General features: G+C 68.7%; 52 protein-coding genes and 1 tRNA gene (1 of these 53 only partly in view). 30 read left to right on the forward strand and 23 right to left on the reverse strand.

Annotated elements, in window-relative coordinates; translation table 11 throughout:
• Positions 1–345: 345 nt before the first annotated feature.
• The 4 genes from MKK67_RS13500 (at position 346) to MKK67_RS13515 (ending at position 4,326) form a co-directional block, all read left to right on the forward strand.
• Positions 346–1,329 (forward strand): IS110 family transposase, encoded by a 984-nt coding sequence (locus tag MKK67_RS13500; RefSeq protein ID WP_243965531.1) that lies wholly within the window; start codon positions 346–348, stop codon positions 1,327–1,329.
• A gap of 155 nt (positions 1,330–1,484) precedes the next feature.
• Complete coding sequence (locus MKK67_RS13505) at positions 1,485–2,426, forward strand: AEC family transporter (RefSeq protein WP_243965532.1); 942 nt, start codon at positions 1,485–1,487, stop codon at positions 2,424–2,426.
• A gap of 113 nt (positions 2,427–2,539) precedes the next feature.
• Entirely contained in the window at positions 2,540–3,508 is a 969-nt protein-coding gene (locus MKK67_RS13510) for an alginate O-acetyltransferase AlgX-related protein (RefSeq protein WP_243965533.1), read from the forward strand.
• 83 nt (positions 3,509–3,591) lie between these two features.
• Positions 3,592–4,326 (forward strand): dihydrofolate reductase family protein, encoded by a 735-nt coding sequence (locus MKK67_RS13515; protein ID WP_243965534.1) that lies wholly within the window; start codon positions 3,592–3,594, stop codon positions 4,324–4,326.
• On the opposite strand, the gene MKK67_RS13520 is transcribed toward MKK67_RS13515, so the two are convergent.
• The gene (locus tag MKK67_RS13520; RefSeq protein WP_243965536.1) at positions 4,295–5,329 is read right to left on the reverse strand and encodes an alpha/beta fold hydrolase; all 1,035 of its coding nucleotides are present in this window, start codon (positions 5,327–5,329) and stop codon (positions 4,295–4,297) included. The genes MKK67_RS13515 and MKK67_RS13520 overlap by 32 nt on opposite strands.
• A gap of 74 nt (positions 5,330–5,403) precedes the next feature.
• Positions 5,404–6,468 carry a WcbI family polysaccharide biosynthesis putative acetyltransferase gene (locus MKK67_RS13525; RefSeq protein ID WP_243965537.1) on the reverse strand — a complete coding sequence of 355 codons (1,065 nt, stop codon included), beginning with the start codon at positions 6,466–6,468 and terminating at the stop codon, positions 5,404–5,406.
• A 184-nt stretch (positions 6,469–6,652) separates the two neighbouring features.
• On the opposite strand from MKK67_RS13525, the gene MKK67_RS13530 reads away from it, so the two are divergent.
• Both MKK67_RS13530 and MKK67_RS13535 read left to right on the forward strand, forming a co-directional pair.
• Positions 6,653–7,984: an MFS transporter gene (locus MKK67_RS13530; RefSeq protein WP_243965538.1), complete on the forward strand. Its 1,332-nt coding sequence runs from the start codon at positions 6,653–6,655 to the stop codon at positions 7,982–7,984.
• A gap of 750 nt (positions 7,985–8,734) precedes the next feature.
• Positions 8,735–9,364 carry a hypothetical protein gene (locus tag MKK67_RS13535; protein ID WP_243965539.1) on the forward strand — a complete coding sequence of 210 codons (630 nt, stop codon included), beginning with the start codon at positions 8,735–8,737 and terminating at the stop codon, positions 9,362–9,364.
• Positions 9,365–9,536: 172 nt separating this feature from the next.
• On the opposite strand, the gene MKK67_RS13540 is transcribed toward MKK67_RS13535, so the two are convergent.
• Positions 9,537–10,391, reverse strand: coding sequence for a LysR family transcriptional regulator (locus MKK67_RS13540; RefSeq protein WP_243965540.1), 855 nt, complete (start codon positions 10,389–10,391; stop codon positions 9,537–9,539).
• A gap of 94 nt (positions 10,392–10,485) precedes the next feature.
• Here MKK67_RS13540 and MKK67_RS13545 point away from each other — a divergent pair, with 94 nt between their 5' ends.
• Positions 10,486–11,787 carry an aspartate aminotransferase family protein gene (locus tag MKK67_RS13545; RefSeq protein WP_243965541.1) on the forward strand — a complete coding sequence of 434 codons (1,302 nt, stop codon included), beginning with the start codon at positions 10,486–10,488 and terminating at the stop codon, positions 11,785–11,787.
• Between the two features lie 161 nt (positions 11,788–11,948).
• Here MKK67_RS13545 and MKK67_RS13550 read toward each other — a convergent pair whose 3' ends face one another.
• Positions 11,949–13,814, reverse strand: a complete 1,866-nt coding sequence (locus MKK67_RS13550) for an ABC-F family ATP-binding cassette domain-containing protein (protein ID WP_243965542.1) — start codon at positions 13,812–13,814, stop codon at positions 11,949–11,951.
• Positions 13,815–14,136: 322 nt separating this feature from the next.
• Here MKK67_RS13550 and MKK67_RS13555 point away from each other — a divergent pair, with 322 nt between their 5' ends.
• Complete coding sequence (locus MKK67_RS13555) at positions 14,137–15,204, forward strand: HD-GYP domain-containing protein (RefSeq protein ID WP_243965543.1); 1,068 nt, start codon at positions 14,137–14,139, stop codon at positions 15,202–15,204.
• Positions 15,205–15,214: 10 nt separating this feature from the next.
• On the opposite strand, the gene MKK67_RS13560 is transcribed toward MKK67_RS13555, so the two are convergent.
• Positions 15,215–16,126: a UDP-3-O-acyl-N-acetylglucosamine deacetylase gene (locus tag MKK67_RS13560; RefSeq protein ID WP_243965545.1), complete on the reverse strand. Its 912-nt coding sequence runs from the start codon at positions 16,124–16,126 to the stop codon at positions 15,215–15,217.
• Between the two features lie 259 nt (positions 16,127–16,385).
• Between MKK67_RS13560 and MKK67_RS13565 the strand changes: the two genes are divergently transcribed.
• The 5 genes from MKK67_RS13565 (at position 16,386) to MKK67_RS13585 (ending at position 20,174) form a co-directional block, all read left to right on the forward strand.
• A complete protein-coding gene (locus MKK67_RS13565) occupies positions 16,386–17,072 on the forward strand; it encodes a Crp/Fnr family transcriptional regulator (protein ID WP_243965547.1) in 687 nt (228 codons plus the stop codon).
• Positions 17,073–17,076: 4 nt separating this feature from the next.
• Positions 17,077–18,132, forward strand: coding sequence for an ABC transporter ATP-binding protein (locus MKK67_RS13570; RefSeq protein ID WP_243965548.1), 1,056 nt, complete (start codon positions 17,077–17,079; stop codon positions 18,130–18,132).
• Entirely contained in the window at positions 18,129–19,046 is a 918-nt protein-coding gene (locus tag MKK67_RS13575) for an ABC transporter permease (protein ID WP_243965549.1), read from the forward strand. Before MKK67_RS13570 ends, MKK67_RS13575 begins: the two co-directional genes overlap by 4 nt.
• A complete protein-coding gene (locus tag MKK67_RS13580) occupies positions 19,043–19,816 on the forward strand; it encodes an ABC transporter permease (RefSeq protein WP_243965550.1) in 774 nt (257 codons plus the stop codon). The genes MKK67_RS13575 and MKK67_RS13580 overlap by 4 nt, the downstream gene beginning before the upstream one ends.
• A 133-nt stretch (positions 19,817–19,949) precedes the next feature.
• A complete protein-coding gene (locus MKK67_RS13585) occupies positions 19,950–20,174 on the forward strand; it encodes a hypothetical protein (RefSeq protein ID WP_243965551.1) in 225 nt (74 codons plus the stop codon).
• 18 nt (positions 20,175–20,192) lie between these two features.
• Here the strand turns inward: MKK67_RS13585 and ureG are convergent, their stop codons facing one another.
• The 8 genes from ureG to MKK67_RS13625 form a co-directional block, all read right to left on the reverse strand.
• A complete protein-coding gene (gene ureG, locus MKK67_RS13590; RefSeq protein ID WP_147906882.1) occupies positions 20,193–20,810 on the reverse strand; it encodes an urease accessory protein UreG in 618 nt (205 codons plus the stop codon).
• Positions 20,811–20,819: 9 nt separating this feature from the next.
• Positions 20,820–21,530 (reverse strand): urease accessory protein UreF, encoded by a 711-nt coding sequence (locus tag MKK67_RS13595; protein ID WP_243965552.1) that lies wholly within the window; start codon positions 21,528–21,530, stop codon positions 20,820–20,822.
• Entirely contained in the window at positions 21,496–21,990 is a 495-nt protein-coding gene (locus MKK67_RS13600) for an urease accessory protein UreE (RefSeq protein WP_243965595.1), read from the reverse strand. Before MKK67_RS13600 ends, MKK67_RS13595 begins: the two co-directional genes overlap by 35 nt.
• 18 nt (positions 21,991–22,008) lie before the next feature.
• Positions 22,009–22,287 (reverse strand): DUF29 family protein, encoded by a 279-nt coding sequence (locus tag MKK67_RS13605; RefSeq protein ID WP_243965553.1) that lies wholly within the window; start codon positions 22,285–22,287, stop codon positions 22,009–22,011.
• A 33-nt stretch (positions 22,288–22,320) separates the two neighbouring features.
• Entirely contained in the window at positions 22,321–24,048 is a 1,728-nt protein-coding gene (ureC, locus tag MKK67_RS13610; protein WP_243965554.1) for an urease subunit alpha, read from the reverse strand.
• A 5-nt stretch (positions 24,049–24,053) separates the two neighbouring features.
• Positions 24,054–24,470: a PIN domain-containing protein gene (locus tag MKK67_RS13615; protein ID WP_243965555.1), complete on the reverse strand. Its 417-nt coding sequence runs from the start codon at positions 24,468–24,470 to the stop codon at positions 24,054–24,056.
• The gene (locus MKK67_RS13620; protein WP_243965556.1) at positions 24,467–24,763 is read right to left on the reverse strand and encodes an AbrB/MazE/SpoVT family DNA-binding domain-containing protein; all 297 of its coding nucleotides are present in this window, start codon (positions 24,761–24,763) and stop codon (positions 24,467–24,469) included. The genes MKK67_RS13615 and MKK67_RS13620 overlap by 4 nt, the downstream gene beginning before the upstream one ends.
• Positions 24,764–24,844: 81 nt before the next feature.
• The gene (locus tag MKK67_RS13625; protein ID WP_243965557.1) at positions 24,845–25,465 is read right to left on the reverse strand and encodes an urease subunit gamma; all 621 of its coding nucleotides are present in this window, start codon (positions 25,463–25,465) and stop codon (positions 24,845–24,847) included.
• 280 nt (positions 25,466–25,745) lie between these two features.
• Here MKK67_RS13625 and MKK67_RS13630 point away from each other — a divergent pair, with 280 nt between their 5' ends.
• A complete protein-coding gene (locus MKK67_RS13630; protein WP_243965558.1) occupies positions 25,746–25,958 on the forward strand; it encodes a hypothetical protein in 213 nt (70 codons plus the stop codon).
• A gap of 14 nt (positions 25,959–25,972) precedes the next feature.
• On the opposite strand, the gene MKK67_RS13635 is transcribed toward MKK67_RS13630, so the two are convergent.
• Positions 25,973–26,152: a hypothetical protein gene (locus MKK67_RS13635; protein WP_243965559.1), complete on the reverse strand. Its 180-nt coding sequence runs from the start codon at positions 26,150–26,152 to the stop codon at positions 25,973–25,975.
• A 286-nt stretch (positions 26,153–26,438) separates the two neighbouring features.
• Positions 26,439–26,660, reverse strand: a complete 222-nt coding sequence (locus MKK67_RS13640) for an HOOK family protein (RefSeq protein WP_092039228.1) — start codon at positions 26,658–26,660, stop codon at positions 26,439–26,441.
• Between the two features lie 381 nt (positions 26,661–27,041).
• On the opposite strand from MKK67_RS13640, the gene MKK67_RS13645 reads away from it, so the two are divergent.
• The 6 genes from MKK67_RS13645 to MKK67_RS13670 all read left to right on the forward strand — a co-directional run bounded on the left by MKK67_RS13645 (position 27,042) and on the right by MKK67_RS13670 (position 35,662).
• On the forward strand, positions 27,042–28,241 hold the full coding sequence (locus MKK67_RS13645; protein WP_243965560.1) for an efflux RND transporter periplasmic adaptor subunit: 1,200 nt from the start codon (positions 27,042–27,044) through the stop codon (positions 28,239–28,241).
• A gap of 61 nt (positions 28,242–28,302) precedes the next feature.
• On the forward strand, positions 28,303–31,461 hold the full coding sequence (locus MKK67_RS13650; RefSeq protein ID WP_243965561.1) for an efflux RND transporter permease subunit: 3,159 nt from the start codon (positions 28,303–28,305) through the stop codon (positions 31,459–31,461).
• A 114-nt stretch (positions 31,462–31,575) separates the two neighbouring features.
• Entirely contained in the window at positions 31,576–32,712 is a 1,137-nt protein-coding gene (locus MKK67_RS13655) for a CaiB/BaiF CoA transferase family protein (RefSeq protein ID WP_243965562.1), read from the forward strand.
• Between the two features lie 208 nt (positions 32,713–32,920).
• Positions 32,921–33,670, forward strand: coding sequence for a glucose 1-dehydrogenase (locus tag MKK67_RS13660; protein WP_243965564.1), 750 nt, complete (start codon positions 32,921–32,923; stop codon positions 33,668–33,670).
• An 8-nt stretch (positions 33,671–33,678) separates the two neighbouring features.
• Positions 33,679–34,827: an acyl-CoA dehydrogenase family protein gene (locus MKK67_RS13665; RefSeq protein ID WP_243965565.1), complete on the forward strand. Its 1,149-nt coding sequence runs from the start codon at positions 33,679–33,681 to the stop codon at positions 34,825–34,827.
• 1 nt (position 34,828) lies between these two features.
• A complete protein-coding gene (locus MKK67_RS13670) occupies positions 34,829–35,662 on the forward strand; it encodes a MaoC family dehydratase N-terminal domain-containing protein (protein WP_243965566.1) in 834 nt (277 codons plus the stop codon).
• Positions 35,663–35,972: 310 nt separating this feature from the next.
• Here the strand turns inward: MKK67_RS13670 and MKK67_RS13675 are convergent, their stop codons facing one another.
• The gene (locus tag MKK67_RS13675) at positions 35,973–36,398 is read right to left on the reverse strand and encodes an organic hydroperoxide resistance protein (protein WP_243965567.1); all 426 of its coding nucleotides are present in this window, start codon (positions 36,396–36,398) and stop codon (positions 35,973–35,975) included.
• 91 nt (positions 36,399–36,489) lie between these two features.
• On the reverse strand, positions 36,490–38,211 hold the full coding sequence (gene ade, locus MKK67_RS13680; protein ID WP_243965568.1) for an adenine deaminase: 1,722 nt from the start codon (positions 38,209–38,211) through the stop codon (positions 36,490–36,492).
• 148 nt (positions 38,212–38,359) lie between these two features.
• On the opposite strand from ade, the gene ilvD reads away from it, so the two are divergent.
• Positions 38,360–40,189 (forward strand): dihydroxy-acid dehydratase, encoded by a 1,830-nt coding sequence (gene ilvD, locus MKK67_RS13685; protein ID WP_243965569.1) that lies wholly within the window; start codon positions 38,360–38,362, stop codon positions 40,187–40,189.
• Positions 40,190–40,463: 274 nt separating this feature from the next.
• Here ilvD and MKK67_RS13690 read toward each other — a convergent pair whose 3' ends face one another.
• Genes MKK67_RS13690 through MKK67_RS13700 form a run of 3 tightly spaced genes read right to left on the reverse strand, consistent with a single transcriptional unit; the run spans position 40,464 to position 43,196 of the window.
• Positions 40,464–41,147 carry a GDSL-type esterase/lipase family protein gene (locus MKK67_RS13690; RefSeq protein WP_243965570.1) on the reverse strand — a complete coding sequence of 228 codons (684 nt, stop codon included), beginning with the start codon at positions 41,145–41,147 and terminating at the stop codon, positions 40,464–40,466.
• A 3-nt stretch (positions 41,148–41,150) separates the two neighbouring features.
• Positions 41,151–42,182: an SGNH/GDSL hydrolase family protein gene (locus MKK67_RS13695; protein ID WP_243965571.1), complete on the reverse strand. Its 1,032-nt coding sequence runs from the start codon at positions 42,180–42,182 to the stop codon at positions 41,151–41,153.
• Between the two features lie 42 nt (positions 42,183–42,224).
• Positions 42,225–43,196 (reverse strand): GDP-L-fucose synthase family protein, encoded by a 972-nt coding sequence (locus MKK67_RS13700; protein ID WP_243965596.1) that lies wholly within the window; start codon positions 43,194–43,196, stop codon positions 42,225–42,227.
• Between the two features lie 273 nt (positions 43,197–43,469).
• Between MKK67_RS13700 and MKK67_RS32630 the strand changes: the two genes are divergently transcribed.
• From MKK67_RS32630 to MKK67_RS32635, 4 genes are all read left to right on the forward strand, one after another.
• The gene (locus tag MKK67_RS32630; RefSeq protein WP_279601622.1) at positions 43,470–44,999 is read left to right on the forward strand and encodes a hypothetical protein; all 1,530 of its coding nucleotides are present in this window, start codon (positions 43,470–43,472) and stop codon (positions 44,997–44,999) included.
• A gap of 76 nt (positions 45,000–45,075) precedes the next feature.
• Complete coding sequence (locus MKK67_RS13715) at positions 45,076–46,599, forward strand: phytoene desaturase (protein ID WP_243965572.1); 1,524 nt, start codon at positions 45,076–45,078, stop codon at positions 46,597–46,599.
• Positions 46,580–47,650, forward strand: a complete 1,071-nt coding sequence (locus MKK67_RS13720) for a phytoene/squalene synthase family protein (protein ID WP_243965573.1) — start codon at positions 46,580–46,582, stop codon at positions 47,648–47,650. The genes MKK67_RS13715 and MKK67_RS13720 overlap by 20 nt, the downstream gene beginning before the upstream one ends.
• 9 nt (positions 47,651–47,659) lie before the next feature.
• Positions 47,660–47,794 (forward strand): hypothetical protein, encoded by a 135-nt coding sequence (locus MKK67_RS32635; protein ID WP_279601626.1) that lies wholly within the window; start codon positions 47,660–47,662, stop codon positions 47,792–47,794.
• Positions 47,795–47,986: 192 nt separating this feature from the next.
• On the opposite strand, the gene hemC is transcribed toward MKK67_RS32635, so the two are convergent.
• On the reverse strand, positions 47,987–48,910 hold the full coding sequence (gene hemC, locus MKK67_RS13725) for a hydroxymethylbilane synthase (protein WP_243965574.1): 924 nt from the start codon (positions 48,908–48,910) through the stop codon (positions 47,987–47,989).
• A gap of 184 nt (positions 48,911–49,094) precedes the next feature.
• Between hemC and MKK67_RS13730 the strand changes: the two genes are divergently transcribed.
• From MKK67_RS13730 to MKK67_RS13740, 3 genes are all read left to right on the forward strand, one after another.
• Positions 49,095–50,012, forward strand: a complete 918-nt coding sequence (locus MKK67_RS13730) for a metallophosphoesterase (protein WP_243965575.1) — start codon at positions 49,095–49,097, stop codon at positions 50,010–50,012.
• A gap of 101 nt (positions 50,013–50,113) precedes the next feature.
• Entirely contained in the window at positions 50,114–50,668 is a 555-nt protein-coding gene (locus tag MKK67_RS13735) for a TerB family tellurite resistance protein (protein ID WP_243965598.1), read from the forward strand.
• Positions 50,669–50,871: 203 nt separating this feature from the next.
• Positions 50,872–51,216 (forward strand): ABC transporter ATPase, encoded by a 345-nt coding sequence (locus MKK67_RS13740; RefSeq protein ID WP_243965577.1) that lies wholly within the window; start codon positions 50,872–50,874, stop codon positions 51,214–51,216.
• Between the two features lie 124 nt (positions 51,217–51,340).
• Here the strand turns inward: MKK67_RS13740 and MKK67_RS13745 are convergent, their stop codons facing one another.
• Both MKK67_RS13745 and MKK67_RS13750 read right to left on the reverse strand, forming a co-directional pair.
• Positions 51,341–52,873, reverse strand: coding sequence for an acyl-CoA carboxylase subunit beta (locus MKK67_RS13745; protein ID WP_243965579.1), 1,533 nt, complete (start codon positions 52,871–52,873; stop codon positions 51,341–51,343).
• 158 nt (positions 52,874–53,031) lie between these two features.
• Positions 53,032–53,106: transfer RNA gene (locus MKK67_RS13750), tRNA-Val, on the reverse strand.
• A gap of 161 nt (positions 53,107–53,267) precedes the next feature.
• Here MKK67_RS13750 and MKK67_RS13755 point away from each other — a divergent pair.
• Complete coding sequence (locus tag MKK67_RS13755; protein ID WP_243965581.1) at positions 53,268–53,609, forward strand: SelT/SelW/SelH family protein; 342 nt, start codon at positions 53,268–53,270, stop codon at positions 53,607–53,609.
• A gap of 82 nt (positions 53,610–53,691) precedes the next feature.
• On the forward strand, positions 53,692–55,413 hold the 5' portion of the coding sequence (locus MKK67_RS13760; RefSeq protein ID WP_409568398.1) for a sensor histidine kinase. The gene runs 468 nt beyond the window's last position; 1,722 of the gene's 2,190 nt are visible here — the first part of the coding sequence; the start codon lies at positions 53,692–53,694; the stop codon falls past the right edge of the window.

Raw genomic sequence — 55,413 nt, forward strand, 5'->3', positions numbered from 1 at the left:
GCACCTTGTATTAGCGAATCATGTCAGATTGCCCCTGTCCCGCGAGGGATGCCGGCTCTGGGGTGGCCACCCCAGAGCCGGCGGCGACTGTCGGATCGTTGGCACCTGAGCCTGTGGCCTGCGCCGCGGGCTGGTCCTGAGCAGGATCGCAGTCGCCCTCTTCATCGGACCCGGATGGTTGATTGAACGCCCGGTTCGCATCGCAAGGATGGGACGACGAAGATGGCTCACTCTAGCAAACCCCGACGCCAAGCCAAGACCGCCCCTACGAGCACACCCAAGCCCACATCCAAGGGAGCACCCAAGAGCACACCCGAGAGCAGGCCCGAAGCCGGTACGCGGCCCGTGGCCGGGATCGATGTCGGCAAGGCGTTCCTGGACATCGCCCTGCATCCGGCGCCGCCCCACGGCTCGCCCGCCAAGCCCGACAGCAAGCCCGGCAGCAAGCCGTGGCAGGTGGCCAACACCGTCGAGGGCTGGGACGCCCTGGCCGCCCAACTCACCGCCGCCGGTGTCACCTGCGTCGGTTTGGAAGCGTCAGGCGGCTACGAGCGCGGCGTCGCCGATGCCCTGCGCGCCCGCGGCTTCGAGGTCCGCCTGCACCAGCCCCTGCAGGTCAAGGCGTTCGCCGAGATGCATCTGCGCCGGGCCAAGAACGATCGGCTCGACGCCCGGCTGATCGCCGCCTTCACGGCGCTGCGGGCCGAGTACCAGGACGCCCGGGCCGCCCCCGACCCGCGCCTGCGGGCGTTTGCCGACCGCCTGGTGTTCATCGACCAGGCGATCGAGGATGCCAGCCGGGCCAAGCTGCGCCTGGAGCACCAGCTCGAACCGCGCCTGCGCCGCCAGCTGGAGGCCGATGCCCGCCGGGCCGGCGATCGCGCCGCGCGCGAACTCGCCCGCCTGGCCGCGGAGCTGCGCGCCCAGCCCGACCTGGCCGAGCGGCTCGACCTGCTGCTGTCGATCCCGGGGCTCGGCGAGAAGACCGCCCTGCGCCTGGTCGTGCAGATGCCCGAACTCGGGCGCCTGTCGCGCGAGCAGGCCGCCAGCCTGGCCGGCCTCGCCCCGTTCGACCACGACAGCGGACAGCACGCCGGCGAGCGCCACATCGCCGGCGATCGCGCCCGCGTGCGTACCGCCCTGTACACCGCCGCCCTGCCCGCGTCCTACCGCTGGAACCCCGCCCTCGTCGCCCTGCGCACCCGCCTCCAGGCCCGCGGCAAGACCCACAAGCAGGCCCTCATCGCCTGCGCCCGAAAGCTGCTGATCTACGCCAACACCGTCCTCGCCCGAGGCACGCCATGGCGTCCCGCGGCCGAGCCCGTATAACGGTTGCTCAGGATGAGGGAAAAGATAGGGATATCTGTTGTTGAGAATTGTCTTCCAGCCGAGATATCAAGATAAATCAGACTTTAAATCTTCGTATTATCTGTGAAACAGAAAATAAATCGCTCAAACGACTAATTTATTATGGATGACAATTGATGTACTCAGCCATGCACTTGGCCGGTGATCTCGTGTCGCGGATGCTGCCGGCCTACGGCGCCATCGCAGCCGGGTTCTGTGTCGGACGTCTGTCGGGTCGCGACTGGATCCGGCACCTCTCCAGCCTACTGATGTACGTCCTGATCCCGCTGGTCGTGTTCAAGAACGCCCTGGCGCTGGATTTTGGCGCGGCGATCGGCAACGTCGTCCTGTCGATGGCCTTCAGCACCATGATGGTGCTGTGCGCGGTGTTGATCGTCCCGCGCTGCAAGTCCGATGTTCCCCGCCGCCTGGCGTTCTGCGCCTTCAGCTACACCAATATCGGCTGGTTCGGCGTCCCGACCGGCTTGGCCCTGTTCGGTCCCGACAGTCTGCCCATCCTGGTGATGGCCTATGTCGGCGGGCTGATCTTCGGCAACACGGTCGGGTTCTACTGCGTGGCGCGCGATCGGTTCTCGGTCCGGACGAGCCTGTGGAAGGTCGCCACGACTCCGGCGCTGTATGCCTTCGGAGCGGGCCTCGCCGGTCAGGCGCTCGGGCTGCGCGACCTGCTGCCGCCCGGCTCGGAAGCACCGTTCCGGGTGGTGACGCTGCTCATGTCGGGCTGCGGCATGATGGTGGTCGGGCTCGGGGCCAGTCAGGTCCGCTTCACCGCCGCCGCGATCCGGGGGACGCTGAATCTGGTGATCTGGCGCCACGTCGCGTCGGTCGGCGCGATCGCGGCCGTCATCGGCCTGTTCGCCCTCATTGGAACGCCCATCGAGACGGGGAACCTGAATACGGTGCGCCTGCTCGGTCTGCTGCCGGTGGCGGGCAATGTCGTGGTCTTTGCCGCACAACTGCGCAGCGACGTGGCGGCAGCCTCCCTGATCGTCGCGCTCTCGACGGCGGTCTCGACGCTGAGCGTCCTGTGCTGGGGCGTGTTCCTCCACGGCGCGTAGGCACCTCGTCGGGCTGGAGCGGCGCCGATCGGCCATGTTTCCGGCTTGTATCCCGCGCCGACGGGCGGCATGTGTCGCCGCGGCCGGAAGGCGTTCAGGGAGATGGCGGGGCTTTGGCTCAGACAGGGGCGCGCGGTATCGCGGTCGGGCGGGACGGCTGGCTGTTCTGGGTCGGTCGCAAGAACGAACTGGTCGATCTGTACACCGAGTCCACGGCGACCCGCCGGCTGCTGCGCCGCTGGGTGCGGCTGGTCGAAGCCCGCGTCCGCCGGGCGAAAGCGCTGGGTGCGACCTACGTCCACGCGATCGTGCCGGAAAAGATCGCGATCCATGCCGACACGCTGGACCGGCCGTTTCCGAACCTGACCGACCCGCCCGGCACGCGGCTCGGACGGCTCCTGGCGGCGGAAACGCAAGCCGAATTGATCGACCTGTACGAGCCGCTGCGGGCGGCGCGGGCCGAGGGGCCGGTTTACCTGCAGACCGACACGCACTGGAACCATCGCGGCTACATCGCCGCCTACCACGCGCTGTGCGCCACGCTCGGGATCGCCCCGGCCGCGCATGTGGTCGAGGCGACCGGGCATATCGAGCGCTTCGTGTTCGACCTCGGCGGCAAGCTTAAACCGTCCGTGGACGAGGCCTATTTCGCCCACGATTTCCCGCGGCGCGCCCAACGCAGCGAGGTCAACGCGCTCGTGCAGCTGCGCGAGACCGGCCGCGTCGCCGGCCGTGGCGGTTTTTTCGTCGGATCGCGCGCCGTGATGCGCAATCCCGAAGCCGCCGATCCCCGACGCATCGTGCTGTTCGGCGATTCCTACGTGTTCGACCAGGGACCGCGGCTCACCGCCATGCTGGCCGAGAGTTTTCGCGAGGTCCACGCGATCTGGTCCGCCGAGATCGACTGGGCCTACGTCGCCGCGGTGAAGCCCGACCTCGTGGTCTACGAGATCGCCGAGCGGTTCCTGCGGCGCGTGCCGACCGACGGGTTTTCGGTCGACGCCTTCGCGGAAAGCCGGGTCCGGCGGGAGCTGAACCCCAACCTCATCGACCGGCTGCGCCGCCTGCTGCGCCTTCGTTGACGCGCCGGAATACCGAGCGGCGCGTTGTCGGGCGGCCTCTCGCCCCTATCGTTTCGATCAGAGTTTAAAGACCGGAACACGACATGGCCGACGCGCAACGCCCTTACGTCATCTGCCACATGACCACCTCGGTGGACGGTCGGATCAAGTCCCGCCGCTGGAAGAGTCTCGACGCCGACAGCCATTACGAACGCGTCCACGGCGAATTGAATGGCGATGCCTGGATGTGCGGGCGGGTGACCATGCAAGGCTACGCCGACAGCGCCGATCCTTTGCCGGAACCGATCCTCGACGACACGAGCCCGATCACGCGAGAGGATCACGTGGCGAAGAGCGGGGCGTCCAGCTACGCCGTGGCCCTCGACGCCCGGGGCCGCCTGGATTGGGGGGCCCGGAACGACATCGAGGGCGACCACATCGTGGTCGTGCTCACCGAATCCGTGCCGGACGAGCACCTGAGGGCGCTGAGGACTGGGGGCCAATCCTACCTGTTCGCCGGCGAGACAACGGTCAATTTCGCGCTGGCGGTGACCAAGCTGCGGGCGCTGTTCGGGATCGAGCGGCTCCTGGTCGAGGGCGGCGGCCACATCAACGGCTCGATGCTGAAAGCCGGCGTGATCGACGAACTCAGCCTGCTGCTCGCGCCGGCGGTCGACGGCGTGTCCGGCACGCCGGCCCTGTTCGATTTCGCCGGGGAGGAGGCCGATTCCATGGGCGGCCGCTGCAAGCTGGATCTGACGTCCTGCGAGCCGTTGTCGGGCGGCGTCGTCTGGCTGCGCTACCGCATCACGCCGGTAGTTGAGGCGGAGCCCAGGTGAGATCCGTCAGGAAGGCGTCGTAATCGGCCGTCACGTCGTCGAGCCGCTCGAAATGCGGGAAGGCGCCGGTCGGCAGGCTGACCACGCGCCAGTTCGGCCGGCCGGCGACCCGGGGCGCCAGCCGGTAATCCACGAAGTCGCCGCGGCGTCCGTGGACCATCCAGACCGGCAGACGCAGCTCTTCGTAGAGCCGCGTCGAATCGGTCGGGAACAGGTGGCCGGAGATGAAGCAATACGGGGCATGCTCGGCGCCCGGCTGATGCGCCGAGGCATAGTCGTACGCGAACAGACCCTCGTCGATATCACGCGAGCCAAACGTCTTCTGCAGGAAGAAGCGCATGCTCGGACGCGAGGCAAGCGCATCGAACAGGGGCCGGCCGAACGGTTTTCGATCCAGAAGATCCCGCACGGTATCCCGCCCACGGTGGCCGTCCGGCGGTCCGTCACCGGACAGCCGTGCGTCGAAACCCGTCGGGCTGATCAGGCCGAGGCTGCGGTAATCGTCGGGCCGTTCGAGGGCCGCGCGGGCGAGGTAGGAGCATGACAACGACAGCGCCATGGCGTCGATCGCCCCGCCCCGGTGCCGGCGGCGGATCTCGGCCACCACCGCGTTGATCGCCTCCACCATCAAGCGCGGGGTGTAGCGGCGGCGCGAGCGTTCGGAGAACCCGAAGCCCGGCAGGTCGAGCGCATAGACCGGACGGGACCTGCGGTAATGCTTGTAGAGGGGGCGAACCTCATAGGCATTCGCGGCCGCGTTGATCGAATGGATCAGCAGGAGCGGCACGCCCTCCACATCGTTCGACCCGTAGAGCGAGATCACACCGGCGCGCTCCGTCGCGAACCGGTCGTGCCGGCCGGGCAGGGCCGGCGGCAGGTCCATCTGCCGGTTCACGGCAAATCGGCTCCAGCCGACGAGGCTTCCTGCGGAACCGAGTAACGTCAGGGCCGCTGCGATCCCGTAGGATCTGGCGCGACCCTGCTTGTCCGGCTCACGACCCATCGGGCTCCCCAACCTCAGTAGGCCCCGGCCCGGACTGCGCGGTGCGCCGGTAGAGGGGAGACAGTGCCGTCGTTTCAGGATGTGTGGCCGGCCAGGCTGCCCGCGGCGACGGCCGGGGTGCGTCCGGCCGGCCGGATCGGACTGATGTCGCGGCCCGCGGCCTCGCGGAAGAAGTCCACGGTCGCCGGATCGTTGCGCCAGCCCTGAACGCGCTGCGAGACCAGGGCCTCACGCGGGCGCCGGTCGTAATTCGCGTAGGCCGCGGCCACAAATTCCGACCGTGTCATGGTGCGGGCGGGGCCCGAGCGGCGCGTCTCCGCCTTGAAGAACAGGGCGCTGCCGGGAACGCCGTAATGCGCGGCGATCTCCGGATAGACCGGCCAGCTACCCTGGCCGCCGAGATCGTCGGGCACGAACGCGTCGAGGTCGCATTCGGGAAAGGCCACGCCGGATTCGGTCAGGAGCCCGCGGGCGAGGTCGGCGACGACGTAGAGCTTGGTGTGGTTGATCGAGTGCATGAAGCAGCCCCGCCGCGCCCAGCGCGTGAGGTGCGTGTCGAGATCGTACTGCGCCTGGGCGCCGAGGCCGCGCAGGTAGGACACCGACTCGTTCCAGAGGTCGAAATAGCCCAGCCGCTCGAACACCGGCTCGGCGAACAGCCGCAAGGCCTGCGCCTGCGAGAAGCCCGCCAGATAGGCGTAGAGCGTGATCGCCGAGTGCGAATGCCCCATCGGCCCGGAGATCAGGCCGTTCAGCGAGACGGCATCCTGCACGCCGACATGGATCAGGTCGGGATGGTAGGCGCCGAACACGATGGTCGGGATCAGCCGGACCTTGGGGTGGGTCCGGAACCGGTCGATCGTGCCGCCGTCCTTGAACCGCGGCAGGTAGATGCTGGAATAGACGTGGTCGTAGCCGTCGGCATGCGCCATCAGGTCGACGAGCTTCGGGAAGCGCCGCGTCGCCGTGAAGGCCGAGACGAAATCCACCTGCGCGTCGGGCAACAGGAAGCGCAGCACCTTGGCCATGGAGCCAGCCTGGCAGACTCCGACCACCAGGATGCGGGGCGAGCCCGTCCGCTTCTTCCCGATCTGCGCGAGCCGGTGCCGCGCGCGCCAAAGGCTGTCCACCGTCAACATGCCGCTTCTCTCGCATGTCCGCGGGCGGCGGGCAAACCGGCCCAACGGCTATTGACGCGTATCGCGCGCGCGAAGCCGCGCGTGATGCAAGGCCATGACAGTCGAACGAAGTTGTCGTGCACCGGCACTGGCAGCCCGGCCGCCGCTGATCCAAGCCGGGGGCGGCAGAGCCCGGAGGATTACGATGGCCCCGACAAACGTGCCGGATGCAATCCCGGATATCGAGCGGGAGACCCTGCGCAAGGTCACCTGGCGGATCCTGCCGTTCCTGATGCTCGCCTACTTCATCGCCTTCGTCGACCGGGTGAATGCCGGCTTCGCCGCGCTGCAGATGAACCACGATATCGGCCTCTCCGCGGCGCAGTTCGGGCTGGGCGGCGGCCTGTTCTACGTGTCCTATGTGCTGTGCGAGGTGCCCAGCAACCTCGCCATGGAGCGGTTCGGCGCGCGGATCTGGATCGCCCGGATCATGATCACCTGGGGCCTCGTCTCGGCCGCCATGGCCTTCGTGGCCGGACCCACCTCCTTCTACGCCGTCCGCCTGCTGCTCGGGGCCGCCGAGGCCGGCTTCTTTCCCGGCGTGATCCTGTATCTGACCTACTGGTTCCCCCGCGCCTATCGGGGGCGGATCGTGGCCGTGTTCATGGTGGCGATCCCGATCTCGAGCTTCCTCGGCTCGCCGATCTCGGCCTCGATCCTCAACACCGACGGGATGTTGGGCTTCCGCGGCTGGCAATGGCTGTTCATCCTGGAGGCGCTCCCGGCCGTGCTGCTCGGCGTCATCGCCTTCGCGGTCCTGCCCGACGGGCCCGGCCAAGCGCGCTGGCTCACGCCGCAGCAGAGCGCCTGGCTCCAGGACCGGCTGTCCGCCGAGCGCGCCTCGGTGGTCGCGGGCGAGGGGGCGCCGGCCCGCCACCTTTCGGTTTGGCAGGTGATGCGCAACCGCTACGTGCTGGCTGCCTCGCTGATCTACGCGGGGGCCTCCGGCGCCAGCCAGTGCCTGTCGCTCTGGCAGCCGCAGATCATCAAATCGTTCGGGCTCACGAACCTGGAGACCGGGTTGCTGAACTCGATCCCGTTCGGCATCGCCTCGGTGCTGATGATCCTGTGGGGTCGCTCCTCGGACCGGAGGCAGGAACGGGTCTGGCACACGGCTTTGCCCCTCGGCCTGCTGGCGCTGAGCCTGGCGGCCTCGATCGCCACCGCGCAATTGCTGCCGACGATCCTGATCCTGTGCCTCGCCGTCACGGCCACCTACATGGTGAAAGGGCCGTTCTGGGCGCTGTCCACGGAATGGCTCTCGGCTGGTGCGGCGGCGGCCGGCATCGCGCAGATCAACGCCATCGGGAATATCGGCGGCTTTGTCGGGACATACCTGCTGGGCGTGATCAAGGACGCCACCGGCAGCTACCCGCTCGGCCTGCTGCCGCTGGTGGTGCTCTCGGCGGCCGGCTGCCTGCTGGTACTCGGGCTCGGGCGGGGCCGCCCTCAGGCTGCCGCAGCGGCACAGGCTTGAGCGCAATGCTGATTCGCACGCGGCTATCCTTTCGCGCCCGGCGCGACTCGGACGAAGGCGCCCTTCAAGCGCGATTCGTCCTGCCGGCCGGTCCTCCCACCGCTCAGACCCTCAAATTTCTGTGGTGGACCGGCACGTTACGACGAGCGCGATAGGAGCGGCGAACTTTACGATGTGATCAGTATCGCTGAAATTGCCCAATGCTGACGGATCGTGGGCGTTTTTTTCAGGTCTGCTCGAAAAATATCAGCGTCGGATTTCTGTAAGTCTCCCCACGCGCTGCGCAGCGGTCTGGCGTGTTGACATGTCAAGTCTGCGATGTGCTTATTCCTATGCTTGGAGTATGAAACTCCGGGCAGGATCTTCCTCGGCCATGATAGCCTTCGGAAGATCTGGAGCGCAGCAATGGCGCGCTTCAATTTAAAAACCCGGATTTTATATTCATATTGCAGTCGCCGTTGCGCTTGGCAATCGGTATTCGCCGTATGGCAACGTGTATTCATGCGAGTGAAGCTATTTTATGCTGCAACGGGACGCTGCCAGCTCGTACGGCTGGCAGCGTCGCAACCACGGCGTTGGAGTTGGATTGCCGACGCTTGAAATTGGGGAGGGGACGATTTTTTAATTGGTTGACTCATGAAGAAAAACAATACTGACTTGATATTTTATATGAGAATAGGTGCCGCAGTACTTCGTTGAGGTGCGATTTTATGTGGAATGTCGTCAGACCAAGCACTTGGAGCTCGTGAGATGTTTGCTATCAGTCCTGTCGCGTCTACGTCCGTCACCGCATTGAGGCCTCTCCAGGTCGATGCGCCGGAGCGGGTCGCGTCGGTGATAGCCAGCGTGCTTCCCGTGCCGGTGGCGCTGGATCCGAGGACGAATTACACCCTCTCGACCCAGGCGGCCGATGCCGTGCTGTCTCTTGTCCAGGTGAAGGCGCCCACACAGGATACGCTCGCGCTTCTCCCGCAACAGGTGGAGACTCCGCCGGTCTATGATGCCGAGAACGCGACACAGCCCAAGCTCGCCGGCGATACGCGCCCGGATGGGAGCGCGAACGGCGACGTAACTTCGGCACCCCCAATTTCTAACGGTCGAACCACGACCGCAGGTTTCGAATCATCGACGGTCGAACCGAAGACCGCCCAGCAGGCCAAGCACGCTGCTGAATGGGAGGCGTATCTTTATAAGATTACGCATGTCGACAGCAATGTCATGAATGCGATCAGTTTCTATCTGATGGCCAACGATGCCAATTATCGGGATTTCAAGAACGAACATCCTAGTGTCGATATTCATTGGATCAACGTCGATAATAAAAAGATCGTCTATCTCTGGCCGAGGATAACCGACAAGTGGTTTCCTGAGGTGGTCTGACGAACTTTTCGTGTTTGATCAACAGCGGGTTGAACGTGCTGCGACGATGCGAAGGTTTGGTCCTGTTCCGGACGTGATCGAACGGCGTTTGTCCGTCGGGGGCCACGGACCCAGGGCTATCGGCCTCCTGTAATCGCAGTTTCGGCGGCGATCAGACCGAGACCGATCGGGATCACAGAACCGGCAGCAGGCTCCGGATATGGGCCGCGAAGGCGCGGGTGAGCGGCGAGGCGTGCCGCTCCTCGAGCCGGACCACGAGGCCGATCTTCGGCAGGGTGGGTAAGCCGGCGGTGCGGGCGAGGATGCGCAGGTCCCTCGGTACCGCCGCCTGGGTGAGCACCGCGATCGCCTGCCCGGAGCGCACCACCGCGAGAAGACCCGAGAGGCTGCCGCTGGCATAGGCGATCCGGTAGTTGCGCCCGGCCTGAGACAGGGCCTCAAGCGCCGCGCGATGGTCGAGCGTATCCGGATCGCCCAGCGCGAGGCGGAGCGGGTCCGGCCAGTCGGTCCCACCGTCCTTGGCACCGACCCAGACGAGCGCCTCGCGGCGCAGGATCGCCCGCTCGGCATCGAGCGGGACCGACACCAGCGCCAGATCGAGGCCGCCGCGTTCGTACCGGCTCACGAGCCGGGGCGTCGCGGCGCAGACCACCTCGATCACCACGGCCGGATGGAGCTGGGCGAAGCTGCGCAGCAGCGCCGGCAGGAAGGCATCGGCGTAATCGTCCGGGCAGCCGAAGCGCAGCGTCCCGTCCAGGCGCCCGCCGGAGAGTTTCGCCAGGGCGTCGTCGTGTGAGGCCAGGATCCGGCGCGCATGGACCAACAGGCGCTCGCCATGGACCGTCAGGACCACGCCGCGCCCGGTCCGGGTCAGGAGAGGCTGACCGACGATGTCCTCCAGGCGCTTCATCTGCATGCTGAGCGCGGCCTGGCTGCGCCCGACCCGCTCCGCTGCCCGGCTCAGAGCACCGCTCTCGGCGACGTGGGCGAAGCTGCGCAGCAGGTCGATATCCAGGCTGACAGCCATCAGAAATCCTGAAGCCTCGGTTCAGATCTATAAGCTACCGTGACGGCGCGTCCGTCCCTAGCATGGCCTGACCTTCGACGGAGCCGAGGCAGCCATGACGCGGAACGCAGACCCCGATTTCTGGACCCGGGCGCGCCGGCATCTCGTGCGCTACGGCGGGACCTTCGCGCCGCTGATCATCGAGCGCGCGCAGGGCAGCTTCGTCTACGATGCCGACGGCCGCGCCATCCTCGATTTCACCTCCGGCCAGATGAGCGCCATCCTGGGCCACGGTCATCCTGAGATCGCCGCCGTGGTGGCCGATCACGCGGCGCAGCTCGACCACCTGTTCAGCGGCATGCTGACCCGCCCGGTGGTCGACCTCGCCACGGAGCTGGCCCGCCTGGCACCGGGCGATCTTGAGCGCGCGATGCTGCTCACCACCGGCGGCGAAGCCAACGAGGCGGCCCTGCGCATGGCCAAGCTCGCCACCGGAGGCTGGGAGGTGGTGAGCTTCGCCCAGTCCTGGCATGGCATGACCGCGGGGGCCGCTGCGGCGACCTACAGCGCCGGCCGCAAGGGCTACGGCCCGGCTGCAATCGGCTCCTTCGCGATCCCGGTCCCGAACGCCTATCGGCCGGCGTTCGTGACGGATGGCGCCGCGGATTGGCAGGCCGAGCTGAACTACGCCTTCGCGCTGATCGACCAGCAATCCACCGGCAACCTCGCGGCCTTCCTGGCCGAGCCGATCCTGAGCTCGGGCGGCATCATCGAACTGCCCCTCGGCTATCTCGCCGCCCTGAAGCGCAAATGCGTCGCGCGGGGCATGCTGCTGATCCTCGATGAGGCCCAGACCGGTATCGGCCGCACCGGCCTGATGTTCGCCTGCGAGCGCGACGGCGTCGTGCCGGACATCCTGACCCTGTCGAAGACCCTGGGCGCCGGCCTGCCGCTCGCCGCCCTCGTCACCACGGCCGAGATCGAGGAACGCTGCCACGCCCGCGGCTTCCTGTTCTACACGACCCACGTCTCCGACCCGCTCCCGGCGGCGGTGGGCCTGAAGGTGCTGGAGATCGTCCAGCGCGACGGGCTCGCCGCCCGGGCCGCGGAAGCGGGCGAGCGGCTATCGGCGCGGCTGCGGGCGCTGCAGCAGCGCTTCGCCTGCATCGGCGATCTGCGCGGTCGCGGGCTGCTGCAGGGCATGGAGATCGTGGCGGATCGCCGGACCAAGGTCCCGGCCCCGGAACTCGGGGACGCGATCACCCGGCGCTGCCTGGAACTCGGCCTCAGCATGAACATCGTGCAGCTGCCGGGCATGGGCGGCGTCTTCCGCATCGCCCCGCCGCTGACCGTCTCCGACGCCGAGATCGATCAGGGCGTAGACATCCTGGAGCGTGCTCTCGAAGCCTCGGTATAACGAGCCCAAGACCGGGATCCCAAAGGGCAAGCCCTTTGGCGGGGTTCGGGGCAAGATTTCAGGGCTTGGCCCCTGAGATGCCACGGCTCCGCCCTGGACCCGCAAAAGGTCGGAGACCTTTTGAAAGCAGGACTTTCGTGATCAGTCCTGGAAGCAACGCCTCAGGCCGCCTCGATCTCTTCGCTGACCATCAGCCATTCTTCCTCGGCGGCGGCCAGGGCGCTCGCGGCGTCCGCGCGCATCTTGGCGATCTCGCCAGCCTTGGCGGCGTTCTCCCGGAAGGCCGAGCCGTCCTCCAGCGCCGCGTCGATCTTCTGGATCGCTGCTGTGAGCTTGGCCATGCGCGCCTCGATCCCGTCGAGCTTCTTCCGCAACGGGGCGAGGGCGGCGCGGCGCTCGACGCCGGCCCGGCGGGCCTCGGCCTTCTGGCCGCCCGCGGGCTCCACGTCGCGCGTCTCCTCGCGCTCGGGGCCGGACAGGACGAAGCGGCGGTAATCGTCCATGTCGCCGTCGAAGGTTTTTACCGTGCCGTCGGCCACCAGCCACAGCCGGTCGGCGCAGGCCTCGACCAGGAACCGGTCGTGGCTCACCAGGATGACGGCGCCCTCGTAGTCGTTGATCGCCTCGACCAGGGCCTGGCGGCTCTCGATATCGAGGTGGTTGGTCGGCTCGTCGAGGATCAGCAGGTGCGGGCCGTGGAAGGCCGCGAGCCCCATCAGCAGCCGCGCCTTCTCGCCGCCGGAGAGTTTTTCCACCGGCGTGTCGGCCTTGTTGGCGCCGAAGCCGAGCCGGGCGGTGGCCGAGCGCACCTTCGCCTCCGGCACGTCCGGCATCAGCGTGCGGACATGCGCGTAGGCGCTCTCGGCGGGGCGCAGCTCGTCGAGCTGGTGCTGGGCGAAGTAGGCCACCTCCATCTTGGAGGAGCGCCGGACCTCGCCGCCGATCGGCCCCATCCGGCCGCCGATCAACTTGCAGAAGGTCGACTTGCCGTTGCCGTTGGCGCCGAGCAGCGCGACGCGGTCGTCGGGCGCCAGGCTGAGGTCGAGCCCGCTGAGCACGATGCGGTCGCCGTAGCCGGCCTTGACCCGCTCCATGGAGACGATCGGCGGCGACAGGGGCTTTTCCGGGCTCGGCAGGTGGATCACCGGCACGTCGTCCTCGATCAGGGCCGCGATCGGCTCCATCTTGGCGAGCCGCTTCACGCGCGACTGGGCCTGGCGCGCCTTGGTCGCCTTCGCCTTGAACCGGTCGATGAAGCTCTGGAGATGCGCCCGCTCGGCATCCTGCTTCACCTTGGCCTTGGCGAGCAGCATGCGCTTCTCGGAGAGCTGCTTGGCGAAGCTGGTGTAACCGCCGCGGTAGATCGTCAGCTTGCCGCGGTCGAGATGCAGGATGTGATCGACGCTGGTGTCGAGCAGGTCGCGGTCGTGGCTGATGATGATCGCGGTGCGCGGGTAGCGCTCCAGATAGTCGTAGAGCCAGAGCGTGCCCTCGATGTCGAGGTAGTTGGTCGGCTCGTCCAGCAGCAGCAGGTCGGGCTCGGAGAACAGCACGGCGGCGAGCGCCACGCGCATCCGCCAGCCACCGGAGAAGTCCGCGCAGGGCCGCGCCTGCGCGGCCGCATCGAAGCCGAGGCCGTGCAGGATCGCGGCGGCCCGCGCCGGCGCCGAGTGGGCGCCGATATCGACCAGCCGGGTCTCGATCTCGGCCCGGCGCAGGCCGTCGGCGTGCTCGGCCTCGGCCATCAGCCTGGCGCGCTCGGTGTCGGCGGCGAGCACCACCGCGTGCAGCGTCTCCGGTCCGGCCGGCGCCTCCTGGGCGACCGCGCCGATGCGCATGCCCTTGGGCAGCGAGACCGATTTCGCGTCCACGGGCAGGTCGCCGAGGATCGCCTTGAACAGCGTCGTCTTGCCGGCGCCGTTGCGCCCGACGAGACCCACGCGCGCGCCCTCGGGGATCGAGAAATTCGCGGCGTCGAGGATCAGGCGATCGCCGATGCGGTAGGTGAGGTCATGGACGCGCAGCATGGCGGCGTTCTGGCCGTCCGCGCCCGGGGAGGCAAGCGCCCTGTCGGCTTCCTCGCACGTTGCCCGGCCGGGCAAGAAGACGCGCCAGGGGAGCCTTCATGGCTGCGCTGAAACGCGTGATCGAAAGCAGTCGCTTTAACGGAATTGCATCATTCTCGGTCGAATATAGGACACTTCTTCGGTGCCGGCGCCGCGGATAGTGTTCAGCCCGCTCGATGGCCGATGCCGGAAAGCCGGAGTTTCGCGGTTGCGGAGCGGCGCCGTGAAGGCGGGTCCGCTACGTTGTGCGCCCATCAAGGGGGCGTGTGGTGGGAGAGGCGCTTTGGGTCGCACAGTGATCCTGACCGATGATCTCAGTCGTGGCGAGCGCCTGGTGCGCAACCTCGGTGGCGGTCCCGGCCTCGTCCTCTACGATCTCTACGGCGATGCGGAGCCGCCCCCGGGCGCTGCGCTGGTGATCAGCGACGTGAGCGCGCTGACCTCGGATGCCGTCTTCCGGCTGCGCCGGGCGCTCGCCGTCGCGCGCGACAGGACCACGCCGTTCCTCGCGCTGATCCACGGCAATCTCGGGCGCGGCGAGATCCAGGCGACCGCCCTCGGGGCCACGCGGATCCTTCCGGCCTCCGCCGCGAACGCAATGCTCGTCAACGCGGTCTCAGCGCTCAGCAAGCCGGGACCCGAGCGCGAAGACGGTGGCGACCTGCAACGCTGCGCCGAGGAGGCGCGGTCCGCCTTCGCGGCAATCTTCCACGGAGACACGGCGCCGGCCGCCGCGATCGTCGATGCCGGCACCACCATCGTGAACCGGGCGATCCGCGAATCGAAGGTCCGCGACTGGCTGAACGTGGTCGCCGGCTTCGACGACGTGACGCATCGCCATTGCCTGACGGTCGCCGGCCTGGCCGCGGCCTTCGCCCAGAGCCTGGGCCTCAACGAGGTCGACGCCCATCACCTGACCAAGGGCGCGCTGCTGCACGATATCGGCAAGTCGAAAATTCCGCTGGCGATCCTCAACAAGCCGGCGCCGCTGACCCCGGCGGAGCGGATCGAGATGGATCGGCATCCGGGGATCGGCCATGCCATGCTGATCGACGGCGATTACGACGCCGGGACGCTCGCCGTCGTCCGCTCGCACCATGAATATCTCGACGGGTCGGGCTATCCGGACGGCCTTCGAGCCGCGCAGATCCCCGACCTCGTCCGGCTGATCACGATCTGCGATATCTTCGCGGCGCTGATCGAGGCCCGACCCTACAAGGCACCGAAGTCGATCCGAGAAGCCTATGCGATCCTGACGGCGATGGGCCCGAAGCTCGATGCCGATCTCCTCCGCGCCTTCCGCCAGGTGGCGATGGCCTGCGAGCAGCCTGGCCAGCGGCTGTCGGCCTGAGCCGGCGCCGTCAGATCAGCTCCCAGGCCGCTCTCTCGCGCATCAACGCGCCGACCAGGGCGTGATTCAACTCGTGCCCGGTATGGAAGGCCACCACCCGGCCCTCGACCGGGTGTCCCGCCAGCATCAGATCGCCGACGAGGTCCAGGACCCTGTGGCGGACCGGCTCATTCGGGACGCGCATCCCGCCGAGGACGCTCCCCCGCCAGAGCAGCGCCGCCGAGCGCGGCGACACCCCCTGCAGGAAGTCCCGGCCCGTGGCGTAGCCGTAGGCGCGGCCGGCCATGGCCCGAAGATACCGGCCGAAGCTGCGCGCGGGCGCGATCTCCCGCAGGAAGCTGTCCGGCGTGATGGCGCCGGCCCAGTCGATCGCGCCGAAATGGGCGAGCGCGACATGGCCGGTCACGTGGAGTCCCGCGCCCGGCCCGATCTGGATCCGGCGTCGTCCGTCCTCGACGGCGATCGTCCGGCGCATCCGGATCACCCGGCAGGGGAAGGGCTGCTCGACCCGGCCCACCCGTCGGATCGCATCGCACCAGGGCAGCGCACTGCCGTCGAAGATCGGCAGCTCGTCGGCGTCGATCTCGGCCAGCACGTTGTCGATCCGGAGCGCGTGCAGAGACGCCATCAGGTGCTCGATCGTGCGCACCAATGCGCCCTCGCGCCGGATCGCCGTCGAGAGCGGCTGCGAGTCCCGATATTGCCAGAGCGCGGGCACGTCGATGGTGCGCCCAGTCTCCAGGCGGCGCCGAAAGACAATGCCGTGCCCTGCGGGCGCCGGGCAGACCCGGACGGTGGCATAGCGGCCCGAATGCAAGCTATGGCCGGACCGCTCGAACGCATCGGCCAATGTCGCCTGACACCGGCCGATCGGCACGACCGGGCCGGAATTCAAAGCTGCAATGTCGAACTCTTGGTGCATCGGGAATCGTCGGGCGCTGCGGCGCGGGAAATTATCCCTCTGCACCGATCCACGCTAATAAACTCCTGTTCAGCCAAGCGCGGCTTGACCGGCCAGCGCGTGACCGTCACGATCGATCCCGCCTCATCGATCGAGCGCGGCCGGATCGGTGCGCGGCTCCGAGATGCGGGCTGCTCCCGTCCCAAGTGTTGCTGGCCCAGAGTTGCTGGTCGGCCCCGTCAGGGCAGGGACGGGGGCCGGGGCCGAAGGGACAGGATCGATGGCGCGGTTGGGGACGATACCCTTCTTCAAGGATCCGGGCATCGAGCTCGGTCCATTCGAGACCCGCTGCCACTGGCGCCGCTTCGACGAGAACGAGGTGCTGGTCGACTTCGACGACATCTCCACGGACGTCTACTTCATCGCCTCGGGCGAGGTCCGCATCCTGAACCGGACCCAGTCCGGCAAGGAGGTGATCCTCGGCGAGATGCGCGGCGGGGCCTTCTTCGGCGAGCTCGCCGCCATCGACGGCATCGGCCGCTCGGCCAACGTCACGGCGCTCACCCGCGGCGAAGTCTGCGTGGTCCCGGCCACCGTGTTCCGCCAGATGGTGTTCGCTTCCGAGGCCATCGCCGACCGGCTGTTCCGGCTGCTGGCGAAGCGCGTGCGTGAACTCAACACCCGGCTCATGGAGCACGCGCTCCTCGACCTGAAGCACCGGCTCTACGCCGAACTGCTGCGCCTCTCGGTCCCGAGATCGGGCACGTCGGGCGAGCGGGTCGTGTCGCCGCCGCCCTATCACCACGTGCTGGCCGCCCGGATCGGCTGCCGCCGCGAGCAGGTCACCCGCGAGTTTACCGCGATGGCGGCCGAGGGGCTGGTCGATCGCACGCGCGGTGCCCTGGTCCTGCGCCGGCCCGACCTGCTCGAAGCGCGCGTGGCCGAGGCGCTGCGCGAGGATTCCTGAGGCCTTGCCGGACGCACCCGCGCTGCGCCTGCGCCTGGAGGATCTGACCAAGCGCTTCGGCACGCATGTCGCCGTCGATGCGGTGAACCTCGACTTGGAGCCCGGGGAGTTCTTCTGCCTGCTCGGGCCGTCCGGCTGCGGGAAGAGCACCCTGCTGCGCATGATCGCGGGCTTCGAGACACCGAGCTCCGGCCGTGTGCGCCTGGGCGAGCAGGACCTGACCGCCCTGCCGCCGCATCGGCGGCCGGTGAACATGATGGTCCAGTCCTACGCCCTGTTCCCGCATATGAGCGTGGCCGGCAATGTCGGCTACGGCCTGAAGGGTCTGGGCCGGGCCGCCGCGTCCGCCCGGGTGGCGGAGCTGCTGCGCCTCGTCCGCCTGGACGGGTTCGGGGATCGCCGCCCCGACACGCTGTCGGGCGGGCAGCGCCAGCGGGTGGCACTTGCCCGGGCGCTCGCCCGCGAACCGAAATTGCTGCTCTTGGACGAGCCCCTCGGCGCCCTCGACCGCGGCCTGCGCGAGGAGACCCAGACCGAGTTGCGCGCCGTGCAGCGCCGTCTGGGCACCGCCTTCGTGGTGGTGACCCACGATCCCGAGGAGGCGATGATGCTCGCCGACCGCATCGGCGTGATGGAGGCCGGCCGGCTTACCCAGGTCGGGCCCGCGGCCGAGCTGTACCGGCGCCCAGCCAGCCGCTTCGTGGCGGGCCTGCTCGGCGACGTGAATCTCATCCCCGGCCGGCTCGGACCCGTCGAGCCCGGCGACAGCCGCGCGGTGCAGACCGCACATGGGACGATCCGCGGTTCCGCGACGGTGCTGCCGGACGGCGCGTCAGTGGTCGTCGCGGTGCGCCCGGAAGACCTCGTCGTCGGCACCGACGGGCTGCCGGTGACGCTCGCCGATACGGTTTTCTTGGGCGACCGCCTGCGCCGGACTCTGCGCCTGCCGGATGGCACCGTGTTGCGGTCGAGCGGGCGGCCGGGCGACGCGCGCGATGCCGTGGGTTCAGAGACCCGTGCCGGCTTCGCCGCCGCGGACGCCGTGATCCTGCCGGCATGAGGGGCACGGTGCCGGGAAAACGTCTGTTCGACCGGCTGGTGCGCCTGCCGCCGTTCCTGTGGCTGACGGCGTTCTTCCTGCTGCCCTTCGCGATCACCTTGAAGATCAGCCTGTCGGAACCGGCGACCGCGATCCCGCCCTACCTGCCGGTGCTCGATTGGCAGGGCGGGCTCGACGGCTGGTCGAGCTTCCTCGAAGCCCTGAACCTCGACAATTACACGACGCTCGCCGCCGACACGCTCTATCGCGACGCCGCCCTCGGCTCGCTCGGCTACGCGCTGGCCGCCAGCCTGATCCTGGTCGCCCTCGGCACGCCGCTCGCCTACGCGCTGGCCCGGTCTCCGTCCCGCTGGCAACCGCTCCTCGTCGCCCTGGTGGTGGTGCCGTTCTGGACGAGCTTTCTGATCCGGGTCTACGCCTGGATCGCGATCCTCAAGCCCGAGGGCCTGCTGAACCTGATCCTGCGCCGGCTCGGTCTGATCACCGAGCCGCTGATCATCCTGAACACCGACGCCGCGGTGATCATCGGGCTGGTCTACGCCTACCTGCCCTTCATGGTCCTGCCGCTCTACGCGGTGATGAACCGCCTCGACCCGGCGCTACGCGAGGCCGCGGCCGATCTCGGCGCCTCGCCGACCCGGGTGTTCTGGACCGTGACCCTACCGCTCAGCCTGCCCGGGATCGCGGCCGGGGCCGGCCTCTGCTTCATCCCGATGGTCGGCGAGTTCGTGATCCCGGACCTGCTCGGTGGATCCGAGACCCTGATGCTCGGCCGGGTGCTGTGGAGCGAGTTCTTCTCGAACCGCGACTGGCCGCTCGCCTCGGCGGTGGCGGTGCTGATCCTCGCGATCATCATCGGCCCGGTGGTGCTGTTCCGCGACAGCCTGCGCGCTGGCGAGGAGGGCCGCCCGTGACTTGGGTGACCCGCACCGCCCTCGTGCTCGGACTCGGCTTCCTCTACGCGCCGATCCTGGTGCTGATCGCCTACTCGTTCAACGCCTCGAGCCTGGTCACCGTCTGGGGCGGATTCTCGACGAAGTGGTACAGCGCACTGCTGGCCGATGCGCCGCTGATGGCGGCGGCCTGGGTGTCCTTGAGGGTCGCGCTGCTGGCGAGCCTGATCGCCACAATCCTCGGGACCCTCGCGGCGCTGGCTCTGGAGCGCCACGGCCGCTTCCGCGGACGGGCGCTGTTCACCGGGCTGATCTTCGGGCCGATGGTGATGCCGGAGGTGATGATCGGCCTGTCGCTCCTCCTGATGTTCATCGGCATCGGGATCGACCGGGGCATCGCCACGATCGTGATCGCGCATGCCACCTTCTGCACCGGCTTCGTCGCCGTCGTCGTGGCGGCGCGCCTGCGCGGGCTTGACCGCGGCCTCGAAGAGGCGGCCGCCGATCTCGGCGCGGGGCCGATGCGGGTGTTCCTCACCATCACGCTGCCGCTTCTCGCGCCGGCGGTGCTCGCCGGCGCGCTGCTGGCCTTCACCCTGTCGCTCGACGACCTCGTCATCGCGAGTTTCGTCTCGGGCCCGGGCTCGACCACCCTGCCGATGCGGCTCTACGGCCAGGTCCGGCTCGGGGTGAACCCGGAGATCAACGCCGCCTCGACGCTCCTGGTGGTGCTGGTCAGCGCCTTCGTGCTGCTGGCGTCATGGCTGACCGTCCGGCGCTCGCGCGCCTGAGGCGGTTTTCATCCGGTTCGGACCCGACCCCTCATACATGACGTGCGCTCGCGCACGCAGCCACGCTTCCTCTGACCATACTCTCGCGAAGAGCCCGCTGCTTCATGCAGCGAATCCATGAGGGACCTTCGTCATGATTCGTGCTCTGACTCTGTTTTCCCTGGCCGCATTACTCACCGCATCGGCCGCAGAAGCCCGCTCCGCCCGCGCCCACGCAAAGCCCCTGCCCAACTTGGCCATCAAGGCACGTGAGTCGGCGCTGAAGGATTTCGACGCCCGCATGAGCCGGCTGGATGCCCTGATGGGTCTGTCTCCGAAAACCTCTCCGCGGTCGCGCTCGGCGGATGCCGGCCGCTGAGAACGGTCAGCCAATGGGTTAGCGGCCGAGGCCGCCGGCCTCCTCGATGAAGCGTGCGACGGCGTCGGCACCGTCGCCGCCCCGCAAGGATGCGAACACGTAGGGCCGCGCGCCGCGCATCCGCTTGGTGTCGGCTTCCATCACCGAGAGATCGGCGCCGACAAGCGGCGCGAGATCGGTCTTGTTGACGATCAACAGGTCCGACCGGGTGATGCCCGGGCCGCCCTTGCGGGGAATTTTTTCGCCCCCTGCCACATCGATCACGTAGAGCGTGATGTCGGCGAGTTCCGGCGAGAACGTCGCCGCCAGGTTGTCGCCGCCCGATTCGATCAGCACCAGATCGAGCTTCGGGAAGCGCCGGCTCATCTCGGCGACCGCGGCGAGGTTGATCGAGGCATCCTCGCGGATCGCCGTATGCGGGCAGCCGCCGGTCTCGACCCCCAGGATGCGCTCCTCCGGCAGGGCGCCGGCCACGGTCAGGATTCGGGCATCCTCCTTGGTGTAGATGTCGTTGGTGATCGCACAGATCTCGTAGCGGTCGCGGAAGCGTTTGCAGAGCTGCTCCATCAGGGCGGTCTTGCCGGAGCCCACGGGGCCGCCGATGCCGACGCGGAGCGGGCCGTTCGAGGAGGTCATGCTGCGCCCTCAGGATCGAAAGATGCGGGAATATTGCGTCTCGTGCCGGAACGAGCCCAGATCGAGGCGGAAGGTGGCGGAGCCGATCGCGTCGAGATCCGCGTCGCCCGCGTCCTCGGCGAGCCGGACGATGCGGGGCGTCAGGGCGGCGATCACCCGCGTGCCCGCGGCCTGCCCGACCGGCGCCGCCCGCAAGGCTGCCGAGACGAGGTTCTGAACGAAGGCGAGACCGTAGGCGGCCAGCAACGGCGGCCGCGGCATCCCGTGCGCGCCCGCCGCCGCACCGACCGCCACCGGATACGCGACCGGCCCCGGCAACTGCTCAGCCAGGATCGAGAAGGTTTCGCAGGGCCATGCGCCGAGCGTGGCGTCGAGGAAGCTGCGGCCCTGCTGGCTGGTCTCCAGATGCAATTCGCGCGACGGCGCCAGGGCCAGGGCCAGGTCGTTGATCGCGACGATCGCGTCCGGGGAGTCCGAACCCGCCGCCCGATGGGCATGGGCCGCCAGGATCAGGTCGTTGCGCAGGGCGCCGTGCGCACAGACATCGGAGAGCCAGGCGGTGAGGCTCGGCTCGTCGCGCACGTCGCCGGTCTCGGCGGCCCATTCCAGCCCGTGCGAATAGGCGTAGGCGCCCACCGGATAGCCCGGCGACAACCACGCCATCAGCCGCAACGCGTCCAGGCTCTCACCCATCGGCGTGGTGGTGATGGTGGCTGCCATGCGGGTGATCGTGGCCGTGGGCATGGCCGCCGGAATAGGCCCCGCCCTCTGGCCGGAACGGGCGCAGGACCGGCTCGGCGGTGCCGCCCAGGCCCCGGACCATGTCGGCCAGCACATGGTCGTCGGCGATCCAGACTGCCTCCGCGCCGATCTCGGCCGGGATGTGCCGGTTGCCGATATGCCAGATCAGCCGCTTGAGGGCATGGTCGCTCGCGGCGCGGATCTCCAGCAGACGCTCAGGGGCCGCCTCGACCCAGACGAACCGGCCATCCTCCAGCACCAGGGCGTCGCCGTCCTCCAGGACGGCGGCCTCCGGCAGATCGAGCAGAAACCCCAAGCCCCCGGCGCCGCGCATGGCGACGCGGCGGCGATGGCGCTCGCCGGAATCCAGGACGACCCGGTCGACGATCTCGCCGCCGGACAGGTGCTCGCGGCGGAGGATGCGGGTGGCGCGGATCATGAACTCAGGATTGGTCAATCAGATCAGGCTCCTCCGGCAGGAAGCCGTCGGACAACGCGTCTTCGAGGGTGAACGGAGGCTGCTCGGGGAAAAGGGTGAAATCCATACGGTCAGGCGGTTCCGGATCTCGCGCTGGTCGATGGCGCCCACATTCGCCACCTGGTCGATCAGATGGTCTAGATCGAGCTCGTCGAGACGACGGGCGCGCAGCAAATCGGCCTGGGCCTGCGTCCAGAGGAAGAAATCGGTCTCGTAGAGGTCGTCCCTCGGTGGCGTTTTCAGTGCGGCCTTCGCCATTTCTGGCCTCCTGTCCGTCCGCTCCATGATAGCTCAGAACAGAAAATAGCGCTGCGCCATCGGCAGCACCTCGGCCGGCTCGCAGACCAGAAGCTCGCCGTCGGCGCGGACGTCGTAGGTCTCGGGATCGACCTCGATCACCGGCGTGGCGTCGTTCAGCACCATGTCCTTCTTGGAGATGCCTCCGCGGACATTCTCCACCGCGACAAGCTGCTTCTGCACGCCGAGCCGCTCCCGCAACCCGTCCTCCACCGCCGCCCGGGACACGAAGGTCAGCGCCGTCGCGTAGGGGACGCGGCCATAGGCGCCGAACATCGGGCGGTAATGCACCGGCTGGGGCGTCGGGATCGAGGCGTTCGGGTCGCCCATCGGGGCGGCCGCGATGCTGCCGCCCTTCAGCACGAGATCGGGCTTCACCCCGAAGAAGGCCGGCGTCCAGAGCACGAGGTCGGCGAGCTTGCCGGGCTCCACCGAGCCGATATGCTTCGACACGCCATGCGCGATGGCCGGGTTGATCGTGTATTTGGCGACGTAGCGCCGGGCGCGCAGGTTGTCGGTGCCGGAGGTGTCGCCTGCGAGCGCGCCCCGCTGGCGCTTCATCTTGTCGGCGGTCTGCCAGGTGCGGATCACGACCTCGCCGACGCGGCCCATGGCCTGACTGTCCGACGACATCATGGAGAGCGCGCCGATATCGTGGAGGATGTCCTCGGCCGCGATGGTCTCGCGCCGGATCCGGCTCTCCGCGAAGGCGAGATCCTCCGGGATCGACGGGTCGAGGTGGTGGCAGACCATGAGCATGTCGAGATGCTCGTCGATGGTATTCTTCGTGTAGGGCCGCGTCGGGTTCGTGGACGACGGGAGGACGTTCGGCAGTCCGGCGACCTTGATGATGTCCGGCGCGTGGCCGCCGCCGGCCCCCTCGGTGTGGAAAGCGTGGATCGTGCGGCCCTTGAACGCCGCGATCGTGTCCTCCACGAAGCCCGACTCGTTGAGCGTGTCGGTGTGGATCATGACCTGGATGTCGTGGGCGTCCGCCACCGACAGGCAGGTGTCGATCGCCGCCGGGGTCGTGCCCCAATCCTCGTGGAGCTTGAGCGCGCAGGCCCCGGCCCGGACCATCTCGACCAGGCTCTCGGGCCGCGAGGCGTTGCCCTTGCCGGCAAACGCCAGGTTCATCGGGAAGGCGTCGGCGGCCTCGATCATCCGGGCGATGTGCCAGGGGCCCGGCGTGCAGGTGGTGGCGAAGGTGCCGTGCGCCGGCCCGGTGCCCCCGCCCAGCATCGTGGTGACCCCCGAGCACAGGGCCTCCTCGATCTGCTGCGGGCAGATGAAGTGGATATGGCTGTCGAAGCCCCCGGCCGTGAGGATCTTACCCTCGCCGGCGATCACCTCCGTGCCGGGGCCGACGATGATGTCGACACCGGGCTGCACGTCGGGGTTGCCGGCCTTGCCGAGCTTGAAGATCCGGCCCCGCACGATGCCGACATCGCATTTCACGATGCCCCAATGGTCGAGCACCACCGCGTTGGTGATCACCGTGTCGACCGCTCCGGCCGCGTTCGTGACCTGGCTCTGCCCCATCCCGTCGCGGATCACCTTGCCGCCGCCGAACTTCACCTCCTCGCCGTAGGTGGTGAAGTCGCGCTCCACCGTGATCTCGAGGCAGGTGTCGGCGAGCCGGATGCGGTCGCCGGTGGTCGGGCCGAACATGTCGGCATAGGCCGATCGGGGGAGGGCGGCGGGCTTCGGGGTGTTGGCCATGCGGGTCAGGGCTCCCGGCGCAATCGGGTGAAGGCGTCCGCGGGTTCGGCCTTCCGATCGAAGGTCAGCGTGGTCCCGCATCCGGCCGAGCGGTTGATGGCGCCGATGAGGTGATCGGCGAAATCGCCCCGGCCGCCGGCCCAGGCCGACAAGGCGGCCTCGGCCGCTTCGCGGTGATCGAGGACGACGTTCGATGCGTTGAGCAAGCGGCGGATCACCGAGACGAGAGCGGCCTTCTTCTGGCGCAAGGGCCGCGCCAGAATCCAGACGGTCTCGGCGAGCACCACCGCATTGACGAAGAACTGGGCGTCGCGCCGGCTCAAGGCTTCCGCAGCGAGCGCGGTCTGCTCCGGCGCATCATCCGGCCAAACCGTTTCATCGACGAGCCAGCGCAGCAGCACGTTCGTGTCCAGCCCGATCACGCCTCGTCGTCCTCGGCCGCATCGTGCCTCCGGTTCCAGCGGGCGGCGCGGCTGGCCTCGATCCAGTCAGCCATGCGCGCGCCATCGACCGGCGCGATCGGATCACAGCTCTCACGACCGACGATGCCGCGAAGCGCAGCCAGCGCATCGGTCCGTGCCTCGACCAGGAAACGGCCATGCGCATCCTGGGTGAAGACCAGCTTGTCGCCCGCCTTCACGCCGAGGGCTTTGCGCAGCGAGGCAGGCACGGTCACCTGACCCTTCGACGTAATCTTGGCCTCCGCCGCCTTCATGCGCCTCTCCTTACCGTATGCGATATCAGTAAGGAGATCGGTGAGAGACCCGCAAGGGCAGCGAGACAGCTTTCGGCCGACTCACAGCTTACCCATCACGTCGCCGCGGAACCCGTACACGGTGCGCCCGCCCGAGAGCGGCACCAGCACCACCTCCCGGGTCGAGCCCGGCTCAAAACGCACGGCGGTGCCGGGCGCGATGTCGAGGCGCTGCCCACGCGCCTTCTCGCGCTCGAAGACGAGGCCCGGATTCACCTCGTAGAAGTGATAGTGCGAGCCGACCTGGATCGGCCGGTCGCCGGTGTTGGCCACCGTGATCACCGTGCGGTCGGCGCCTGCGTTGAACACGATCTCGCCGGGCAAGGTCGTCACCGTGCCGGGCACGTCCGTGGAGACCGCCCCCCGGATCGGGTGATGCACGGTCACGAGCTTGGTCCCGTCCGGAAACGTCGCCTCGACCTGGATGTCGTGGATCATCTCGGCGATGCCGGGCATCACCTGGTCAGCGGTGAGCACGTTCGCCCCCGCCTGCATCAGCTCGGCGACGCTGCGCCCGTCGCGGGCGCCCTCGACGACGAAGTCAGTGATCAGCGCCACCGCCTCGGGATGGTTAAGCTTGACCCCGCGCGCCAGGCGGTTGCGTGCCACCTGCGCCGCCATGGCGATGAGCAGCTTGTCCTTCTCGCGGGGCGTCAGCAGCACGGGATACCTCGTCGTCGCGGCGACGGGAGCAAGGATCATGCGTGGCGTGGGGTCAAGGGTATCGCTGACCCGTCCGACATCGCCGAGAAGCGGCACACCAATCGAGACGCGCCGCGCTCTGGATCCGGCTAGGCAGATCGCGGGGATCGATGCAAAACCAGCGCCCGGTGAGCGCGGTCATGCGCGTCTTCGCGGATCTCATGGACACGCAAGCCTGGGTCGTTGCGTCGGCGCCGTTCAGGCCCGCGCCGGCCTCCTCGAATCCCTCGGCACGCCCCTCATGAACGATCCCGGCCCGCACGAACGCGACGCACAGCGACCTGACCAAAACGACATCGATGTCAGGCTCGGACAGCACGCGGTCGGGCTGCTCCAAGCCGCCCAAGACAGTGGCGACCCGGCCCTGATCGCACAGGCCGAGGCGATGGCCGTGGCGGTCGGGTTCGCCCTGGCGTCGCGTCTGCCGGGCTATGGCGAGGCCGGCGAGTCATGACGCTCGGCGAATCGTCAGACCGCCTCGTCGTACCCGCCGATCAACTGCATGGCCCGCAGCCGCGCCGTCCGCTCGTCGCGGGCGCGGCGATCCGCCTCCAGGGCGGTCCAGAGGGCGATCAGGTCGGCATTGGGCCGCGGCTCGATCGCCGCATCGGCCTCAGTCGCTGTATCGGTGGGATCGAAGGCGTCCATGTCGTGGCATCCCGCGCCTTGCGCTGCGGTCCGGTATCAGCACAGCACTTACGCAGTCCAGCCTCAAATACAGGCATCACCTGTACAACCGGCCGGCTTCGTCACCCGGAACGGGAGTTCGGGCGATCCCATTGCGACCGGATGCTTCCGCGCGCGCCCGTGATCCGAATCCGTCGGCGGTCTTAGCCTCCGCAAGCTTGCGCAAACTTGAGAAACAAAACGGACACGCGGACGTGGCACCTGTCCGATCCGCTCGGCCGCGCGTCATCCGCATGGTGGGCCGCTCTCAACCCTTCGTCAGCGTGGCGATGATGGATTCGACGACGTCGATCTGGTGTTGCACCGCGACCAGCCGCGGGCCTGCGGCTGCGCCGTCGCCGAGCACGAAGGTGCCCTTCTGCCGGCGCGTGTCGCGCAGCTTCCGCACCGAGGCGACGATGGTCTGCCGCTCTTCGAGAAGGGCGGCCCGCAGCTCGTTCAAGCCGTCCAGTTCCAGCGTGTCGGCCATGCGGGATTCCGGTCTCCTGGCTGTGGGGCCTGACGCGACGGCATCCGATCCCAAGCGCGTCCGCGCCGCGGATTGCCTCGCGGCGATCCGATCGTCTCGCTCATCTGCGATGCCTTTGCGTCGCGTGCAATCGGCGCCTCTCATAGCGTCTGCCACGCGTATAATGGACGTTTCGGCGGCGGCGATCGGCAGAGCGCCCGAATATCGCCGCATCGATTGTATGCTAGGGAATGCAATAATCTCGATCGGCGTTCTGCAGCGTCCGGCGCGGTCCGATCACGCAAGGGCCAGTCAGGCATGCTGAGCCACGATGACAGCCATCGCGACGCGACTCGATCGGACGAGGCTGTCGCATTCCACGGCGAGGGGGAACCGCGGCCGATGAAGGTGGAGCGGAAGCCGCGGCGGTCCCGCGGTTTGGTGACGACGATCGTGGCCCTGGCCCTCCTGGGCGGCGGGGCCTACGGCTATGTGCGCACGACGCAGCGGCCGGTGACCAAGGCGAAGGCGGCCGCGCCGGTACCCGTGCCGGTGACCCTCGGGATGGTCGAGCAGGGGCCGTTCGCGCTGGTTCTGAACGGGCTCGGCACGGTCCAGGCCTACAACACCGTCCAGGTGCGGACCCGCGTCGATGGCGAGATCCGCCAGATCGCCTTCCGCGAGGGCCAGACTGTCCGCACGGGTGATATCCTGGTTCAGATCGACCCGCGCCCCTACCAGGCCGCCCTGGACCAAGCGAAGGCCAAGAAGGAGCAGGATACCGCCAACCTCAACAACGCCAAGGCGGATCTCGTCCGCTACACCGGGCTCGGCGCCTACGCGTCGCGCCAGCAGACCGAGACGCAGACCGCCATGGTCGCCCAGCTGACCGCGCAGGTCGCCTCCGACCAAGCGTCCATCGACAACGCCACCACGCAGCTCAGCTACGCCACGATCCGGGCGCCGATCGACGGCGTCACCGGCTTCCGGCAGGTCGATATCGGCAACATCGTCAACGCCGCGGGGCAGTCGGCAATCGTCACCATCACCCAGGTCGAGCCGATCTTCGTGGTGTTCACCGCGCCGGAGGACCAATTGCCCTCGATCGGCGCGGCGCTCCGGACGGGCGAGGTGCCGGTGGAGGCCTGGACCTCGGACGGGCTGACCAAGCTGGCCGAGGGCAAGCTCGCCCTGTTCAACAACCAGGTCGATACCGCCACCGGCACGATCCGCCTGAAGGCGGTGTTCCAGAATCAGAACCACGCTTTGTGGCCCGGCCTCTCGGTCTCGACCAAGATGCGGGTCGGCACGGTGGCGGCGGCCACGACGGTGCCGGACGATGCCGTCCAGCACGGGCCCGACGGCCTGTTCGCCTTCGTGATCGACGAGTCCGGCCACGCGCATCAGCGGGTGCTGAAGGCGGGGCGCTCCGATTCCGGCCGGACGCAGGTGCTGGCTGGAGAGCTGAAGCCCGGCGAGCGGGTGATCACCGCCGGGCAGTACAAGGTTCAGGACGGCAGCCTCGTGGCCGATCCGCATGCGTCCCACACGGCGCAAGCCGAGGAAACGGCGCCGGGGCGGTCGGCCAAGGCCGATCCGTGATGGGTACCGGCATCGAGAGGGCGGCGGCGATGCCGCGAGAGGATCTGCGAGAGGATCTGCCATGAAGGCTGGCATCTCGGCGCCCTTCATCCGCTTCCCGGTGGCGACCACGCTGATCATGGTCGGCATCCTGTTCCTCGGGATGGTGGCCTATCCGCTGCTCGGCGTCGCGCCGTTGCCGCAGGTGGACTTCCCCACGATCCAGGTCACGGCGCAATTGCCCGGCGCCAGCCCGGAGACCATGGCCTCCTCGGTGGCCCAGCCCCTGGAGCGGCAATTCTCGCAGATCCCGGGCGTCGCCCAGATGACCTCGACGAGCTCGCTGGGAATCTCGACGGTCACGGTCCAGTTCGACCTCAACCGCAATATCGACGGCGCGGCCAGCGACATCCAGGCGGCGATCAACGCGGCGAGCGGCCAGCTGCCGAAGAACCTGCCGACCCCGCCGACCTACCGGAAGGTGAACCCGGCCGATTCGCCGATCCTTCTGCTCTCGGCGACCTCCGACAGCATGCCGCTGATCGAGGTGGATGACGCGGTGGACGTGCAGCTCGCCCAGCGGATCAGCCAGATCTCGGGCGTCGCGCAGGTGTTCATCGGCGGCCAGCAGAAGCCCGCGGTGCGGATCCAAGTCGATCCGGCCAAGCTCGTGGCCAAGGGCCTGTCCCTGGAGGATATCCGCACGCCCCTGTCGCTCACCACGGTGAACAACCCGAAGGGCAGCATCGACGGCGCGAGCCACAGCTACACGATCTTCGCCAACGACCAGCTCACCACGGCGCAGAACTGGAACGACGTGATCGTCGCCTATCGCGACGGTGCGCCTCTGCGGGTGCGCGACATCGGCACCGCAATCGCCGGGCCCGAGGACACCAAGCAGGCGGGTTGGACCAACGGCCAGCGCGGCGTGTTCCTGGTGGTCTTCAAGCAGCCCGGCGCGAACGTCATCGACACGGTGGACAGCATCAAGGCGCAGCTGCCGCGCCTGACCGCGACCCTGCCGGCCGGCATCAAGATCGGCATCCTAAGCGACCGCACGCAGACGATCCGCGCCTCCGTGGAGGACGTGCAGTTCACGCTTCTGATCACCATCGTGCTGGTGGTCGGGGTGATCTTCGTGTTCCTGCGCAGCTTCTGGGCGACCGTGATCCCGAGCGTGACCGTGCCGCTTGCCCTGCTCGGCGCCTGCGCGCTGATGTGGCTGGCCGGCTATACCCTCGACAACCTCTCCCTGATGGCGCTGACCATCTCGGTGGGCTTCGTGGTCGACGACGCCATCGTCGTGCTGGAGAACATCAGCCGCTACATCGAGGAGGGGATGCGGCCCATGGAGGCCGCGTTCAAGGGCGCGGGCGAGATCGGCTTCACCATCGTGTCGATCTCGGTGTCGCTGATCGCCGTGCTGATCCCGCTGCTGCTGATGGGCGGCATCATCGGCCGCCTGTTCCGGGAATTCGCCGTCGTCCTGTCGATGACCATCGCGGTCTCGGCCTTCGTGGCGCTGACGCTGACGCCGATGATGGCGGCCCGCCTGCTCAAGCCCCACGGCACCGGCCATCACGGCCGCCTGTACCGGGCGAGCGAGGCGGTGTTCGACGGGCTGCTCTCCTCCTACGCGAAGGGTCTCGACCTCGCCCTGCGCTTCCGGTTCATCACGTTGCTGACCTTCTTCGCGACCCTGGCGCTGACGATCCACCTATTCATCGTCATCCCCAAGGGGTTCTTCCCGCAGCAGGACACCGGCTTCATGATCGGCGTCACCGAGGCGGGCCAGGACATCTCGTTCTCGGCGATGAAGACCCTGCAGGAGAAGGTCGGGGCCATCGTCCAGGCCGATCCGGACGTGGCGACGGTCGGCATGTCGCTCGGCGGCAATGGACAGGCGCTCAATTCGGGGCGCATGTACATCACCCTCAAGCCCCGCGAGGAGCGCGAGGCCGATGCGTTCCAGATCATCGGCCGCCTGCGGCCGAAGCTGGAGCGGGTCGCAGGGATCCGCACCTACATCCAGGCGACGCAGGACGTCCGCACCGGCGGCCGGACCTCCCGGACGCAGTTCGAATACACCCTCCAGGACCCGGATCTCGCTGAGCTGAACGCTTGGGCGCCGCGCATCCTCGACAAGATGAAGACGCTGCCGGAGCTGCGCGACGTCGCCACCGACCAGCAGAACCGCGGCACCACCCTGACGCTGGCGATCGACCGCGACGCCGCCTCCCGCTACGGCATCACGCCCCAACTGATCGACGACACCCTCTACGACGCCTTCGGCCAGCGGCAGATCGCCCAGTATTTCACGCAGCTCAACAGCTATCACGTGATCCTGGAGGTGCTCCCGGCCCTGCAGGGCAGTGTCGAGAGCCTGGACAAGATCTACATCAAGGCCCCGATCGGCGGCGGGCAGGTGCCACTCGCGGCCTTCGCCCGCTGGACCACCGATCCGGTGGCGGCGCTGGCCGTCAACCACCAGGGCCAGTTCCCGGCGGTGACGATCAGCTTCAACCTCGGCCCCAACGTCGCCCTGGGGCAGGCCACCGACGCGATCGGCCAAGCGATGAAGGACCTCGAGGTGCCGCCCACCGTGGTCACCGGCTTCCAGGGCACCGCGCAGGCGTTCCAGCAATCGCTCTCGACCGTGCCGCTGCTGATCCTGGCCGCTCTGTTCGTCGTCTACCTGATCCTCGGCATCCTGTACGAGAGCTTCATCCACCCGATCACGATCCTCTCGACCCTGCCCTCGGCCGGCGTCGGTGCGTTGGCGGTGCTGATGTGGGCCGGCTACGATTTCAGCCTGATCGCGCTGATCGGCATCATCCTATTGATCGGCATCGTGAAGAAGAACGGCATCATGCTGATCGACTTCGCGATCGTGGCCGAGCGCGAAGAGGGCTTGAGCCCGGAGGAAGCGATCCGCAAGGCGGCGCTGCTGCGGTTCCGACCGATCCTGATGACCACCATGGCGGCTTTGCTCGGCGGCATCCCGCTGATGCTCGCCACCGGTACCGGCTCCGAGATCCGCCAGCCGCTCGGCTACGCCATGGTCGGCGGCCTCGCCGTGAGCCAGATCCTGACCCTGTTCACGACGCCGGTGATCTACGTCTATCTTGATCGGCTGGCGCATCGCTTCTCCTTCCGGGACAAGCCCGAGGCGGTGGACGCGTTGCTGGCCGAGCCGGGCGAGGTGGCCCACGACCATCGGCCTCTGCGCGCCGCGGAGTAGCGCCGCGGTTGCGCGCCGGATGTCAGCCGCCCCCGCTTGGCGGAGCGCGCGGCCGACCCAGTTGCTCCCGTTTCGGCCTCGCGAAGCGGGGCGTTCGGGAGATTGGGGGCCTGGATGCGTGTGAACCGGCCGTTGCAGGGGCTGACCGTCCTCGCCCTGGAGCAGGCGGTCGCCGCGCCCTACTGCACGTCGCGGCTGGCCGATGCCGGCGCCCGGGTGATCAAGATCGAGCGCCCGGAGGGGGATTTCGCCCGCGGCTACGATTCCGCCGTCAACGGGCTGGCGAGCTACTTCGTCTGGCTCAACCGCGGCAAGGAGAGCCTCGTCGCCGACATCAAGGATCCGGACGATGCCCGCCTGCTGCACGCGATCCTGGAAGACGCCGACGTGTTCGTGCAGAACCTCGCCCCCGGGGCCGCCGCCCGGGCGGGCTTCGGCTCGGCGGAGTTGCGGGCGCGCCACCCGCGGCTGATCACGGTCGATATCTCGGGCTACGGGTCCGGCCACGCCTACAGCGACATGAAGGCCTACGACCTGCTGGTCCAGGCCGAGAGCGGCATGGCCGGCATCACCGGCCACCCGGCCGGCCCGGGCCGGGTCGGCGTCTCGGTCTGTGACATCGCCTGCGGGATGGACGCCCATGCGGCGGTGCTGGAAGCGCTGATCGCCCGGTCCATCACTGGCGATGGCTGCGCCCTTGAGGTCAGCCTGTTCAGCGGCGCGGCCGACTGGATGAATGTGCCGCTGCTCTATTTCGAGGGCACCGGCCGGGAGCCGCAACGGGTCGGCCTCGCCCATCCCTCGATCTCGCCCTACGGCGCCTACCCGACCGCCGACGACAGCCTCGTGCTGATCTCGATCCAGAACGAGCGCGAATGGGCGAATTTTTGCGACACGGTGCTGGGCGAGCCGGACCTCGCCCGGGCCGAGGGCTTCTCCTCGAACAATGCCCGGGTGGCGAACCGCGCCGCCGTGGACCTCCGCGTCGGCGCCGCCCTGGTGCAATTGAGCCGCGCCGCCGCCGCCGCCCGGCTCAAGGCCGCGGGTACCGCCTACGGCTTCGTCAACACCCTGGCCGACCTCGCCACCCATCCGGCCCTGGTCCGCGCCGAGGTCGAGACCTCCGCGGGCCCGGCCCGCATCGTCGCGCCTCCGGTCCTGATCAACGGCGAGGTCCGTGCGCTCGGCCGGGTGCCCGATATCGGCGAGCACAGCGCAAGGATCCGACGCGAGTTCGAGGCGCAAAAGTGAGTGCGCGTTGCACCAGGACACCCACCCCCGACCTCATCTTGAGGTGCTTGCGCGGAGCGCGAGCCTCGAAAGAGCCCTCCAGATGGCGCCACGATCCCTGGAGGACTCCTTCGAGGCGGCCGCTGCGCGTCCGCACCTCAGGATGAGGTGGTGGTCTGGAGAGGCGTGAGCGTTGAACACGCTTGAAAACAAAAACCGGGAGGAAACGATGAGGCTAAGCGAAAAAATCGCGATCGTGACGGGCGCCGGGAGCGGGTTCGGCGCGGGTATCGCCGAGCGCTTCGCCGCCGAGGGCGCCCGGGTCGCCTGCGTGGATATCGACCGGGCGGCGGCCGAGCGGGTCGCGTCAGGCATCGGCGCAAACGCCATCGCGATCGCCGCGGATGTCGGCTCGGCCGCCGATGTCGAGGCCAGCGTGGCCGAGACCCGGGAGCGGTTCGGCATCCCGCACATCCTCGTCAACAATGCCGGCACCACCCACCGCAACAAGCCGCTGCTGGAGGTGACCGAGGACGAGTTCGACCGGGTGTTCCGGGTGAACGTGAAGTCGATCTTCCACTCCGTCCGGACGATCGCCCCGCTGATGCGCGACCAGGGCGGCGGCGTGATCCTCAACGTCAGCTCGACCGCGGCGCTCCGGCCGCGCCCGGGGCTGACTTGGTACAACGCCTCCAAGGGGGCGGCGAGCCTCGCCTCGAAGTCGCTGGCCCTGGAGCTCGCCCCCTGGAAGATCCGGGTGAACGCCCTGTGCCCGGTCATGGGCGCCACCGCGCTGCTCGAGCACTTCATGGGCGTGCCCGACACCCCCGAGAACCGCGAAAAATTCATCGCGACGATCCCCCTCGGGCGGATGTCGCGCGCCGAGGACATCGCCGCCGCCGCCCTGTTCCTGGCCTCCGACGAGGCCGAATTCATCACCGGAATCGACCTGCCGGTCGATGGCGGCCGCACGGCCTGAGGCGCGCGATGGAAGCCTATACCGAGATCCGCGAGGCGGTCGCCAAGCTCTGCGCCGGGTTCCCCGGGCCGTACTGGCGGGCGCTCGACCGGGAGATGGCTTACCCGACCGCGTTCGTGACCGCGCTCACCGAGAGCGGCTACCTCTCGGTGCTGATTCCGGAGGCGTATGGCGGCTCCGGCCTGCCGCTCTCGGCCGCCGCCGCGATCCTGGAGGAGGTCCAGCGGGCGGGCTGCAACGGCGGCGCCTGCCACGCGCAGATGTACACGATGGGCACGCTGCTCCGGCACGGCTCAGAGGCCCAGAAAGCCGCCTACTTGCCGGCCATCGCCGAGGGCCGCCTGCGGCTCCAGGCCTTCGGGGTGACCGAGCCGAGTTCGGGCACCGATACCGGCAGCCTGAAGACCACGGCCCGGCGCGACGGGGACCACTACGTCGTCAACGGCCAAAAAATCTGGACCAGCCGGGCCGAGCATTCGGACCTGATGCTGCTCCTGTCCCGCACGACGCCGCGGAGCGAGGGTATGAAGCGTACCGACGGCCTCTCAGTGCTGCTGGTCGACATGCGGAAGGCGATCGGCAACGGCCTGACCATCCGGCCGATCCGAACCACGATGAACCATGCCACCACGGAGGTTTTTTTCGACAACCTTCGGGTGCCGGCGGAGAACCTGATCGGCGAGGAGGGCCGGGGTTTCCGCTACATCCTGTCCGGCATGAATGCCGAGCGCATCCTGATCGCCGCCGAATGCGTCGGCGACGCCAAGTGGTTCATCGACAAAGCCAAGACCTACGCCTCGGACCGGTCGGTGTTCGGCCGGCCGATCGGTGCCAACCAGGGCGTGCAGTTCCCGATCGCGAAAGCCTACGCCAACATGCGCGCGGCCGAACTGATGGTTCGCGAGGCGCTGAGCCTCTACGAATCCGGCACCAATCCGGGCGCGGAGGCCAACATGGCCAAGATGCTCGCGGCCGACGCCTCGTTCGAGGCCGCCAATGCTTGCATCCAGACCCATGGCGGGTTCGGCTTCGCCGAAGAATACGATATCGAACGCAAGTTCCGCGAGACGCGGCTCTATCAGGTTGCGCCGATCTCCACGAACCTGATCCTCGCCTACCTGTCCGAGCACGTGCTCGGCCTGCCGCGCTCGTACTGACATGACCGACCTCACCGCCTGGATCGGCTGCACCCGCGAGACCTCGGACCTCGTCACGCCGCGTCTGCTCGCCGAGTTCCGCGCGACCTTCGCGCCGCACCTCGCTCCGATGCCGGAGGGCGCGGCGCCGCCGGCCCTGCACTGGTGCCTCGCGCCGGAAACGCCGCCGGCCGACGCCCTCGGGCCGGACGGCCATGCCGCCAAGGGCGGGTTCCTGCCGCCGGTGCCGCTGCCCCGGCGGATGTGGGCCGGCGGGCAGGTCGAGACGCTGTCCGAGTTGCGGGAGGGCGACCTCGTCACCCGCACCGAGACCGTGCGCGACGTGGCCTTCAAGGAGGGGCGCAGCGGCCGGCTCTGCTTCGTCACCGTCGAGCACGCGGTCGCCACCGAACGCGGGCTGGCGATCCGCGAACGGCAGGACATCGTCTACCGGGAGGCCGCCGGGGCGCAGAGCGGGGCGGGGGGCGTGGCCAAACGCGACGACGCGTCCAATTATAAGCGGGTCTGGGCCGTGCCGGCGACGCCGACGCTGCTGTTCCGCTACTCGGCCATGACCTTCAACGGCCACCGCTTCCACTACGACCAGCCCTACGCGACCCAGGTGGAGGGCTACGCCGACCTCGTGGTCCACGGACCGATCCAGGCGACGCTGCTGATGAACCTCGCTGCGACCCTGCTCGGACGCATGCCGCAGAGCTTCACGCATCGCGGCGTCTCGCCGATGACCGCCAACCAGATGTTTCGGGTCTGCGGGCGGCGGACAGGGGAGGGGTTCGAGGGCGTGACCCTCGACGAGGCCGGCCATATCTGCATGCGGGCGCAGGCGGCGGTATGAACGCTTACGCTTCGGAATCCAGCTGTGCCGTCATCGCGAGCGCAGCGAAGCGACCCAGTGCAGCGCGCGATTTGCGGACGTAGCGTGACCCTGGGTTGCTTCGCTGCGCTCGCAATGACGGGGAGGGCACTGCCAACCCATAGATATCCCACCCGCGTCCTCATCCTGAGGTGGCGCCGCCCAGCGGCGCCCTCGAAGGAGGGCTCCAGGGATCGCTGAGACCGCCGGAGGGCTCCTTCGAGGCGCGCGCTTCGCGCGCGCACCTCAGGATGAGGGGGAGGGGTTGGAGAAGGGCGAATAACGGCCCGGCTCAGGCGAGCGTCAGGCCGACATCGACGTTGCCGCGGGTGGCGTTCGAGTACGGGCAGACCTGGTGGGCGGCGTCCACGAGCTTCTGCGCGTCGGCGCGGTCGAGGCCCGGCAGGTTGACGGTCAGGTCGGCGGTGATGCCGAAGCCGCCCTCGGAGCGCGGGCCGATGCCGACATCGGCGGTGACGGTGGTCTCGGCCGGGACCTTGAGCTTCAGCGAGGGGGCGACCGCCTTCAGGGCGCCGAGGAAGCAGGCCGAGTAGCCGGAGGCGAAGAGCTGCTCCGGGTTCGCGCCCGGGCCGCCGGCGCCGCCGAGCTCCTTCGGGGTCGCGAGCTTCACCTCGAAGCTGCCATCGGCGGTCTTCGCCGAGCCGTCGCGGCCCCCGGTGGCGGTCGCGGTGGTGCGGTACTTCACGTCTACGGACATGGGAGACTCTCCGATTCCAGGAAGAGAGTCGGCATCTAGGGCCGCCTCCCTTCTCTGCATAGTCCCGAGATAGATTGCGCGCAATTCATTTTCAAGGATCGACCAGCGCGAACCGGTCGACATCCACAAGCCCCTTGTCGGTGATCTTGAGGTGCGGGATCACCGGCAGCGGCAGGAACGCCACCTGCAGGAACGGTTCCGGCAGGACCACGCCGAGGCCGCGCGCCGCCGCCCGCAGGGTCACGAGGGCGGCGCGGATCGCATCGAACGGCAGCAGGCTCATCAGCCCGGCCACCGGCAGGGCGATCTCGGCCAGCACCCGGCCGCCCTCGACCACGACGAAGCCGCCCTCGATGGCACCGAGCCGGTTCACCGCCACGGCCATGTCGGCATCGTCGGCGCCGACGACCGTGATGTTGTGGCTGTCATGCCCGACCGAGGAGGCGATGGCGCCGCGCTTCAGCCCGAACCCCTTCACGAAGGCGACCCCGATGCCGCGCTCCCCCGGCGGCGTCTTTCCGTGGCGCTCGACCACGGCGACCTTGATGACGTCCTGATCGAGGTCGATCCGGCGCTCGCCATCGACATAGGGCAGGGACAGGTCGTGCCGCAGGGTGATGATCTTGCCCGGCATCACGCCGATCACCGGGGTCGAGGGCCCGGAGCCGGGGGCCGCGAAATCGGCCGCCGTCACCCGGCGCGCCCGCAAGCTGCCCCGGCCGATCGGCTGGATGGGCGGCCGGTTCGCGAACAGCGCATCCTCCACCAGCCGCCCGGCGCTGAACACCTGCGCGACGCGACAGTCCAAAAGATCGTCGAGCACGACGAGGTCGGCGCGCTGGCCCGGCGCCACGAGGCCGCGGTCGTGCAGCCCGAAGGCTCGGGCCGCCGACCACGAGGCGGCGCGATAGGCCGCCAGCGGCGGCGCCCCCAACGCGATGGCGGTGCGGACGACGTAGTCGAGATGGCCCTCCTCGGCGATGTCGAGGGGATTCCGGTCGTCGGTGCAGAAGGCCAGGAACGGCGCCGTGCGCTCGGTCAGGATCGGCGCAAGGGCATGCAGGTCCTTGGAGACCGAGCCCTCCCGGATCAGCACGGTCATGCCCTTCGAGAGTTTCTCCATCGCCTCTTCGGGCGTGGTCGCCTCGTGCTCGGTGCGGATGCCGGCGGCGATGTAGCCGTTGAGCGCGGCGCCGCGCAGCAGCGGCGCGTGGCCGTCGATATGTCGGCCCTGGAACGCCGCGAGTTTTTCCAACGCGCCCGGGTCGCCGGCGAGCACGCCGGGGAAATTCATGAACTCGGCGAGCCCGATCACCTTCGGATGGTTGGCAAAAGCCAGCAGGTCGGCCGCGCTGATCCGCGCTCCGGACGTCTCAAGGTGGTCGGTGGCCGGGACGCAGGAGGAGAGCTGGACCCGCAGGTCCATCGCCAAGGTCTCGGACGAGGCCAGGAACCACGCGAAGGCGTCGGTGCCCAGGACGTTGGCCATCTCGTGCGGGTCGCAGATGCCGGTGGTGACGCCGTGGGGCAGGACGCAGCGCTCGAATTCCTGCGGCGGCATCAGCGAGGATTCGACGTGGAAATGCGTGTCGATGAAGCCCGGCACCACGACCTTGCCGGACACGTCCACCTCGCGCCGGCCGCGATAGCTGCCGAAGGTGCCGACGATCCGGTCGCCGCAGATGGCGATGTCGGAGGCCACGAGATTGCCGGTCACGAGGTCGAGGAAGCGCCCGCCCTTGAGCACGAGGTCGGCCTCCGTCCGGCCCTGGCCCTGGTCGATGGCGCGCCGCAGGAAATCCACTCGGTCCATCGCGCGACTCAGCCCCTCTTCGATCCCGGTATTTGCCAGGAGCATGCCACGGTCGCACTCGCTCCGGCGACGCTTGCAGCGGCGCGGCGGCGGGCGCAGAAGCCCCCCACCTTTGAAAGATCCGCTTCTGAACCGATTGAACCGCGCGATGCCAGCCTATCGTTCCCGCACCACCACCCATGGCCGCAACATGGCCGGCGCCCGCGGCCTTTGGCGCGCCACCGGCATGAAGGATGGCGATTTCGGCAAGCCGATCATCGCGGTGGTGAACTCGTTCACGCAGTTCGTGCCCGGCCATGTCCACCTGAAAGATCTCGGCCAGCTGGTGGCCCGTGAAATCGAGAAGGCCGGCGGCGTCGCCAAGGAATTCAACACCATCGCGGTCGATGACGGCATCGCGATGGGCCATGACGGCATGCTGTACTCGCTGCCCTCCCGGGAACTGATCGCCGATTCCGTCGAGTACATGGTTAACGCGCACTGCGCCGACGCGATGGTGTGCATCTCGAATTGCGACAAGATCACCCCCGGCATGCTCATGGCCTGCCTGCGGCTGAACATCCCGACGGTGTTCGTCTCGGGCGGCCCGATGGAGGCCGGCAAGGTCCAGCTGCCCGGCATCGCCAAGAAGGTCGATCTGGTCGACGCCATGATCGCGGCGGCCGACGACCGGATCTCGGACGCCGATGTCGAAGTGATCGAGCGCTCGGCCTGCCCGACCTGCGGCTCGTGTTCGGGCATGTTCACGGCCAACTCGATGAACTGCCTCACCGAGGCTCTGGGGCTCGCCCTGCCGGGCAACGGCTCGGTGCTGGCAACCCATGCCGACCGCAAGCGCCTGTTCGTGGAAGCCGGCCACCTGATCGTCGACCTCGCCCGTCGTCATTACGAGCAGGACGACGCGAGCGTGCTGCCGCGCGCCGTGGCGAGCTTTTCGGCGTTCGAGAACGCCATGACGCTCGACATCGCCATGGGCGGCTCGACCAACACGGTGCTGCACCTGCTGGCCGCCGCCCACGAGGGCGAGGTGCCGTTCACCATGGCCGATATCGACCGGCTGTCCCGGCGGGTGCCGGTGCTCTGCAAGGTCGCCCCGGCTGTGGCGAACGTCCACATGGAGGACGTCCACCGGGCCGGCGGAATCATGGCCATCCTGGGCGAGCTCGACCGGGCCGGGCTTATCGATACCGAGACCGGCAACGTCTCGGCCGGGACCCTCGGGGCGGCGCTCGCCCGCTGGGACGTGCGCAACGACCCGAGCGTCTCGGTCCAAGAGTTCTACCGCGCAGCCCCCGGCGGCGTGCCGACCCAGGTGGCGTTCAGCCAGGAATCCCGCTTCGACGCGCTCGACCTCGACCGGGAGGGCGGGGTGATCCGCGACGCCGCCCATGCCTATTCGGAGGATGGCGGGCTCGCGGTGCTCTACGGCAACCTCGCCGAGCAGGGCTGCATCGTGAAGACCGCGGGCGTCGATGCCTCGATCCTCGCCTTCGAGGGGCGGGCTCGGGTGTTCGAGAGCCAGGACGCGGCGGTGGACGGCATCCTCAACGGCAAGGTCACGGCCGGCGAGGTGGTGCTGATCCGCTACGAGGGCCCGCGCGGCGGCCCCGGCATGCAGGAGATGCTCTATCCGACGAGCTACCTGAAATCGAAGGGCCTCGGAAAAGCCTGCGCGCTGGTGACCGACGGCCGCTTCTCCGGCGGCTCCTCCGGCCTGTCCATCGGCCACGTCTCCCCCGAGGCGGCCGAGGGCGGCCTGATCGGCCTCGTGCGGGACGGCGACACCATCGCCATCGACATCCCGGCCCGGAGCATCCGCCTGGACGTCGAGCCGGCCGAGCTAGAGCGGCGGCGCGCCGCACAGGAGGCGGCCGGCTGGCAGCCGGCGAGCCCGCGCAAGCGCAAGGTCAGCACGGCCTTGCGCGCCTACGCGATGCTGACCACCAGCGCGGCGCATGGGGCCGTGCGGCGGATTTAATTTGACTGTTGTTGAGTTGTGGCCCATCGCGACCCGGCCTTTCCAAATCTCTCCCTCATCCTGAGGTGTTTCCGCGCAGCGGAAACCTCGAAGGAGCCCTCCAGAACTTCTCGCGATATTTGGAGGGCTCCTTCGAGGCCCGCTTACGCCGGCACCTCAGGATGAGGGAGAGATTTGGATAGACTTCGGTTTCGAACGTCGTTTGGCGCGAGAAACAAAATTGCATTGGCTGCCGCGTCCAGCTTCGGCACGCCTGACCGAACCGGCCTTCCCTTCAGCGCAATGCCCAATAGAGGACCACACCGGCGATCACGATTGCACCCACTGTAACAAACGCCGCGAGGCGCGCCCTTCCAAACTTTAGCAGTTTCGCACCACTGGACGCCTGAGGCACATCGACCGCCGGCGCCCGCCCCAACGCCGCCAGCATCAGCGGCTCGATCGCCTTGTACCCGGCCGGGCTGAGATGCAGCCCGTCGGTGGTGTAGGCCCGGCGCAGCGCCCCGGATTCGTCCGCCAGAACGGCATGGTAGTCGATGAAGGTCGCGCCGTGCTCGTGCGCGTGATCGCGCAGCCACGCATTCACCGCCGCGATCATCGCCGGGGCATCCGGGACCTCGGGGTTCCAGGGGATCCGGGCGGCCGGCAGGATCGACCCGATCCAGGCCGTCACGTCCAGCGCCCGGGCCTCGTCGAGCATGCCGGCGAGCGTCCGGGCGATGTCGTCGGCCGGGACGAAGAAGCCTTCGTTGCGCCCGATGTCGTTGACGCCGCATAGGAGATGGACGCCCCGGGCGCCGGTCTCCTCCAGGTCGCGGCGGAACCGCATGGTGATCCAGCGCGCCGTCTGGCCGGACCCGCCCCGCGGGATCAGATCGTGGGCCGCGAAAGTGGCGGCCCGGTGGAAGCCCCAAGCTTCGGTGATCGAGTCCCCGATGAAGACAATTGGCCTGACCATGGCTTACGCCTCCGCAGGAAGGCCGAGCACCTCCGCGACCTCGTCGGCCAGCCTGTCGGCCATCACCTGGCGGCCCTCCGAGGTGACGTGGACGATGTCGGTGAACAGGAAGCGTGTGTCGGCCTCGAAGATCCGGCTCAGGTCCCGGATCGTGTACGGACCCTGCGCGAGGCCATCGGCTTCGAGCCGGCCGAGAACCTGCTCGATCCGAGTGTATTGCCGGTCGAGATAGGCGAGAAACTCACCGGAGGCGGCGTTGTGCTCGTCGCCGACCCGCTCGGTCTTGCGCACGATCGACGGTTGCAGGAGGAACCGCACCGGCGCACCGATGCCGCCCGAGAGGCGGGCGAGGCGTTTCAGCGCCAACTCGAATTGGCGCACCACCTCCCATTCCCAGATGTCCGACTGCCAGTTGGTCAGCGCTCGAAGGTTGTCGAGGCGATTGAAGATCAGCGCCTGAAGGTTGTCGTAGGACAGATCCTCTGCCTCTTCGTTCGTCTTCACCGTGTTGAAGAAGTAGTCGTACAGGCATTCCTGGGCGAAGTGGTTGTAGGGATAGCCGGCGCGCGGATCGAAGCTCCAGGGCTGGAAGATGTCCGTGGCGCCGCCGAGCACGAAGATCACGTCGGGCTGGAGGTCCATCAGCCGGGTCGTGATCAAGGCGATCATCTGATTCAGGCAGGCCGAGGTCGCGCCGAAATTGTAGACCCGCGCGCCCGCGCCGTAGCGCTGCTTCAGCTTGGTCTCCAGGCGGCCCGGAATCGTGTCGGCAAAGACTTGGCCATCGACCAGCGTGCTGTCGCCGACCACGAAGACGCGCAGGGTCTCGGAAGCCGGGCGCGCCTCCGGATGGGCATCGTTCCGGTAGCCAAGTGCGTCGTAGCGCCAGCCCTGTTCCGCCGCCGGGGCCAGCGGCTTGCCGGCGAATTGCGTATAGGGCGCGGGAAAGCGGATATTCGAATCGAAATTGTGGAAGTCGCGCAAAAACTTGCGCCGTCGCGCCTGCTCGGCATCGTCAGGGGCCCGCGGGGCCATGCTGGTTCTCCTGCCCGATCGGATGTCGCGCGGTGGACGTGTTCAGCCGCGCAGCGTGGCGTGGTTTTCGAGGAACCACCCATAGGTCTGCCGCAGCCCCTGCTCCAAGCCGATCTCCGGCTGCCAGCCCATGGCGCGTAGGCGCGACACGTCCATCAGCTTGCGCGGCGTGCCGTCCGGCTTGGTCGCGTCGAAGTCGAGCCGGCCCTCGTAACCGATCACCCGGGCCAACGCCTCGGCCAGCTCGCGGATCGTGCAATCCTCGCCGGTGCCGACATTGATGTGCGACAGGTCTGGCCGGGTGTTAGCCGCATAGACCGCGTCGTCCAGCTCCATCACGAACACGCTGGCGCGGGCCATGTCGTCGACGTGCAGGAACTCGCGCATCGCCCGGCCGGTGCCCCAGACCGTGACGGATGGGCTTCCCGCCTGCTTGGCCTCGTGCAGGCGCCGCATCAGCGCCGGCAGGACGTGGGCGTTCTGCGGGTGGAAGTTGTCGTTCGGCCCGTACAGGTTGGTCGGCATCACGCTGCGGTAGCGCCGCCCGTACTGGCGGTTGTAGCTCTCGCACATCTTGATCCCGGCGATCTTGGCGATCGCGTAGGGCTCGTTGGTCGGCTCCAGCAGCCCGGTCAGCAGCGCGTCCTCGCGCATCGGCTGCTCGGCGTGCTTCGGGTAGATGCAGGACGAGCCGAGGAACAGCAGCCGGTCGACATCCGCCACATGTGCGGCGTGGATGAGGTTCGACTGAATCAGCAGGTTCTCGTGGATGAACTCGGCCGGGTAGGCATTGTTGGCGTGGATGCCGCCGACCTTGGCTGCCGCGAGGTAGACCATGTCGATCCGGTTCGCGGCGAAGAACCTTTGGACCGCAGCCTGATCTAGCAGGTCGAGGGCCTGCCGGTCCGCCGTGAGGATCCGTCCGTAGCCCAGCTCCCGCAGCCGGCGCACGATCGCCGATCCCACCATCCCCCGGTGGCCCGCAACGAAGATGGTCCTGTCCCGCCCGTCCATCACGCGTCCATTCCCTGCGGCCAGCGCTCGCGTGGCCCCTATACCCCCGGTTCGCACGGATATCGCTGGGAAAAGGCGCGTTTTCTGAGGCGAATGGAACCTTCACCGCCCCGCCGCAGCGGATGCCGCGCCAAACGCGAAGTGACGATTACCAATACAACCGAAAGTTGGTGTTAAGCATTCTACCAGAAGGTGTGTCTGTACCCGCCTAGCGCCCTCCGGACTTCAGGACCGGGCCGGGATCTGCAGGGCCGCGCAGCAATGGAGTCCCAGATGCGTAACTCGACCGACGTCCCGGCGTTGCCGCGGACATCGCATGCCGTCCTGCGCCGGTCGGTTGGCCGGATCGCGCCGCTGTTGGCCGGTACGCTGCTCGCGATCCCGGTCGTGGCGCCGGCGCAGGCGCAACTTCTGCGTGGAACCCTCGATACAACCTCCGGGGGTATTCTGGGAACCGGTCTCACCGTCGGCACCTCAAGCCCCGGCAACGGCCTCTTGGGCACCGGCCTGAATGTCGGCACAACCAGCGGCGGCCTGTTGGGGACCGGCGTGACCGCCGGCACCACGAACCCCGGCACGGGCCTCCTCGGCACCGGCCTGAATGTCGGCACCACCGGCGGCGGCGTGCTCGGGACCGGAATTCTCATCGGGACCACCGGGCCGGGTGACGGCCTGCTCGGGACCGGGCTGGTCATCGGCACCGCGGGCGGAACGGCCGGGGGCGGTGGCGGCGGTGGCGGCGGTGGCACGGGCGGTGGTGGCACGGGCGGCGGTGGCACCGGCGGCGGCGGCACGGGCGGCGGCGGTACGGGCGGCGGCGGCGGCACGGGCCAGGGCCTCTACATCATCACCGGCAACGTCACCCAGTCCCAGGGCCAGACCGTCATCGCCGATCTGCGGCTCTCTCAGCTCTCCAGCGCCACCGGAATCGCCGCCAACAACACCAGCGGTCAGGCGGGCCCGATCGCCACCGGCGGCGATGCCCTCGCGGTCGGCTACGGATCGAGTGCGTCCGGCAGCGCCTCGACGGCTGTGGGCACCGGCGCCGCCGCGGCCAATACCGGCAGCGTTGCCATCGGCTATGCGGCGAGCGCGCAGGGACTCGGCGGTACGGCGGTCGGCACCGCGTCGGCGGCGTCGGGAGCCGGCAGCACGGCGCTCGGCTTCGTCGCCGGGGCCACCGGGACGGGATCCACGGCGATCGGTGCGGCGGCCTCGGCGGCCGGCAACAACAGCGTCGCGCTCGGCAACGGCGCCGCCGCCAACCAGGCGAACACCATCGCGATCGGCGCCAACGTCAAGACGACCCAGGCCAACCAGGTGGCGATCGGCAACGCCGCCAACACCTACACCCTGGCCGGCATCGCCTCCCAGGCGAGCGCCGCGGCCCAGAGCGGCGCGACGAACTTCGTGACCACCGACGCCGCCGGCAATCTCGCCGCCTCGGCCTACGGCCCCTCGACCATCGCGGGCCTCGGCAACCGGATCGATTCGGTCCAGTCCCAGGTCAACAACCTTGAGGCCAAGACCGACACGATGCAGCGCTACGCCGTCCAGACCCGCAAGGAAGCCCGCCAGGGCGTCGCCATGGCGATCGCGATGGCGACCGCCCCGATGCCCTCGGCCCCCGGCAAGACCACCTGGGCGACCAACGGCGCGACCTATCGCGGTGAGTGGGCCGGCGGCGTCGCCGTGGCGCATCGGCTGCCGACCTGCTGCGTCCCGATCGCCATCACGGCCGGCGTCGCCTATGCCGGCGACAGCAACCTCGGCGTCCGCGCCGGCTTGGCCGGCGAGTTCTGAGGGCAACCTGCGTCAGCGAGGCCGGACCCGCGTTTCGGCCTTGCGTATGAAAAAATCCCCGGCATAGTGTCAAGTTATGTTGACACTCGCGGTCGAGCCGGCGGAACGGCAGAAGACGGATCGGCGACCGCACGCGGTCGTCGTCGGCTCGGGCTTCGGCGGCCTGGCCGCCGCGATCCGGCTCGGGGCGCGGGGCTACCGGGTCACCGTGCTGGAGCGGCTGGAGCAGGCGGGCGGCCGCGCCCGGGTCCACCGGCAAGACGGCTTCACCTTCGATGCCGGGCCGACCATCGTCACGGCGCCGCAGCTGTTCGAGGAGCTGTGGCAGCTCGCCGGCCGCCGGCTCTCCGACGACGTCGCCCTGGTGCCGATCGATCCGTTCTACCGGATCCGCTTCGCCGATGGCGAAACCTTCGAGTACAGCGGCGATCCCGAGCGGATGCGCGCCGAGGTGGCGCGGTTCGCCCCCGGCGATGTCGCCGGCTATGACCGCTTCATGGCGCACAGCCGCGCCGTCTGCCGGATCGGCTTCGAGCAGCTCGGCCATGTCCCGTTCGGCAGCGTCGGTTCGATGCTGAAGATCGCCCCGGACCTGCTGCGCCTCTCTGGCCACCGCTCAGTCCATTCCGTGGTGGCGCGCTTCATCCGCGACGAGCGGCTGCGCACCGTGTTCAGCTTCCACCCGCTGCTGATCGGCGGCAACCCGTTCCGGGCGAGCGCGATCTACTGCCTGATCGCCGATCTCGAGCGGCGCTGGGGCGTCCATTTCGCCATGGGCGGCACGGGCAAGCTGGTCGAGGGACTGGTCCGGCTGATCCGGAGCCAGCACGGCCGGGTGCGGCTCGGCGTCGATGTCGCCCGCATCCGCGTCGAGAACGGGACCGCCACCGGCGTTGAGCTCGCGAGCGGCGAGACGATCGCGGCCGATCTCGTGGTCTCGAACGCCGATTCGGCGGTGACGCATGCGCGGCTGCTACCGAAGCCCCGGCGCTGGAGCCCCGGACGGCTGAAGCGTGCACGCTCCTCGATGGGGCTGTTCGTCTGGTATTTCGGCACGAAGCGCCGCTACCCGGATGTCGCCCACCACATGATCCTGCTCGGGCCGCGCTATCGCGGGCTGCTAGCCGACATCTTCGACAAGAAGGTGCTGGCCGAGGATGCGAGCCTCTACCTGCACCGGCCGACAGCCACGGATCCGAGCCTGGCGCCGCCGGGTTGCGACGCGTTCTACGTGCTGGCGCCGGTGCCGAACCTGGCCGGCGGCCAGGATTGGCGCGAACTCGCCGAGCCGTATCGGCGCCGGATCGCCGCGATGCTGGAATCGAGCGTGTTGCCGGGCCTGTCGGAGGCCATCGTCACCTCGAAGGTGACGACGCCCCAGGAATTCCAGGACGACTTCCAGAGCTACCGAGGCTCCGGCTTCGGCCTCGAACCGGTCCTGACCCAATCCGCGTGGTTCCGGCCGCACAACCGGTCGAGCGACGTGCGCAACCTGTACCTCGTCGGGGCCGGCACGCATCCCGGAGCCGGATTGCCCGGCGTGCTCTCCTCCGCCCGTATCCTCGATCTGGTGGTTCCGGATGCTTGTGTTTCCGCCTGAATTCGCCGCGGCCGCCGACCGCACCGCCTGCCGGGTGGCGATCCGCGCCGGCTCGAAGAGCTTTTTCGCCGCCGGACGGCTGCTGCCCGGGGAGGTGCGCGAGGCCGCCTACGGGCTCTACGCGTTCTGCCGCCTCTCGGACGATCTGGTCGACGAGGCCGAGAATCCGTCCGACCGGCGCGACGCTGTGGCCCGCCTCGGCACCCGGGTGGCGCTGGCCTATGCCGGCACCCCCGCCGACGCGCCCGCAGACCGGGCCTTCTCGGAGATCGTCGACACCTACGCGATCCCCGAAGCGCTCCCCTACGCCCTGATCGAGGGTTTTTGCTGGGACGCGGAGGGACGGCTTTACGCCGACATGGCCGCGCTCCATGCCTATGCAGCCCGGGTGGCGGGCTCGGTCGGGGCCATGATGGCGCTGATCATGGGCGCGCGCTGCCCCGACGCGCTCGCCCGCGCCTGCGATCTCGGCGCGGCCATGCAGCTCACCAACATCGCCCGCGATGTCGGCGAGGATGCCAGGATGGGCCGGCTCTACCTGCCGCTCGACTGGATGGTCGCCGCCGGGCTCGACCCGGAGGCGTTTCTCGCCGATCCGCGGCCGAGCCCGGCGCTGGCTGGCGTGGTCGCCCGGCTGCTCGCCGAGGCCGATGGGCTGTACCGGCGGGCCGAGGCCGGGATCGCGGCCCTGCCGGCTCCCTGCCAGCCGGCGATCCGGGCCGCGGCGCTGATTTATTCCGAGATCGGCCGGGTCGTGGCGGCGCAGGGATACGATTCCGTCGGTAGCCGCGCCCGGGTCGGGACGGCCCGCAAGCTGGCCCTGATCGCCCGTGCCCTGCGCGCCAGTCCGGCGGTTCCTGGCCTCGCGGCGCCGGCCCTGCCGGAGGTTGCGTTCCTGATCGACGCGGTGATGCGTCACCCGCCCTTGCCCGATCGACGGCTTTCCGTGTTGCGCCCCTGGTGGGACGTGGGCGGCCGGGTCGTGCACGTGCTGGAACTGATCGAGCGGATGCGCGAGCGCGAGGCCTTCGGCCCCTCCGCGCCGTCGTGAGGCCCACCCGTGAGCGACAGCCTGTTCGCGGCCTTCGATATCGGGCTGGTCTTCGCGCTCGCCTTGGGGCTCGGCCTCTGGCAGCTCATCGCCGTCCGCCGCAGCATCCGCCACGACCGCGCACGCGGTGACGAGCGGGAGTGACCGTTTCGCCAAATCGGTCGATCCCAATCTCCCCCTCATCCTGAGGCGCCCGCGTCAGCGGGCCTCGAAGGAGCCCTCCAGAAGGCGCGGAGACTTCTGGAGGGCTCCTTCGAGGCCGAGCGATCTGCGATCGCCCGGCACCTCAGGATAAGGGGGAGATTGGGAGTGCCGGTGGTTTGATAAAGACGCCGCCTATTGCAGGTGGCGCGCGTAGGTCTCCCCCGCCGCCTCCTTCAGCACGGCGCCGGCCTCGCGTCCGATCCGCTCGGCCTCCGCCGCCGGGCCCTGCCGGGAGACCGACCAGTGCCGGCTGCCGTCGGGCAGGAACAGCAGACCATCGAGCGTGAGAGTGTCGCCGTCGATCTGCGCCAGGGCGGCGATCGGTGTCCGGCAGGAGCCGTCGAGCTCGGCGAGCAGCGCGCGCTCGGCCGCGATCGCCGTGGTGGTGCGGGCGCAGGCGATCGGCGCGAGCAGGTCACGGACTGCGCCATCATCGGCCCGGCACTCGATCCCGAGCGCCCCCTGGGCCACCGCGGGCAGCATCTCGTCCACCGACAGGATGCTGCGGGCCATATCCTGCAGGCCGAGGCGCTGCAGCCCGGCCAGCGCCAGCAGGGTGGCGTCGCACTCGCCGGATTCGAGCTTGCGCATCCGGGTGTTGGCGTTGCCGCGCAGCGGCACCACCTTCAGGTCCGGCCGGGTCATCAGCACCTGCGCGCCCCGCCGAAGCGACGAGGTGCCGACCCTTGCGCCGTGCGGAAGGCCCGCGAGCCCGTCCGCGTGCGGCGACAGGAAGGCGTCGCGCGGGTCGTCGCGCTCCAGGATGCAGGCGATCACGAGGCCGTCCGGCAGCCAGGTCTCCACGTCCTTCATGGAATGGACCGCCACATCGACCTCGTCGGAGAATAGAGCCTGCTCGAGTTCCTTGGTGAACAGGCCCTTGCCGCCGATCTCCGAGAGCGGGCGATCCAGGATCTTGTCGGCCACCGTGGTGACCACCACCAGCTCGGTCTCGAGCCCCGGATTGGCCGCCACGATCTTGTCGCGCACCATCCCGGTCTGTGCGAGCGCCATCGGGCTGCCGCGGGTGCCGATGCGCAGGGGGCGGTTCAACATTGGGGTCCGGACGTTTCTTGCGGCGTTATGCGCCCGTTATAGCCTGCCTGTAGCCGCAGGCCATCGCCGGATGCGGGATTCAGACTCGCTGAAGCGTCTTCGTGTCAGGCTGGGCACCGCCCCGGTTTCGCCGGACTGCGCGCTTAGCGGCTCACAGGTCAATTCGAGAGCCCTTGGACGCCCCATGCTGATCGTGCCAAGCCGACGGCAGTTCCTCACCGGACTCGGGGCCGGCGCCGGGCTCGTGGCCGCCACGGGAGTCTACGCCGTCGATGTCGAGCCGCTGCACCGGCTGGTGGTGACGAACTACGCGCCGGTCCTGCCGCGCTGGGACCCGGCCCTGCGCCTGCGCGTGGCGGTGCTGGCGGATTTCCACATCTGCGAGCCGTACATGCCGTTCGACCGGGTGGCGGAGATCATCGACGCCACCAACGCGTTGAAGCCCGATCTCGTGCTGATGCTCGGCGATTACCCGGCTGGCAAGATCGCCTGGCGCAAGCTGCCGCTCGAACAGTTCGCCCGGATGGTCGAGGGCCTGAAGGCGCCGCTCGGCACCCACGCGATCCTGGGCAATCACGATTGGTGGGACGATCACGCCGTTCAGCGCTCCCGCCGCGGCTCGCCCGCGGTCAAGCACCTGCTGGAGGCCCGCGGCATCCCGGTGATGGAGAACGAGGCTTTGCGGCTGGTGAAGGACGGGCGGCCGTTCTGGCTCGCCGGCCTCGCCGACCAGCAGCCCTACTTCAACAGCTTCGATATCGGCCTCGACGACCTGCCCGCCACCCTCGGCACGATCACCGACGATGCGCCGGTGATCCTGATGGCCCACGAGCCCGACATCTTCGCCGACGTGCCAGACCGGGTCTCACTGACGCTCGCCGGCCATACCCACGGCGGCCAGGTCCGGCTGTTCGGCCACTCGCCCGCGATCCGGCGGGTGCGCGGCCACGATTACGCCTACGGCCATATCATCCAGGACGGGCGCCACCTGATCGTCTCCGGCGGCTTCGGGATGAGCCGGATCCCGGTGCGCTTCGGCGTACCGCCGGAGATTGTTTTGCTGGACCTCGGAATGGCGGAGGCAAGCGCGAAGGCCGCCTAATCGCGCAAATCTTGCCGTGCGCTCGGCAACGGACTGCGTCAAATTGACCCTGTCTGCATGGCTTGGTGATATCGCGGTGTCGAATCGTGGGCGAGGCGACGTTGCCGATCCTGATCGCCGTCGTCGGCATTCTGGCCGCCATCATCTTCTGGATCCTTCGGGCGCACTGCACGGTCCAGCACCTCAACGACGTCGACCACGACACGATGGGGCTTCAGCGGCAGGCAAAATCCGTCCTGGAGGACGTGTTCGGCACGTCCCTCGAGCGTGTGCGCGACGTGCGCTTGGCCGCCGTGATCCTCATGATCCAGCTCGTGCGGACCGGGAGCCCTGTCACGGCGAGCGAGAAAACGCGCATCCTCGACTTCATGGAGACGCCGCTCGGGATCGCGACGATGTCCGCGATGTTCGAGCGTGCCTGGCGCTACACGCAGGCGCGCCTGCCCTTCGCGCAGGTAGCCGACCCGTTGATCCCCCTGCTGCGTGGGCACCTCACTGTCGCCGAGCGCACCGAACTGATCGACATGCTGACGAAGGTCGCCGCCGCCCATTCCGAGCCGAGCGCGTTGCAACGCGAGGCCATCGGCCGCCTCAAGCGGCGCCTGCCGACGGAAAACCCGAGCTGTGTCGTGGATCGGCGCCGCGCGTTCGGCTGACAGACGGCAGCGGTGCATCGCGCCCGAACGCCGCGCCCCAACGACGCGTCCCTCGCGGGGTTCGGTCTTCGCGCTATGTACACGCGATGCGTGCACTTCTCCCCATCGTTACCCTAGTGGTCCTCGCTGCCGGCCCAGGTTCCGCCTGGGCCCAATCTTGCGACACGCTCATCGACCAAGTCACGTCGGAGACGGCCGCGACGGTGACTGAGCGGCGCAGCGATTACGCCGGCTTTGCCGTCGGTCCCGACATGACCCTGACGCTGGCTTGCGGCACCCCGGATCTGTCCTCGGTCGGCGCGCAGTATCGCGGCGCCAGCCCGCCGGACGCGTATTACGAGACCTTCGGCCGGGCCGGCCATGCGGTGACCGGCATCGATGCCGCGACCATCACGGAGGCCGCGCACCGCGCCCAAGCCGCCGCCGTGCGCCTGCGGCACAGCAATGTCGATCTCGGCGGCGCCCGGATCACCTGCTCGGCGATGGTCTCACCCGACAAGGGGCCGCTGACGCTGTGCGCGGTGATCGAGCACAGTGACCGGAGCTGAGGTTCAATAAGTTTTCCATATCGACGTGTTCAGCCGCGACGCGCCCCCTCTCCCGTGCGGGAGAGGGGGCGCGCGCATTATCCTGGGATGTGCGAACCGGTTGAGGAGCGCCCGTATCCCCGCCTCAGAGCGGGATATTGTCGTGCTTCTTCCAGGGCTGCTCCATCTCCTTGGTGCGGAGCATGCCGAGCGCCCGGGCGATCCGGCGGCGGGTCGAGTGCGGCATGATCACCTCGTCGATGTAGCCGCGCTCGGCCGCCACGAAGGGTGACAGGAACCGATCCTCGTACTCGCCGGTCCGCGCCGCGATTTTGTCCGGGTCGCCAAGCTCGCTGCGGAAGATGATCTCCACCGCGCCCTTGGCGCCCATCACGGCGATCTGGGCGGTGGGCCAGGCGTAGTTGAGATCCGCGCCCACATGCTTCGAGGCCATCACGTCGTAGGCGCCGCCGAAGGCCTTGCGGGTGATGATCGTGACCAGCGGCACCGTCGCCTGCGAATAAGCAAAAAGCAGCTTGGCGCCGTGCTTGATCAGGCCGCCATATTCCTGCGCGGTGCCCGGCAGGAAGCCCGGCACGTCGACGAAGGTCACGATCGGGATCGCGAAGGCGTCGCAGAAGCGCACGAACCGGGCGGCCTTGCGCGAGGCATCCGAGTCCAGCACGCCGGCCAGCACCATCGGCTGGTTGGCGACGAAGCCGACGGTGCGGCCCTCGATCCGGCCGAAACCGGTCATGATGTTGCGGGCGTAGGCCGCCTGAATTTCAAAAAAGTCGCCCTCGTCGACGACGCGGCGGATCAACTCGCCCATGTCGTAGGGCTTGTTCGGATTGTCGGGGATCAGGGTGTCCAGCGACATGTCGAGCCGGTCGACATCGTCGAAGCTCTCGATCTCCGGAACGCCCTCGATGTTGTTGGCCGGCAGGAAGTCGAGCAGGCGACGGATCTGCAGGATCGCCTCGACGTCGTTCTCGAACGAGCCGTCGGCGATGGAGGATTTCGTGGTGTGGACCTTGGCACCGCCGAGTTCTTCCGCCGTCACGACCTCGTTGGTGACGGTCTTCACCACATCCGGGCCGGTCACGAACATGTAGCTCGTGTCGCGGACCATGAAGATGAAGTCGGTCATGGCCGGCGAGTAGACGTCGCCGCCCGCGCAAGGCCCCATGATCACCGAGATCTGCGGGATCACGCCCGAGGCCATGACGTTCCGGCGGAACACCTCGCCGTAGCCGCCGAGCGCCGCGACGCCCTCCTGGATGCGCGCGCCGCCGGCATCGAAGATGCCGATGATCGGGGCGCGCATCTTCAGCGCCATGTCCTGGACCTTCACGATCTTCTGCGCGTGGGCCTCCGACAGGGAGCCGCCGAACACCGTAAAATCCTTCGAGAACAGGAAGACGGTGCGGCCGTTGATCGTGCCCCAGCCGGTGACGACGCCGTCGCCGGGGATCTTCTGCTTCTCCATGCCGAAATCGGTGGAGCGGTGCTGCACGAACATGTCGAATTCCTCGAACGACCCGTGGTCGAGGAGGAGTTCGATCCGCTCGCGTGCCGTGAGCTTGCCGCGGTTGTGCTGGGCCTCGACGCGCTTCTCGCCGCCGCCCAGGCGCGCCTGGGCCCGCCGCTCCGCGAGCTTGTCGAGGATGTTCTTCATGGCTGTTCCCGCCCTTACCCTGCTCGTGCCGCCTTGCCCGGTTGAGGCCGGGTCGAAGCTTGTGCGTTCACCGATCACGCGGCCTTAGCACGGGCTTTTCGGGTGGCAAACCGACGCCAATGTCAGACACGTCGGACATTCGGGGGGAGGGGGAAGAATGGTGGACGGTGCAGGGATCGAACCTGCGACCTTTCCCGTGTGAAGGGAACGCACTACCGCTGTGCTAACCGTCCGTGCCGCCAAGGGGCCAAACCCCAGGGGCGGAACCAACGCGGTCGAACACGCCTGGAGCAGGCGGCGACCGGATGCCGGGCCTTCTAGGGCGCGCCGACCCGAAACGTCAAGCACCCCGCATGAGGTTGACAAGCCAGGCGCCGCAATGCGCTGTGGCTCCATGCACGAGAAGCAAGCGGGCGTTCGGCCCGACAGCGACGTGACGGGGGAGGACGGCGTGCGCCCGGCAGGGCCGCGCGTCGCGATCACCTACTGCACGCAGTGCAATTGGCTGCTGCGCTCGGCCTGGATGGCGCAGGAGCTGCTCTCGACCTTCCGGGACGATCTCGGCGAGGTCGCCCTCGTGCCCGCCACCGGCGGCGCCTTCCGCATCGAGATTGCGGGCGTGCTGCTGTGGGAGCGGGTCCGCGATGGCGGCTTCCCCGACGTGAAGGCTCTCAAGCAGAGAGTGCGCGACCACCTCGACCCGGAGCGCGATCTCGGTCATATCGACCGGTCATGAAGCGAGGGAACGGCGAGGAGCCCGCGGGGCACCGCGGGCCGGGGACGGGCGCCGCTTGAGCCCGGAGCAGGAGGCCGAGGGCGTGAACCTCCCGGCGGTCCTTCCCGCGCGTCGGTCGTGGCTGTCGCGCCGGCTGTACCGGTTCGGGCGCAACGGCTTCTCGACGCAGGTCTACCTGATCGCCCTGGTGGTGGCGCTGATCGGGCCGGGGCTGCTGTTCACCAGCATCCTGCTGATGCGCTACGCCTCGGCCGAGCGCGCCCGCTTCGAGCAGGACGCCCGCGAGAACGTGCGCGGCATCGGCCTGTCGCTGGACCGCGACACCGCCGGCCTCGTCTCGGTGCTGCAGACGCTGGCGACCTCGCCGCGGATTCGCCAAGGCGACTTCGAGGCCTTCGACGCGCAGGCCCGCCTGGTCCGCGAGTCGATCGACCTCGACGTGCTGCTCCGGCGGCCGAACGGCCAGGAGGTGGTCAATACCGGCGCGCCCCGCGGCGCGCCGATGCCGATGATGCCGCTGCCGTTCGACCCGGACCTGACCCAGGGCGCCCAGCGGGCGATGGTCAGCGGCTACATCCCGGGCCCGACCCCGAGCGAGGCGACCTACGCGGTCGGCGTCCCCGTGATGGTGGACGGCGAGGTCGCCTACATCCTGAGCTTCACGGTGCCGCTGTCGAGGCTCCAGGGCATCCTGTCCCGGGAGGTCGTGCCGGGCTGGACCACCGGCATCTCGGACCGGAACGGGATCGTCCTCGCCCGCCTGCCGGATCCGGATCCGGTGATCGGCAAGCCCCGGCTCGCGAGCCTGCGCCAGGTGCAGACCGCGACGCCGGGCGTCTGGGAGGGCCAGGATCGCCAGCACAAGCCGGTGGTGGTCATCGAGGCGCGCTCGCGCCTTACCGGCTGGATGGTCGCCACCAGCATCCCGCAGGCCCTGGTGGATGCCCGTGTGCGCCGCTGGATCTGGGCGTTCGCGGGCTTCGGCCTGCTGGTGCTCGCCACCTCGTCGGTTCTGGCGGTCAACCTCTGGTCCCGGGTCTCGCGCCCGCTGCGGCTGCTGGCGGCGTCGGGTCCGGCCCTGTCGCGGGGTGAGGCGATCCCCCGGGTGCCGTCACCCGTCCACGAGATCCAGCGGCTCGGGGCGGTGCTGTCCGACGCGTCCCTGCGGCTGCGGACCCGCGAGGCCGAGCGCGACCGCGCCCTTGCCGACACCCGCCGCGGCCTGACCGCGCTCAGCGAGAGCGAGGCCCGGTTCCGCCACATGGCCGATTCCGCGCCGGCCCTGATCTGGATGACCGATGAGACCGGCGGGGTCAGCTTCGCCAACCTCCATTTCGAGCACATGTTCGGGATCCCGGCGGCGCAGCTCACCAACGAGGGTTGGGAGCGGATCGTCCATCCGGACGATCTCGAGAATTTTCGCGCCGCCTTCTCCGAGGCCTTCGAGGCGCGCGCGCCGTTCCGCACCGAGGTCCGGGTCATCGACCGGGGCGGGGCCGTGCGCTGGCTGCGCTGCGAGGGCGTGCCGCGCCTCGACGACGACCAGACCTTCCTCGGCTATACCGGCTGCAACATCGACATCACCGACGCGAAGTTCGCCGAGGAGCACCTGCTTCTCCTGATCCACGAGCTGAACCACCGGGTGAAGAACACCCTCGCCACGGTGCAGTCGATCGCCGGCCAGTCCCTGCGCAATCTCGAGGGACCGGAGGCCGACGCCGCCCGGGCGGCGTTCGAGGCGCGGCTCCTGGCCCTCGCCCGGGTCCACGACGTGCTCACCCGCGAGAGCTGGGAGGGCGCGGAG

The organism is Methylobacterium sp. J-072, assembly GCF_022829425.1.
Taxonomy (GTDB): domain Bacteria; phylum Pseudomonadota; class Alphaproteobacteria; order Rhizobiales; family Beijerinckiaceae; genus Methylobacterium.

What these genes read in the sequence shown, in the direction of transcription:
- MKK67_RS13505 (WP_243965532.1), top strand. Translation starts at nt 1,485, where the DNA reads ATGTACTCAGCCATGCACTTGGCCGGTGATCTCGTGTCGCGGATGCTG.
- MKK67_RS13515 (WP_243965534.1), top strand. Translation starts at nt 3,592, where the DNA reads ATGGCCGACGCGCAACGCCCTTACGTCATCTGCCACATGACCACCTCG.
- MKK67_RS13520 (WP_243965536.1), bottom strand. Translation starts at nt 5,329, where the DNA reads ATGGGTCGTGAGCCGGACAAGCAGGGTCGCGCCAGATCCTACGGGATC.
- MKK67_RS13525 (WP_243965537.1), bottom strand. Translation starts at nt 6,468, where the DNA reads ATGTTGACGGTGGACAGCCTTTGGCGCGCGCGGCACCGGCTCGCGCAG.
- MKK67_RS13530 (WP_243965538.1), top strand. Translation starts at nt 6,653, where the DNA reads ATGGCCCCGACAAACGTGCCGGATGCAATCCCGGATATCGAGCGGGAG.
- MKK67_RS13535 (WP_243965539.1), top strand. Translation starts at nt 8,735, where the DNA reads ATGTTTGCTATCAGTCCTGTCGCGTCTACGTCCGTCACCGCATTGAGG.
- MKK67_RS13540 (WP_243965540.1), bottom strand. Translation starts at nt 10,391, where the DNA reads ATGGCTGTCAGCCTGGATATCGACCTGCTGCGCAGCTTCGCCCACGTC.
- MKK67_RS13545 (WP_243965541.1), top strand. Translation starts at nt 10,486, where the DNA reads ATGACGCGGAACGCAGACCCCGATTTCTGGACCCGGGCGCGCCGGCAT.
- MKK67_RS13550 (WP_243965542.1), bottom strand. Translation starts at nt 13,814, where the DNA reads ATGCTGCGCGTCCATGACCTCACCTACCGCATCGGCGATCGCCTGATC.
- MKK67_RS13560 (WP_243965545.1), bottom strand. Translation starts at nt 16,126, where the DNA reads ATGCACCAAGAGTTCGACATTGCAGCTTTGAATTCCGGCCCGGTCGTG.
- MKK67_RS13565 (WP_243965547.1), top strand. Translation starts at nt 16,386, where the DNA reads ATGGCGCGGTTGGGGACGATACCCTTCTTCAAGGATCCGGGCATCGAG.
- MKK67_RS13575 (WP_243965549.1), top strand. Translation starts at nt 18,129, where the DNA reads ATGAGGGGCACGGTGCCGGGAAAACGTCTGTTCGACCGGCTGGTGCGC.
- MKK67_RS13585 (WP_243965551.1), top strand. Translation starts at nt 19,950, where the DNA reads ATGATTCGTGCTCTGACTCTGTTTTCCCTGGCCGCATTACTCACCGCA.
- ureG (WP_147906882.1), bottom strand. Translation starts at nt 20,810, where the DNA reads ATGACCTCCTCGAACGGCCCGCTCCGCGTCGGCATCGGCGGCCCCGTG.
- MKK67_RS13595 (WP_243965552.1), bottom strand. Translation starts at nt 21,530, where the DNA reads ATGGCAGCCACCATCACCACCACGCCGATGGGTGAGAGCCTGGACGCG.
- MKK67_RS13600 (WP_243965595.1), bottom strand. Translation starts at nt 21,990, where the DNA reads ATGATCCGCGCCACCCGCATCCTCCGCCGCGAGCACCTGTCCGGCGGC.
- MKK67_RS13605 (WP_243965553.1), bottom strand. Translation starts at nt 22,287, where the DNA reads ATGGCGAAGGCCGCACTGAAAACGCCACCGAGGGACGACCTCTACGAG.
- ureC (WP_243965554.1), bottom strand. Translation starts at nt 24,048, where the DNA reads ATGGCCAACACCCCGAAGCCCGCCGCCCTCCCCCGATCGGCCTATGCC.
- MKK67_RS13620 (WP_243965556.1), bottom strand. Translation starts at nt 24,763, where the DNA reads ATGAAGGCGGCGGAGGCCAAGATTACGTCGAAGGGTCAGGTGACCGTG.
- MKK67_RS13630 (WP_243965558.1), top strand. Translation starts at nt 25,746, where the DNA reads ATGAACGATCCCGGCCCGCACGAACGCGACGCACAGCGACCTGACCAA.
- MKK67_RS13635 (WP_243965559.1), bottom strand. Translation starts at nt 26,152, where the DNA reads ATGGACGCCTTCGATCCCACCGATACAGCGACTGAGGCCGATGCGGCG.
- MKK67_RS13640 (WP_092039228.1), bottom strand. Translation starts at nt 26,660, where the DNA reads ATGGCCGACACGCTGGAACTGGACGGCTTGAACGAGCTGCGGGCCGCC.
- MKK67_RS13645 (WP_243965560.1), top strand. Translation starts at nt 27,042, where the DNA reads ATGAAGGTGGAGCGGAAGCCGCGGCGGTCCCGCGGTTTGGTGACGACG.
- MKK67_RS13650 (WP_243965561.1), top strand. Translation starts at nt 28,303, where the DNA reads ATGAAGGCTGGCATCTCGGCGCCCTTCATCCGCTTCCCGGTGGCGACC.
- MKK67_RS13655 (WP_243965562.1), top strand. Translation starts at nt 31,576, where the DNA reads ATGCGTGTGAACCGGCCGTTGCAGGGGCTGACCGTCCTCGCCCTGGAG.
- MKK67_RS13660 (WP_243965564.1), top strand. Translation starts at nt 32,921, where the DNA reads ATGAGGCTAAGCGAAAAAATCGCGATCGTGACGGGCGCCGGGAGCGGG.
- MKK67_RS13665 (WP_243965565.1), top strand. Translation starts at nt 33,679, where the DNA reads ATGGAAGCCTATACCGAGATCCGCGAGGCGGTCGCCAAGCTCTGCGCC.
- MKK67_RS13670 (WP_243965566.1), top strand. Translation starts at nt 34,829, where the DNA reads ATGACCGACCTCACCGCCTGGATCGGCTGCACCCGCGAGACCTCGGAC.
- MKK67_RS13675 (WP_243965567.1), bottom strand. Translation starts at nt 36,398, where the DNA reads ATGTCCGTAGACGTGAAGTACCGCACCACCGCGACCGCCACCGGGGGC.
- ade (WP_243965568.1), bottom strand. Translation starts at nt 38,211, where the DNA reads ATGGACCGAGTGGATTTCCTGCGGCGCGCCATCGACCAGGGCCAGGGC.
- ilvD (WP_243965569.1), top strand. Translation starts at nt 38,360, where the DNA reads ATGCCAGCCTATCGTTCCCGCACCACCACCCATGGCCGCAACATGGCC.
- MKK67_RS13690 (WP_243965570.1), bottom strand. Translation starts at nt 41,147, where the DNA reads ATGGTCAGGCCAATTGTCTTCATCGGGGACTCGATCACCGAAGCTTGG.
- MKK67_RS13695 (WP_243965571.1), bottom strand. Translation starts at nt 42,182, where the DNA reads ATGGCCCCGCGGGCCCCTGACGATGCCGAGCAGGCGCGACGGCGCAAG.
- MKK67_RS13700 (WP_243965596.1), bottom strand. Translation starts at nt 43,196, where the DNA reads ATGGACGGGCGGGACAGGACCATCTTCGTTGCGGGCCACCGGGGGATG.
- MKK67_RS32630 (WP_279601622.1), top strand. Translation starts at nt 43,470, where the DNA reads ATGCGTAACTCGACCGACGTCCCGGCGTTGCCGCGGACATCGCATGCC.
- MKK67_RS13715 (WP_243965572.1), top strand. Translation starts at nt 45,076, where the DNA reads ATGTTGACACTCGCGGTCGAGCCGGCGGAACGGCAGAAGACGGATCGG.
- MKK67_RS13720 (WP_243965573.1), top strand. Translation starts at nt 46,580, where the DNA reads ATGCTTGTGTTTCCGCCTGAATTCGCCGCGGCCGCCGACCGCACCGCC.
- hemC (WP_243965574.1), bottom strand. Translation starts at nt 48,910, where the DNA reads ATGTTGAACCGCCCCCTGCGCATCGGCACCCGCGGCAGCCCGATGGCG.
- MKK67_RS13730 (WP_243965575.1), top strand. Translation starts at nt 49,095, where the DNA reads ATGCTGATCGTGCCAAGCCGACGGCAGTTCCTCACCGGACTCGGGGCC.
- MKK67_RS13745 (WP_243965579.1), bottom strand. Translation starts at nt 52,873, where the DNA reads ATGAAGAACATCCTCGACAAGCTCGCGGAGCGGCGGGCCCAGGCGCGC.
- MKK67_RS13755 (WP_243965581.1), top strand. Translation starts at nt 53,268, where the DNA reads ATGCACGAGAAGCAAGCGGGCGTTCGGCCCGACAGCGACGTGACGGGG.